The 53,444-nt window shown below is 68.4% G+C and carries 60 protein-coding genes (2 of these 60 cut by a window edge); 34 read left to right on the top strand and 26 right to left on the bottom strand.

The annotated features are described in order from the left end of the window. The 3 genes from AC2YHT_RS05310 to AC2YHT_RS05300 form a co-directional block, all read left to right on the top strand. Positions 1-229 carry the 3' portion of a YceI family protein gene (locus AC2YHT_RS05310; protein WP_487288541.1) on the top strand. Its footprint begins 509 nt before the window's first position, so only the last 229 of its 738 coding nucleotides appear in the window; the start codon falls outside the window, past its left edge; its stop codon occupies positions 227-229. Positions 230-403: 174 nt separating this feature from the next. Then, complete coding sequence (locus AC2YHT_RS05305) at positions 404-808, top strand: helix-turn-helix domain-containing protein (protein ID WP_487288540.1); 405 nt, start codon at positions 404-406, stop codon at positions 806-808. Continuing rightward, entirely contained in the window at positions 805-1,500 is a 696-nt protein-coding gene (locus tag AC2YHT_RS05300; RefSeq protein ID WP_487288538.1) for a DUF6456 domain-containing protein, read from the top strand. The genes AC2YHT_RS05305 and AC2YHT_RS05300 overlap by 4 nt, the downstream gene beginning before the upstream one ends. 45 nt (positions 1,501-1,545) lie before the next feature. Here the strand turns inward: AC2YHT_RS05300 and AC2YHT_RS05295 are convergent, their stop codons facing one another. The 3 genes from AC2YHT_RS05295 to trhO form a co-directional block, all read right to left on the bottom strand. Further along, positions 1,546-1,998 carry a PA2169 family four-helix-bundle protein gene (locus tag AC2YHT_RS05295; protein ID WP_487288537.1) on the bottom strand — a complete coding sequence of 151 codons (453 nt, stop codon included), beginning with the start codon at positions 1,996-1,998 and terminating at the stop codon, positions 1,546-1,548. Between the two features lie 75 nt (positions 1,999-2,073). Next, positions 2,074-2,430 carry a hypothetical protein gene (locus AC2YHT_RS05290; RefSeq protein WP_487288536.1) on the bottom strand — a complete coding sequence of 119 codons (357 nt, stop codon included), beginning with the start codon at positions 2,428-2,430 and terminating at the stop codon, positions 2,074-2,076. Between the two features lie 65 nt (positions 2,431-2,495). Next, the gene (gene trhO, locus AC2YHT_RS05285) at positions 2,496-3,449 is read right to left on the bottom strand and encodes an oxygen-dependent tRNA uridine(34) hydroxylase TrhO (protein WP_487288535.1); all 954 of its coding nucleotides are present in this window, start codon (positions 3,447-3,449) and stop codon (positions 2,496-2,498) included. Positions 3,450-3,526: 77 nt separating this feature from the next. On the opposite strand from trhO, the gene AC2YHT_RS05280 reads away from it, so the two are divergent. Beyond that, entirely contained in the window at positions 3,527-3,688 is a 162-nt protein-coding gene (locus AC2YHT_RS05280; protein ID WP_162839355.1) for a hypothetical protein, read from the top strand. Here AC2YHT_RS05280 and AC2YHT_RS05275 read toward each other — a convergent pair. Next, entirely contained in the window at positions 3,685-4,113 is a 429-nt protein-coding gene (locus tag AC2YHT_RS05275) for a SufE family protein (protein WP_487288534.1), read from the bottom strand. The two genes, AC2YHT_RS05280 and AC2YHT_RS05275, sit on opposite strands and share 4 nt — an antisense overlap. A 40-nt stretch (positions 4,114-4,153) precedes the next feature. Further along, entirely contained in the window at positions 4,154-5,002 is an 849-nt protein-coding gene (locus AC2YHT_RS05270; protein WP_487288533.1) for a sensor histidine kinase, read from the bottom strand. Between the two features lie 189 nt (positions 5,003-5,191). Between AC2YHT_RS05270 and divJ the strand changes: the two genes are divergently transcribed. Further along, positions 5,192-6,970, top strand: a complete 1,779-nt coding sequence (gene divJ, locus AC2YHT_RS05265) for a cell cycle sensor histidine kinase DivJ (RefSeq protein ID WP_487288532.1) — start codon at positions 5,192-5,194, stop codon at positions 6,968-6,970. Positions 6,971-7,954: 984 nt separating this feature from the next. On the opposite strand, the gene rpmE is transcribed toward divJ, so the two are convergent. Beyond that, complete coding sequence (gene rpmE, locus AC2YHT_RS05260) at positions 7,955-8,182, bottom strand: 50S ribosomal protein L31 (protein ID WP_110121023.1); 228 nt, start codon at positions 8,180-8,182, stop codon at positions 7,955-7,957. Between the two features lie 115 nt (positions 8,183-8,297). Here rpmE and AC2YHT_RS05255 point away from each other — a divergent pair, with 115 nt between their 5' ends. Next, positions 8,298-10,151: an ABC transporter transmembrane domain-containing protein gene (locus tag AC2YHT_RS05255; protein ID WP_487288531.1), complete on the top strand. Its 1,854-nt coding sequence runs from the start codon at positions 8,298-8,300 to the stop codon at positions 10,149-10,151. A gap of 72 nt (positions 10,152-10,223) precedes the next feature. Then, complete coding sequence (locus AC2YHT_RS05250; RefSeq protein WP_487288530.1) at positions 10,224-10,799, top strand: hypothetical protein; 576 nt, start codon at positions 10,224-10,226, stop codon at positions 10,797-10,799. Here AC2YHT_RS05250 and AC2YHT_RS05245 read toward each other — a convergent pair. The 3 genes from AC2YHT_RS05245 to AC2YHT_RS05235 all read right to left on the bottom strand — a co-directional run bounded on the left by AC2YHT_RS05245 (position 10,765) and on the right by AC2YHT_RS05235 (position 13,206). Beyond that, on the bottom strand, positions 10,765-11,091 hold the full coding sequence (locus AC2YHT_RS05245) for a hypothetical protein (protein WP_487288529.1): 327 nt from the start codon (positions 11,089-11,091) through the stop codon (positions 10,765-10,767). The genes AC2YHT_RS05250 and AC2YHT_RS05245 overlap by 35 nt on opposite strands. 106 nt (positions 11,092-11,197) lie before the next feature. After that, positions 11,198-12,280: a glycerophosphodiester phosphodiesterase gene (locus AC2YHT_RS05240; RefSeq protein WP_487288527.1), complete on the bottom strand. Its 1,083-nt coding sequence runs from the start codon at positions 12,278-12,280 to the stop codon at positions 11,198-11,200. Positions 12,281-12,408: 128 nt separating this feature from the next. Continuing rightward, on the bottom strand, positions 12,409-13,206 hold the full coding sequence (locus AC2YHT_RS05235) for an inositol monophosphatase family protein (protein ID WP_487288526.1): 798 nt from the start codon (positions 13,204-13,206) through the stop codon (positions 12,409-12,411). A 269-nt stretch (positions 13,207-13,475) separates the two neighbouring features. Between AC2YHT_RS05235 and AC2YHT_RS05230 the strand changes: the two genes are divergently transcribed. Together AC2YHT_RS05230 and AC2YHT_RS05225 are read left to right on the top strand one after the other, a co-directional pair. After that, positions 13,476-13,784, top strand: a complete 309-nt coding sequence (locus AC2YHT_RS05230; protein ID WP_487288525.1) for a hypothetical protein — start codon at positions 13,476-13,478, stop codon at positions 13,782-13,784. Positions 13,785-13,938: 154 nt separating this feature from the next. Beyond that, positions 13,939-14,796, top strand: a complete 858-nt coding sequence (locus AC2YHT_RS05225; protein ID WP_487288524.1) for a sigma-70 family RNA polymerase sigma factor — start codon at positions 13,939-13,941, stop codon at positions 14,794-14,796. Between the two features lie 127 nt (positions 14,797-14,923). Here the strand turns inward: AC2YHT_RS05225 and AC2YHT_RS05220 are convergent, their stop codons facing one another. Both AC2YHT_RS05220 and thiE read right to left on the bottom strand, forming a co-directional pair. Next, on the bottom strand, positions 14,924-15,337 hold the full coding sequence (locus AC2YHT_RS05220; protein ID WP_487288523.1) for a hypothetical protein: 414 nt from the start codon (positions 15,335-15,337) through the stop codon (positions 14,924-14,926). A gap of 324 nt (positions 15,338-15,661) precedes the next feature. Next, entirely contained in the window at positions 15,662-16,309 is a 648-nt protein-coding gene (gene thiE, locus AC2YHT_RS05215) for a thiamine phosphate synthase (RefSeq protein WP_487288522.1), read from the bottom strand. A 333-nt stretch (positions 16,310-16,642) separates the two neighbouring features. Here thiE and AC2YHT_RS05210 point away from each other — a divergent pair, with 333 nt between their 5' ends. Continuing rightward, the gene (locus AC2YHT_RS05210; protein ID WP_110121027.1) at positions 16,643-16,828 is read left to right on the top strand and encodes a (2Fe-2S)-binding protein; all 186 of its coding nucleotides are present in this window, start codon (positions 16,643-16,645) and stop codon (positions 16,826-16,828) included. Between the two features lie 152 nt (positions 16,829-16,980). Next, complete coding sequence (bfr, locus tag AC2YHT_RS05205; RefSeq protein ID WP_198574152.1) at positions 16,981-17,463, top strand: bacterioferritin; 483 nt, start codon at positions 16,981-16,983, stop codon at positions 17,461-17,463. Positions 17,464-17,527: 64 nt separating this feature from the next. Here the strand turns inward: bfr and fixK are convergent, their stop codons facing one another. The 7 genes from fixK to AC2YHT_RS05170 all read right to left on the bottom strand — a co-directional run bounded on the left by fixK (position 17,528) and on the right by AC2YHT_RS05170 (position 22,920). Next, positions 17,528-18,166, bottom strand: coding sequence for a transcriptional regulator FixK (fixK, locus tag AC2YHT_RS05200; protein WP_487288520.1), 639 nt, complete (start codon positions 18,164-18,166; stop codon positions 17,528-17,530). 332 nt (positions 18,167-18,498) lie between these two features. Continuing rightward, positions 18,499-18,924: a lysozyme inhibitor LprI family protein gene (locus tag AC2YHT_RS05195; RefSeq protein WP_487288519.1), complete on the bottom strand. Its 426-nt coding sequence runs from the start codon at positions 18,922-18,924 to the stop codon at positions 18,499-18,501. A 76-nt stretch (positions 18,925-19,000) separates the two neighbouring features. Beyond that, the gene (locus tag AC2YHT_RS05190) at positions 19,001-19,216 is read right to left on the bottom strand and encodes a hypothetical protein (RefSeq protein ID WP_487288518.1); all 216 of its coding nucleotides are present in this window, start codon (positions 19,214-19,216) and stop codon (positions 19,001-19,003) included. Beyond that, a complete protein-coding gene (locus AC2YHT_RS05185; RefSeq protein WP_487288517.1) occupies positions 19,164-19,832 on the bottom strand; it encodes an RNA polymerase sigma factor in 669 nt (222 codons plus the stop codon). The genes AC2YHT_RS05190 and AC2YHT_RS05185 overlap by 53 nt, the downstream gene beginning before the upstream one ends. Before the next feature lie 116 nt (positions 19,833-19,948). Next, positions 19,949-20,320, bottom strand: a complete 372-nt coding sequence (locus tag AC2YHT_RS05180; protein WP_487288516.1) for a flagellar protein FliS — start codon at positions 20,318-20,320, stop codon at positions 19,949-19,951. Beyond that, complete coding sequence (gene fliD / locus AC2YHT_RS05175) at positions 20,307-21,995, bottom strand: flagellar filament capping protein FliD (RefSeq protein ID WP_487288514.1); 1,689 nt, start codon at positions 21,993-21,995, stop codon at positions 20,307-20,309. The genes AC2YHT_RS05180 and fliD overlap by 14 nt, the downstream gene beginning before the upstream one ends. A gap of 97 nt (positions 21,996-22,092) precedes the next feature. Further along, the gene (locus tag AC2YHT_RS05170; protein ID WP_487288513.1) at positions 22,093-22,920 is read right to left on the bottom strand and encodes a flagellin; all 828 of its coding nucleotides are present in this window, start codon (positions 22,918-22,920) and stop codon (positions 22,093-22,095) included. Positions 22,921-23,503: 583 nt separating this feature from the next. On the opposite strand from AC2YHT_RS05170, the gene AC2YHT_RS05165 reads away from it, so the two are divergent. The 7 genes from AC2YHT_RS05165 to AC2YHT_RS05135 all read left to right on the top strand — a co-directional run bounded on the left by AC2YHT_RS05165 (position 23,504) and on the right by AC2YHT_RS05135 (position 30,607). After that, positions 23,504-23,830 carry a flagellar hook capping FlgD N-terminal domain-containing protein gene (locus tag AC2YHT_RS05165; protein ID WP_110121034.1) on the top strand — a complete coding sequence of 109 codons (327 nt, stop codon included), beginning with the start codon at positions 23,504-23,506 and terminating at the stop codon, positions 23,828-23,830. A 12-nt stretch (positions 23,831-23,842) separates the two neighbouring features. Next, on the top strand, positions 23,843-25,120 hold the full coding sequence (flgE, locus tag AC2YHT_RS05160) for a flagellar hook protein FlgE (RefSeq protein ID WP_487288512.1): 1,278 nt from the start codon (positions 23,843-23,845) through the stop codon (positions 25,118-25,120). A gap of 5 nt (positions 25,121-25,125) precedes the next feature. After that, complete coding sequence (locus AC2YHT_RS05155; RefSeq protein WP_110121036.1) at positions 25,126-25,452, top strand: hypothetical protein; 327 nt, start codon at positions 25,126-25,128, stop codon at positions 25,450-25,452. A 4-nt stretch (positions 25,453-25,456) separates the two neighbouring features. Further along, positions 25,457-27,184 carry a flagellar hook-associated protein FlgK gene (gene flgK, locus AC2YHT_RS05150; protein ID WP_487288511.1) on the top strand — a complete coding sequence of 576 codons (1,728 nt, stop codon included), beginning with the start codon at positions 25,457-25,459 and terminating at the stop codon, positions 27,182-27,184. A gap of 2 nt (positions 27,185-27,186) precedes the next feature. After that, entirely contained in the window at positions 27,187-28,092 is a 906-nt protein-coding gene (locus tag AC2YHT_RS05145; protein ID WP_487288510.1) for a flagellin, read from the top strand. A 196-nt stretch (positions 28,093-28,288) separates the two neighbouring features. After that, positions 28,289-29,221 carry an intradiol ring-cleavage dioxygenase gene (locus tag AC2YHT_RS05140; RefSeq protein ID WP_487288508.1) on the top strand — a complete coding sequence of 311 codons (933 nt, stop codon included), beginning with the start codon at positions 28,289-28,291 and terminating at the stop codon, positions 29,219-29,221. Positions 29,222-29,467: 246 nt separating this feature from the next. Continuing rightward, complete coding sequence (locus AC2YHT_RS05135; protein WP_487288507.1) at positions 29,468-30,607, top strand: DUF3089 domain-containing protein; 1,140 nt, start codon at positions 29,468-29,470, stop codon at positions 30,605-30,607. A gap of 176 nt (positions 30,608-30,783) precedes the next feature. Here AC2YHT_RS05135 and AC2YHT_RS05130 read toward each other — a convergent pair whose 3' ends face one another. Next, positions 30,784-30,963 carry a DUF1328 family protein gene (locus tag AC2YHT_RS05130; protein ID WP_487288506.1) on the bottom strand — a complete coding sequence of 60 codons (180 nt, stop codon included), beginning with the start codon at positions 30,961-30,963 and terminating at the stop codon, positions 30,784-30,786. 110 nt (positions 30,964-31,073) lie between these two features. Between AC2YHT_RS05130 and cobT the strand changes: the two genes are divergently transcribed. Beyond that, positions 31,074-33,002, top strand: coding sequence for a cobaltochelatase subunit CobT (gene cobT / locus AC2YHT_RS05125; protein WP_487288505.1), 1,929 nt, complete (start codon positions 31,074-31,076; stop codon positions 33,000-33,002). Beyond that, a complete protein-coding gene (locus AC2YHT_RS05120) occupies positions 32,999-34,069 on the top strand; it encodes an esterase-like activity of phytase family protein (RefSeq protein WP_487288504.1) in 1,071 nt (356 codons plus the stop codon). Before cobT ends, AC2YHT_RS05120 begins: the two co-directional genes overlap by 4 nt. A gap of 299 nt (positions 34,070-34,368) precedes the next feature. Here AC2YHT_RS05120 and AC2YHT_RS05115 read toward each other — a convergent pair whose 3' ends face one another. Further along, a complete protein-coding gene (locus AC2YHT_RS05115; RefSeq protein WP_487288502.1) occupies positions 34,369-37,314 on the bottom strand; it encodes a TonB-dependent receptor domain-containing protein in 2,946 nt (981 codons plus the stop codon). Between the two features lie 482 nt (positions 37,315-37,796). Between AC2YHT_RS05115 and AC2YHT_RS05110 the strand changes: the two genes are divergently transcribed. The 4 genes from AC2YHT_RS05110 to AC2YHT_RS05095 all read left to right on the top strand — a co-directional run bounded on the left by AC2YHT_RS05110 (position 37,797) and on the right by AC2YHT_RS05095 (position 40,022). Next, positions 37,797-38,108, top strand: coding sequence for a hypothetical protein (locus AC2YHT_RS05110; RefSeq protein ID WP_110117890.1), 312 nt, complete (start codon positions 37,797-37,799; stop codon positions 38,106-38,108). Positions 38,109-38,392: 284 nt separating this feature from the next. Further along, the gene (locus tag AC2YHT_RS05105) at positions 38,393-38,695 is read left to right on the top strand and encodes a hypothetical protein (protein ID WP_110117889.1); all 303 of its coding nucleotides are present in this window, start codon (positions 38,393-38,395) and stop codon (positions 38,693-38,695) included. Positions 38,696-38,844: 149 nt separating this feature from the next. Then, positions 38,845-39,042, top strand: coding sequence for a hypothetical protein (locus AC2YHT_RS05100; protein WP_487288501.1), 198 nt, complete (start codon positions 38,845-38,847; stop codon positions 39,040-39,042). Positions 39,043-39,137: 95 nt separating this feature from the next. After that, positions 39,138-40,022 (top strand): AraC family transcriptional regulator, encoded by an 885-nt coding sequence (locus AC2YHT_RS05095; RefSeq protein WP_487288500.1) that lies wholly within the window; start codon positions 39,138-39,140, stop codon positions 40,020-40,022. Between the two features lie 115 nt (positions 40,023-40,137). Here AC2YHT_RS05095 and rpmB read toward each other — a convergent pair whose 3' ends face one another. Next, positions 40,138-40,443 (bottom strand): 50S ribosomal protein L28, encoded by a 306-nt coding sequence (gene rpmB, locus AC2YHT_RS05090; protein WP_058346488.1) that lies wholly within the window; start codon positions 40,441-40,443, stop codon positions 40,138-40,140. A 214-nt stretch (positions 40,444-40,657) separates the two neighbouring features. Between rpmB and AC2YHT_RS05085 the strand changes: the two genes are divergently transcribed. Then, the gene (locus AC2YHT_RS05085) at positions 40,658-41,110 is read left to right on the top strand and encodes a DUF3617 domain-containing protein (protein WP_487288498.1); all 453 of its coding nucleotides are present in this window, start codon (positions 40,658-40,660) and stop codon (positions 41,108-41,110) included. A 482-nt stretch (positions 41,111-41,592) separates the two neighbouring features. After that, positions 41,593-41,805, top strand: a complete 213-nt coding sequence (locus AC2YHT_RS05080; RefSeq protein ID WP_487288497.1) for an MbtH family protein — start codon at positions 41,593-41,595, stop codon at positions 41,803-41,805. Between the two features lie 20 nt (positions 41,806-41,825). Here AC2YHT_RS05080 and AC2YHT_RS05075 read toward each other — a convergent pair whose 3' ends face one another. Beyond that, entirely contained in the window at positions 41,826-42,332 is a 507-nt protein-coding gene (locus AC2YHT_RS05075) for a winged helix-turn-helix transcriptional regulator (protein ID WP_487288496.1), read from the bottom strand. Positions 42,333-42,577: 245 nt separating this feature from the next. Between AC2YHT_RS05075 and AC2YHT_RS05070 the strand changes: the two genes are divergently transcribed. The 8 genes from AC2YHT_RS05070 to AC2YHT_RS05035 all read left to right on the top strand — a co-directional run bounded on the left by AC2YHT_RS05070 (position 42,578) and on the right by AC2YHT_RS05035 (position 49,275). Then, positions 42,578-43,768, top strand: a complete 1,191-nt coding sequence (locus AC2YHT_RS05070; RefSeq protein WP_487288494.1) for an acetyl-CoA C-acyltransferase — start codon at positions 42,578-42,580, stop codon at positions 43,766-43,768. Positions 43,769-43,876: 108 nt separating this feature from the next. Next, a complete protein-coding gene (locus tag AC2YHT_RS05065) occupies positions 43,877-44,017 on the top strand; it encodes a hypothetical protein (RefSeq protein ID WP_487288493.1) in 141 nt (46 codons plus the stop codon). Positions 44,018-44,145: 128 nt separating this feature from the next. Continuing rightward, the gene (locus AC2YHT_RS05060) at positions 44,146-44,442 is read left to right on the top strand and encodes a hypothetical protein (RefSeq protein ID WP_110117883.1); all 297 of its coding nucleotides are present in this window, start codon (positions 44,146-44,148) and stop codon (positions 44,440-44,442) included. Then, the gene (locus tag AC2YHT_RS05055; protein ID WP_487288491.1) at positions 44,427-44,708 is read left to right on the top strand and encodes a hypothetical protein; all 282 of its coding nucleotides are present in this window, start codon (positions 44,427-44,429) and stop codon (positions 44,706-44,708) included. Before AC2YHT_RS05060 ends, AC2YHT_RS05055 begins: the two co-directional genes overlap by 16 nt. Before the next feature lie 64 nt (positions 44,709-44,772). After that, positions 44,773-45,354 (top strand): peptide-methionine (S)-S-oxide reductase MsrA, encoded by a 582-nt coding sequence (gene msrA, locus AC2YHT_RS05050; protein WP_487288490.1) that lies wholly within the window; start codon positions 44,773-44,775, stop codon positions 45,352-45,354. Between the two features lie 204 nt (positions 45,355-45,558). Beyond that, positions 45,559-46,941, top strand: a complete 1,383-nt coding sequence (locus tag AC2YHT_RS05045; protein WP_487288489.1) for a DUF4139 domain-containing protein — start codon at positions 45,559-45,561, stop codon at positions 46,939-46,941. A 143-nt stretch (positions 46,942-47,084) separates the two neighbouring features. After that, complete coding sequence (locus AC2YHT_RS05040) at positions 47,085-48,671, top strand: DUF4139 domain-containing protein (protein ID WP_487288488.1); 1,587 nt, start codon at positions 47,085-47,087, stop codon at positions 48,669-48,671. 76 nt (positions 48,672-48,747) lie between these two features. Continuing rightward, the gene (locus AC2YHT_RS05035; protein WP_487288487.1) at positions 48,748-49,275 is read left to right on the top strand and encodes a TIGR00645 family protein; all 528 of its coding nucleotides are present in this window, start codon (positions 48,748-48,750) and stop codon (positions 49,273-49,275) included. A gap of 180 nt (positions 49,276-49,455) precedes the next feature. Here AC2YHT_RS05035 and AC2YHT_RS05030 read toward each other — a convergent pair whose 3' ends face one another. The 4 genes from AC2YHT_RS05030 to AC2YHT_RS05015 form a co-directional block, all read right to left on the bottom strand. Continuing rightward, positions 49,456-50,070, bottom strand: a complete 615-nt coding sequence (locus tag AC2YHT_RS05030; protein WP_110121407.1) for a DUF1134 domain-containing protein — start codon at positions 50,068-50,070, stop codon at positions 49,456-49,458. A gap of 221 nt (positions 50,071-50,291) precedes the next feature. After that, positions 50,292-51,380, bottom strand: coding sequence for an undecaprenyldiphospho-muramoylpentapeptide beta-N-acetylglucosaminyltransferase (gene murG, locus AC2YHT_RS05025; RefSeq protein ID WP_487288486.1), 1,089 nt, complete (start codon positions 51,378-51,380; stop codon positions 50,292-50,294). Positions 51,381-51,456: 76 nt separating this feature from the next. Continuing rightward, entirely contained in the window at positions 51,457-52,629 is a 1,173-nt protein-coding gene (gene ftsW, locus AC2YHT_RS05020; protein ID WP_487288484.1) for a putative lipid II flippase FtsW, read from the bottom strand. Positions 52,630-52,709: 80 nt separating this feature from the next. After that, positions 52,710-53,444, bottom strand: partial view of an alpha/beta fold hydrolase gene (locus AC2YHT_RS05015; RefSeq protein WP_487288482.1) — the 3' portion only. It continues 387 nt past the right edge of the window; 735 of the gene's 1,122 nt are visible here — the last part of the coding sequence; the start codon falls outside the window, past its right edge; the stop codon is at positions 52,710-52,712.

Genomic DNA, 53,444 nt, shown 5'->3' with positions numbered 1-53,444 from the left:
CAAGTTCAACGGCGGCTACGCCGGCTTCCCGCCGATGGATCCCAACGCCCGCATCGGCTTCTCGCTGAGCGGCAGCTTCAAGCGCTCGGACTTCGGGGTCAGCTACGGCGTGCCCAAGCCCGGCTCGACCATGGGCGTCGGCGACGAGGTCACGGTCGCCATCGAGGCCGAACTGCTGAAGCCCAACCCGCCGGCGGCGACCGCCCCGGCCGCGCCCGCCAATCCCTGAATCGAACGTCGATCCCCGTCGGCCGACGGGGATCGACCACCGCTCAGACAAATACAATCAGTGGTTTAAATTCCGACTAGACGCGCGAAATAGGAAAGTTATCCTACAGGAGGAATATCAGCCTAGGCTGATGCTCATGGGCGTCACTGGGGGCGCCGCTCTTGAGGGACCGCCATGCTCGCTCAAATCCTGGAGGAGGCCTGGGCGATCTCGCCCGACCCGCGTCGCGACCGTCTCGCCGCGGCCTTCGTCACCCACGCCGTGGCCCTGGCCACCGGCGTCGCGCCCGCCGACATCGTTTCGGACAAGCGCGCGTCCAAGACCGCCGCTCGCGCGCGGCAGATCGCCATCTACCTGGCCCACGTGATCTTCCACTGGCCGCTGGCCCGGGTGGCCTTCGCCTTCGGCCGCGACCGCACCACCTGCGCCCACGCCTGCCACCGCATCGAGGACATGCGCGAGGACCGGGTGTTCGACGCCCGCATGAGCGCGCTGGAGGCCTGCGTGCGCCAGGCGCCCGAGACCATTCCGGATCTGACCGGCATGGTGTTCGCCAACGCCGCGGGGATCGACCGATGAGCGCCGCCGCCATTGTCGAGCGCGACCTGGAAGCCGAGCACTTGGCCGACCGCGCCGCCCGCCTGCTGGCCCGCGCCGGCTCGGTGATCGAGGCCCGGGGCCTGGCCTACGCCGTGCGCTTCGCCCGTGGGCGCAAGCCGATGCTGACCATCGACGAGGCCGCCTTCCGCAAGCTGATGCACCAGTTGGTCCCGCGCCCCGAGGGCGGCTGGCGACTGGGCCGCGCGCCGCAGCCGATGCCGCCGGGCCGTCCCGGCGTCGTCGAGGGCGAGAAGCTTGTGGTCGAGAACGGCGAAGCCACGACGCACCGCGCCAATCTCGGCGCCGCTCCGCTGGACTGGCTGTTCAGCCGCGGCCTGCTCAGCGCCGTCGAGCGCGCCGCGGGCCAGCGCCTGGAGGCCGACGCCCACGCTTCGGGGCTGCTCGGTCGCCTGACCATGAACTGGGATCCGACGCCGCGCGGCGGCGGTCCGCGCCTGGAGCCCGCCGAGCGCGCGATCGGCGCCAAGGCCCGCATGGCCCGGGCGATGATGGCGCTGGCGCCCGAGCAGCGAGCGATCCTGTCGCCGATCTGCCTGCACGGCGCCTCGCTCCAGGCTACGGAAGTCGCCCTGGGCCTCAAGCCCAGAACGGGCAAGGCCGCCCTGAGGGCGGCCTTGCAGCGCCTGGCGGCGCACTACGGCATGCTGTGAGACGAGGCGGCGGCCGGATCTCGACCGCCGCCTGGCTCAGCGCCTTCAGTGGCTCTGTGCGTGCTTGATGTCGCGCATCTGGTCGTGGCCGGCCTTGACCTTGGCGTAGGCGGCCTCGATGGCGCGGCGGGTCTGCGGATCCACGTCGAGGTCCTGCAGGGCCTTCTCGTACTTGGCCTTGATGTGGTCCTCGCCGTCCTCGACGGTCTTGACCACCGACTCGTCGCCCTTGGTCAGGGAGTCGCGGACGTTCAGGAACACGCGGTGGGCGGCGGCCAGGATGCTGCCGTCGTCGTCGGGCGTGCCGCCCAGGCGGCGCACTTCGCTCTGCAGGTCGGAGACCACGCCGCGACGTTCCTGGGCGCGAGCCTCGAACAGCGACTTGAAGCTGCGGCTCTCGGCGTCGCGGGCGGCGGCTTCATAGCCGTCGGCGCTGTCGATGGTGATCTCGACCAGGCCGTTGACGAGCTTGATGTGGTCTTCGTTCGTATGGGCCATGGGTGAACTCCTGTGGCTTTCGAATGGAGGGACCGCAGCAACGCGGCCCCTCCGCGAAAGGTTCGAAGCGGCGCCTTAAGGCTTTTTCGATTGCAGGAAGGTCCAGGCGGTCCCGGCCGCCGTCAGGGCCGCGCCCCGCGTGCGCTTGTTGATCAGCAGGCCGGCCAGCACCGCCCCGCCCAGCACGGCGACGGCCAGGGGGATGGTGCGGCCGCCCAGCTGGATATCGCGGCCGGCGATGGTCAGCGGCTTCTTGGCCGGACCGCCCACGGCGTAGTCAGCGACCGGAGCCTGGGGTTCAGGCGACTTGGAATGCTGGTCAAGGAAGGTCGAGACCTTGTCCGACAGGGTGTCGATCAGGCCCTGGCGAGCGCGGGCGGGACCAGCGCCGTTCGTGTGGCCAGGATTCAGGGTGGGGTCATAGGCGACCATGGGTCATCTCCGTGTCCGAGAAAGGGGCTCGGTCGGAATAACGCCGTGAGGCCGACGACGATCCGTCAGGTTTCGCGCGAAGGCTTGACCGGCAAGGCCGCGCCGACATGGTCGATGCCCAGTTCGATCGCCCGCGCCGCCTGGCGCTGACGCTCGGCGTAGCGGGCCTTCTGGTCGTCGGTGCGGGTGTCGTGGCAGCGGGCGCAGGACACGCCCTCGACGTATAGCGGCGAGGCCCGCCCCTCTTCCGACACCGGCATGCGGCAGCCCCGGCACAGCACGTGCGAGCCTTCCGACAGGCCATGGCCCACGGCCACCCGCTCGTCGAACACGAAGCATTCGCCGCGCCACAGACTTTCGTCCTGGGGCACCGTCTCCAGGTAGTTAAGGATCCCGCCCTTGAGGTGGAACACATCCTCAACGCCGCGCGCCTTGAGCAGGGCCGTCGACTTCTCGCAGCGGATGCCGCCGGTGCAGAACATGGCCACCTTTGGGGCCGGCGCGGCGGGATCCCAGGTCTGGCGGAAGGCGTCGAACCAGGCGGGGAAGTCGGCGAAGCTGGGCGTGGCCGGGTCGATCGCGCCCTCGAAGGTGCCGCAGTCGACCTCGTAGCCGTTGCGGGTGTCGATCACGATGACGTCGGGCTGCGCGATCAGGGCGTTCCAGCCGGCCGGATCGACGTGGACGCCGTGATTGTGGGCCGGATCGAGGTCGGGCTCGCCCAGGGTGACGATCTCGGCCTTCACCTTGACCTTCAGCCGGTGGAACGGCGGGGCGTCGGCGTCGGCGAACTTCAGCTCCAGCGCCTCGCAGCCCGGCAGGGCGCGGATGTGGGCGATGGCCGCGTCGATGGCCTGGGGCGTACCGGCGATGGTGCCGTTGATCCCCTCGCGGGCCAGCAGCAGGGTGCCCTTGATCTTCAGCCCGCAGCACAGCTTGGCGAGATCGGCGCGGATCGTCTCCGGATCGTCGAAGGTCGCGAAACGATAGAGGGCGGCGATGCGCCATGGCGAGGTCATGGGCGGGCCATAGAAGATGAACGCCCCGGGCTCAAGCACGGCCGGAACCAAGCACGCCGAACGCGGGTTACCGGGCCATGAGCATCCTGATCACCGTCATCATCGCCCTCGTGCTGCTTGGCCTGGCGCTCTACGCCGTCCAACGCTCGCCGATCCCCTCGCCCGTGAACTGGCTGATCCAGCTCCTGCTGATCATCGTGGCCATCGTGTTCATCGGAAACAGGGCGGGCTTCTTCTAGGCGCCCGCCACGGCCGCCGCATCGCGCTGGATGCGGGCCACCATCGACTTGAGGCCGTTGGAGCGCTGCGAGGACAGGGCTTCCGACAGGCCCAGGCGCGCCATGGCGGCCGAGGCGTCGAAGGCGACGATGTCGCCGGCCGCCGCGCCGGAATAGAGCCGCAGCACGATCGCGATCAGCCCGCTGACGATGTGGGCGTCGCTGTCGCCGCGGAAACGGACGGTCCCGTCGGCCTGCGGCTCGCTGACCAGCCACACCTGGCTGGCGCAGCCGCGCACCTTGTTGTCTTCCGAGTGCTCCTCGGGGGTGAGCGGCGCCAGGTCCTTGCCCAGCTCGATCACGTAGCGATAGCGCTCTTCCCAGTCGCCGAGCAGTTCGAACTCGTCGGCCAGTTCGTCGAGGGCGGCGTTGGGGTCGGTGCTCATGGCGCGGCGTTTAGGCGGGCCACGGCCCCGATGCAAGCAATCAGGCGCCCGGCAAGGTCACGATCGCCGTCAGCCCCTGCCCAGGCGCCGACTTCAGCCGCAGCGCGCCGTTCATGGCCCGCGTCAGCAGGTCGACGATCGGCAGGCCCAGGCCCGCGCCCTCGCCGCTGCGGGTCAGGGAGGTGCCCGCCTGCTCGAACGGGCGCAGCAGGCGTTGCAGGTCGCCCTGCTCCACCCCCTCGCCCTGGTCGCGGATCGAGATCTCGACCATGCCGCCGCTGACCAGTTCGGCCTCGATCGTCACCACCCCGCCCGACGGCGAGTGGGCGACGGCGTTCTGCAGCAGGTTCGACAGGATGGTGCGCAGGCCCCGGCGGTCGGCCAGGACGGCGGGCATGCCCACCAGGTCCGGCGCGCTCATCACCACGCCGCGGGCTTCGCATTCGGCGCGCAGCTGGGCCATGACGTCCTCGACCGCCTCGTCCAGCGGCTCGGCGGCGACGTCGAGGTCGGTGACGTGGCCCTCCAGGCGCGCGATCTCGACGATCTGGTTGACCAGCTTGAGCAGCTTCAGGCCGCTCTCGTGCACCAGCTTGGCGTATTCCTTGTACTGCGGCGCGCCAAGCGGGCCGTAGAGCTCGCTGGCCAAAATTTCCGAAAAACCGATGACGGCGTTCAGGGGCGTGCGCAGCTCGTGGCTGACCATGCGCAGGAACGAACGCTTCTGATCATCGAGGGCGGCCTTGCGGCGAGCGCGGGCCGCCGCGCGGCGAAACGTCGCGGTGGGTCCTTCCGAAGGCCGCTGAGCCTGGCGCGAATCAGCACCGCCCGCGCTTTCGGCGAGCTCTTCGGCTGATGTCGAAGCGTCCGCGGACGCCGTCTGAGGCATGTGAAACTCCCGGACCTTCTGTCCGCAAAGGCATTCTGTGCCACCCTGAACCAACCCGCTTACGAATCCGTTTCCGTCCACAAGAAGCTGGACTCGCCCGGTCGCCCCACAATTGTGCGTGCTTTGGAGAAGGGCCGAACCGGGGTTAGGATTCACCAATAACAACAACTTCGAGGCGGACCCGCCCCCTTGGACATCGACCCGGTGCAGACGCGGCAGGATGAAGCCGCCCTCCGCCCCGTCCTTTCGGGGCGGGAGACGGCGCGCGCCTGGCGTCTGGGCTGGCTGGCGGCCGCGCTGCTGGCCGGCGGGGCGGTGGCCTTCGTTCCCGCCTCCACCGGCTGGCCGGTGTGGATCGCCCTGCTGGCCGGCGCCCTGCCCGCCATCGCCGCCCTGCTGCTGGGCGACAGCGAGGACGAGCGCGTCCAGTCGCTGCTGCTGGTCGGCTGGGCCGCCGGCGGCGCCCTGGCCGCGGCCCTGACCGGCGGCGTCTCGGGCGCGATGAGCGCCTGGTGCCTGGCCCCCGTCGCCGCCGCCTCGACCCTGGCCGCCCCGCGCCGCCTGGCCGAGGGCGCGGCCCTGGCCCTGATCGGCGGGGCCATGGCGGCCCTGGTCCAGCTGTCGGGCCTGGCTCCACCCGCTCCGACGGGCCCGACCGCCTTCATCCTCGGTTTCCTGGCCGTGGCCACCACGGGCCTAGGCCTCGCCGCCGGCCTGATGCTGACCCACCGCCGGGCCGGCGAGCGCGACGTGCGCAACCTGTCGGAGCTGACCGCTCTTTCGACCCTGCTCGACGGCCTGCCCTTCCTGGCCTTCGTCGTAACCCTGCAGGGCCGGGTGCGCACCGTGCGCGGCGTCGCCCCCGAGGGCGCGGCGCTGGACCGGATCATGATCGACGGCCTTTCGCAGGCCGCCGTGCCGGGCGAGCGCGCCCGCGTCGACTTCGCCCTGGGCCAGGCCCTGCGCGAACGCGAAGCGGTCCTGACCTTCCCGGCCGCCGAGGCCCCTGAAAAGACCCTGTCCCTGACCCTGCGCCGCGTGGGTCCTGGCGTGCTGGTGGGCGTGATGCGCGACGTCACCGCCGAGACCCGCCACCTGCTGCAGCTGGACCAGGCCCGCAACGACGCCGAGCAACTGGCCGCCGGCCGCGCCCGCTTCCTGGCCAACATGTCCCACGAGCTGCGCACGCCGCTGAACGCCATCATGGGCTTCTCCGACATCATGCGCGCCCGCATGTTCGGCCCCCTGACCGACCGCTACGGCGAATATGCCGAGCTGATCCACGAGAGCGGCCGTCACCTGCTGGACCTGATCAACGACGTGCTCGACATGTCGAAGATCGAGGCCGAGCGCTTCGAGCTGTCGCGCGGCGAGTTCGACGCCCGCGAGGCCGTCAACGCCGCCATGCGCCTGCTGCGCGTCCAGGCCGACAGCGTCGGCGTGCAGCTGCGCGGCGTGCTGCCGCCGGGCGAGCTCGATGTCGACGCCGACCGCCGGGCGCTGAAGCAGATCGTGCTGAACCTGGTTTCCAACGCCCTGAAGTTCACGCCGCGCGGCGGCCAGGTGACGGTCACGGCCGACGGCCACGACGGCATGCTGGAGATCGTCGTCGCCGACACCGGCGTCGGCATCAGCCCCGAGGACCTCGAGCGCCTGGGCCGCCCCTACGAGCAGGCCGGCGGCGTCGACCAGCGCGCCAAGGGCACCGGCCTTGGCCTGTCTCTGGTGCGGGCCTTCGCCCAGCTGCACGGCGGCGAGATGCATGTCGAGAGCCGCCTGGGGGCTGGCACCAGCGTTTCGGTGCGCATGCCCATCCTGCTGGCCGCCCCGGTCGCCCCGCCCGTCCCGGAAAGCCCCACGGCCACCGCTGACGCCATGGAGCAGCTGTTCGAGCCGCCCTCCGAGGGCCAGGCTTCCGAAGAGCCCTTCCTGGGCGAAAACGTCATCCGCTTCGCCCCGCCGCGCTGATACCCTTCTCTCCTTGCGGGAGAAGGTGGCGGCCGAAGGCCGACGGATGAGGGGTCTCTCAGACATCCGACATCGCACCTGGCCTGACCGCTGCACGCGGTGTTGAGTTCTGAGAGACCCCTCACCCGACCTCGCTCCGCGAGGCCACCCTCTCCCGCAAGGGGAGAGGGCACGGCTTTTCGGCCTCCCGTGAAAACTCACGAAAGTTGATGGGGAGGCGCGGAGCGGCCGGGCGGAGCCCGGAGACCGTGATGTGTTTTAGCGTTTCGGCTTCGTCTGACCGCTCCGCCGCACCGTAGGCTCGAAGGACCGGGGGCGCGGGTGCTTTTTCAACCCTGGACCCGGTTGTCCCTCGGACGGGCAGGATCAATAGCCCCGCGGTGATCCGGCGGCGCCTCGGCTGATCCTGTTAGGCCGGTTTGAAACGATCCCGGCCCTGTCGCCCCGCTTGTCTCGTCACGGAACGGCTGGCGGCCCAATCACGCCTTCTGAGCGATCCTGCAAACCCGCCCTTCCCATGACGCCCCAAGCGGCCCCGCTCGATGCGATCCACAGCCGCTAACTCGGGCCGGTACCAAGAGCCCTCCCCATGGCTGGGATGGGGATGATTATGGGGCGGGTTAAGCAGGGGAGGATAAGTTGGGGTTATAAAGTTGTAGGACGTTGAGTTTACTCAACTCTTTTCCGAATACGCCGTGTGAAGAGCGTGCGTAAGGCCCACCCAACTCCGTAAAATCCCCGCGAAAGCGGGGACCCAGGTGTTTTATCGTCGAGCGCCGCGCGTTTCAGAAAAAGCCTGGGTCCCCGCTTTCGCGGGGATTTTACGGAAGGAAGGCCAGCATTGCGGAAGCTGAAAACGGCCCCCCTCCGGCCCTTCGGGCCACCTCCCCCAGAGGGGGAGGATCTCGGGCCCAGATACAGAAAAAGCCGGCCCGCGAACGCGGAGCCGGCTTTTCGTCGCCCTTACGGCGAGACCTTGCGGTCTTACTTCTTCGCGGTGAAACCGGCGAACTTGGCGTTGAAGCGCGAGACGCGGCCGCCGCGGTCCATCAGCTGGGCGTTGCCGCCGGTCCACGCCGGGTGGGTGCGCGGATCGATGTCGAGCGCCAGGTTCGCGCCTTCCTTGCCGTAGGTCGAGCGGGTTTGGTAGCTCGTCCCGTCGGTCAGGGTGACGTTGATGAAGTGGTAGTCGGGGTGAATGTCTTGTTTCATCGGGCGGTCCAACCGACTAGAGGGCGGCGTGAAATGTGAGTGAGCGCCGCCGTGCGGGGTGGCCCTCGAAGACGCGCGGCTATAAAGAACCCGCGCGTTTTTGGCAAGGACCCTGTTGATGAGCGACGTTAACGGCGGCGAGATTTCGGTCGAAGGCCGCCCCGGCGCCGGCGCCGAACTGGCCCAGAGCCTGTCGGAATCGGCCGCCCGCCGCCCGCGCCGCAAGGACATCCGGCCGCTCGCTCATCTGCTGCCCTTCGTGCGCCGCCATATCGGCGACGCCCTGGCCGCCGGCTTCTTCCTGCTGTTCTCGACCGGCGCGACCCTGGGCCTGACGGGAGCGTTCAAGAACGTCATCGACAAGGGATTCGCCAAGGGCGGCGAAGGGGCGGTGAACCACACCTTCCTGACCCTGGCCGCCGTCGCCCTGGTGCTGGCCGTGGCCACGGCCTCGCGCTTCTTCTTCGTCACGCGCCTGGGCGAGCGCGTGGTCGCCGACCTGCGCCGCTCGCTCTACGACCACGTCCTGACCCTGGACCCGGCCTATTTCCTCAAGACCCGCACCGGCGAGGTGCTGTCGCGGATGACCGCCGACGTCTCGCTGATCGACCAGCTGGTCGGGGCCTCGGCCTCGATCGCCCTGCGCAACACCCTCAGCCTGATCGGGGGCCTGGGCTACATGGCCGTGGTCAGCCCCAAGCTGGCGGGCTTCATCGTGCTGATGGTGCCGGTGGTGCTGACCCCGATGTTCTTCGTCGGCCGCAAGGTGCGCAAGCTGTCGGTCACCGCCCAGGACCGCTTCGCCGACGCGGTGGGTTACGCCGGCGAGAGCCTGGACGCGCTGGACACCGTGCAGGCCTTCGTGCGCGAGCGCGAGGCTGGCCGCCGGTTCGGTTCGGCGGTCGAGACGGCCTATGACGCCTCGGTGCGCCGCATCCGCGCCCGGGCCGGCATGACGGTGCTGGTCATGACCCTGGCCTTCGGCGGCGTGACCCTCTTGCTGTGGTTCGGGGCGCGCATGGTGCTGTCGGGCGAGATGACGCCGGGAACGCTCGCCCAGTTCGCCATGCTGGCGGTGATGGCGGCCGGCTCGGTCGGCGCCCTGGGCGAGGTCTGGGGCGACGTGCAGAAGGCCTCCGGGGCCATGGACCGCATCTCCGACCTGCTGAACGCCCGCCCGGGCATCGCCCCGCCGCAAGCGCCCAGGACCCTACCGTCGCCGGTGCGCGGCGAGATCGCCTTCCAGGACGTGGCCTTCGCCTATCCCGGCCGCCCCGACCTGCCGGCGCTCAACGGCTTCAGCTTGACCGTGAGACCCGGAGAGACCGTCGCCCTGGTCGGCCCCTCGGGGGCGGGCAAGAGCACCGTCCTGCGCCTCCTGCTGCGCTTCTACGACCCTCAGGGCGGCGTGGTGCGCCTGGACGGCGTCGACCTGCGCGACGCCGAGCCGGCCGAGGTGCGCGCGGCCATGGCCCTGGTGGCCCAGGACTCGCCGCTGTTCTCCGGTTCGGCCATGGACAACATCCGCTTCGGCCGCGAGGACGCCACCGAGGAAGAAGCCCGCGCCGCCGCCGAGGCCGCCCAGGCCACGGGCTTCATCACCGCCCTGCCCCAGGGCTTCGACACGCCGGTGGGCGAGCGCGCCAAGACTCTGTCGGGCGGCCAGCGCCAGCGCCTGGCCATCGCCCGCGCCCTGGTGCGCCAGGCCCCGATCCTGCTGCTCGACGAGGCCACCAGCGCCCTGGACGCCGAGAACGAGCGGCTGGTGCAGCAGGCCCTCGACGCGGCCATGAGCGGACGGACCACGCTGGTGATCGCCCACCGCCTGGCCACCGTGCTGCAGGCCGACCGTATCGTGGTCATGGACGAAGGCCGCGTGGTCGAGGAAGGCGCCCACGCCGACCTGGTCGCCCGCGGCGGCCTCTACGCCCGCCTGGCGCGGCTGCAGTTCGGGGTGGAGGCGGCTTAGGGCCTTCGCCGTCGTTGACGCCGGACGTCCGCCCGGCGAAAGGTCGCGCTCCACGCATCGGGGGTTGCGCGCATGAACGACAAGCTGGCCGTCCTGAACCCGTTCGCCAGGCTGGCGGACGAAACGCTCGCCCTGCGCGCGGCGCGCGCCGGCGCGATCGGCGCCTGGCTCAGCGCCGCGGGCGGTGTCCTGGCCGCAATCCAGATGTCGCTTCGCTTCGACATCTATGTCGCGGAGATCCGCGATCGCACCCTGGCGCGCGCGGCGAGCCAGGATCCGGCGGCGACGGAACGGATGCTCGACATGATCGAGCCGACCGTGCTCTGGATGGGGATCGGCATGCTGCTGCTTGTCAGCGCCGTCTATGCCGGCCTGGGTTTCGTACAGTGGAGGAAGACGACGCGGCTCATTCCGCTTCTGCTGTTGCTGATCGAGGCTTACGGCCTGCTCGGTTCGGCGACCACCCTGGTCGCCGGTCAGGTCCCCGCACGGCTGACCTCTCCCCTTGAGTTCAGCCTGAACTGGATCATCTCGCTCCTGCCGCTTCCGTTCCTGGTCGCCGGCCTGCGCGGCGGCTTCAGGCTGAAGGCGCTGGGCGCGGCCAAGGCTGGCGTCAGCTCTCCGCCTTCGCCGTCTCCTGCTCCTTGATCAGAGACACGTGGAGCAGCTGCTTGCGGAGCTCCTCGAAGGCGGGCGTGCCGACCAGAGCAGGATCCTGCGTCTCGGCCCAGTCGATCAGCTTCTCCAGCGCCTCGCCGATGCGGCCGATCTGGCGGCCGTAGCTGCCGACCTCGTCGAGCACCCGGGCCTCGACCTCGGGCTTGCCCGACGTGCCGAGATTGACGGTGAACAGGGAAAAGTCGCCGAAGCTCCATGACCACGGATTGATGGTCTGGGTCAGCTGGCGCGGGGCGAGGGAAAGCTGGAACGGTTCGGACATTAGGGGCCTCCCGATCTGGAAGGGCCAGCATGCCGCCTTTGCAACGCTCGCGTGTAACGAATGACGCGGCGGGCCGGCGAAAACGCCGGTCTCGCCTAATGTCGGGTCAGCCGCGCGCGGCGGCGGCCAGGTCCGGGAAGTCGCTGAACACCCCGTCGACGCCGGCGGCGTAGAGCGCCTTCAGCACCGCCGTCGCGTCGCCGGTCTTGGCCAGGTAGTCGGCGGCGGCGGGATCGCCTTTGCGCAGGGTCGCCGGCAGGAAGTAGTTTTCGGCCCGCACCGTCCAGGGATGCACCAAGAGGCCGGCCGCGTGGGCGTCCCGGACCAGCGAGGTGGCCGGCAGCAGAACTTGCGCGTCCTGCGGGACCACCATGGTCTTTTCCGGACCCAGGCCGTCGGCATAGGCCGCCACGCCTTTCAGGCCCTCGGGCGTGACGAGGTCGGCGTACTTGACGCTGGGCAGGTCGGCCGGGCCGCCCTGGCCGGCGACCAGCAGGACGAGGCGCGCGGCGGTCTTCAGGCGCAGGGTCTTCAGCGGCCCGACCTCGAAGCACTGGACGAACACCGGGGCGGTCTTGGAGTTGAGCTCGTTGCGCTTCAGCGCCTCGACCATGCGGCCTTCGATCGGCAGGCCTACCGAGGCGAAATAGGCCGGATGCTTCATCTCCGGATAGACGCCGATCGTGCGGCCGACGCGCTTGCTCTCCGACCGGGCGAAGGCGACGACCTCGTCGAAGGTGAGGACCTGGGCCTGGCCGTCGAAGGCGGCGCTGGCCGGACGCAGCTGCGGCAGCCGCTCGCGGGCGCGCAGGGTCTTGATCTCGGCCAGGGTGAAGTCTTCGGTGAACCAGCCGGTCAGGCTTTCGCCGTCGATGGTCTTGGTCGCCTTGCGGGCGGCGAACTCGGGACGGGAGGCGACGTCGGTCGTGCCGCCGATCTCGTTCTCGTGGCGCACCACCAGGTGGCCGTCCTTGGTGACGACGAGGTCGGGCTCGATGAAGTCGCAGCCCTGCTCGATGGCCAGGCCGTAGGCCAGCAGGGTGTGCTCGGGGCGATAGCCCGAGGCGCCGCGGTGGGCGATGACGATCGGCTTGCGCACGCCGGCGCGGACCATGGCGGGGATCATGCTGGCGCCCATCGTACCGGCGAGGGCGGCGGTCGTCATGGCGCGGCGGGTCAGTAGGGTCATGGCCGCTGATTAGCGCGCGGATGTGACGGTTTGGCGAGGGGCGTGCATCGCTTCGGCGACGCCCTGCCCACGAAAAAGGCTCCGGAACCTCGTCCCGGAGCCTTGGTCGTTCAGCGGTGGGAAGAGCCTCAGCCCGCCGCGTGCAGGGCCTTCAGCACCAGGGGATGCAGGTCCTGGTTGGCGGCCAGGATCGAGGCGCCTTGCACGGGGTCGCCGTGCTCTTCGATGGTCGAGACCTTGCCGCCCGACTCCTGGACCATCAGCACGCCGGCCGCGACGTCCCAGGGCTTCAGGTTGCGCTCCCAGAAGGCGTCGAAGCGGCCGGCGGCCACCCAGGCCAGGTCGAGCGCGGCGGCGCCGAAGCGGCGCACGCCGGCGACCTTCTGGGTCACCTGGTGCAGTTCCTTCAGGAACTGACCGTGGCCAGGCTTGCCGATGAACGGCACGCCGGTGGCCAGCACGGCCTCGTCCATGTGCTTGCGGGCGGCGACGCGCAGGCGCTTCTCGGCGCCGAGGAACGCGCCCTTGCCCTTCTCGACCCAGAACAGGTCGTGGGTGATCGGGTTGTAGGTGACGCCGGCGACGACCTCGCCCTCGCGCTGCAGGGCGATGTTGACCGCGAAGTGCGGGATGGCGTGCAGGAAGTTGGTGGTGCCGTCCAGCGGGTCGACGATCCAGGTGTGGGTCTTGTCGGTGCCCTCGATCAGGCCGCGCTCCTCGCCGAGGAAACTGTAGCCCGGACGCGCCTTGCTGAGGATCTCGAACAGGGTCTGCTCGGCCTTGAGGTCGGCGTTGGTCACGAAGTCGCCCGCGCCCTTCTTGGAGACCTGCAGCTCGGAGACTTCGCCGAAGTCGCGGGCCAGACCCCGGGCGGCCTTGCGCGCGGCGTCGATCATCACGTTGAGAAGGGCGGAAGGCGTGGGCACGGGCGGATATCCTATGGAATTCCCTGTACCGACGCGCGGACGCGCGGCGGCGGGAGACGGACGATGGCAGTGGGAAAGAGCGGGCGCGGAACCTAGACGCGGGGCCGCGCGAAGGCAAGACGGGGCGAATTGTCGCGGTCAACCCTGCGTCGCTTGAAAAAGGGGACCGATCGGTCAATTTTAGGGGCGGCAATTGATCCAGCGCAAAGCGAGGGGTCAGGCCACGCGCAAACTACGCGCATAGAAGGAGTCCTCCCCCAATGACCAACATGACCAAGTTTCCCCTGATCGCCGCCGCCGCGGCCGCCCTGCTGGCCCTGGCCCAACCCGCCGCCGCCGAGGTTCCCCTGACCGCGGCCACCCACGCCGCCGCCGGCGCCTCGCAGCGCATTTCGGTGACCGGCAAGTCCTCGACCGTGGTCAGCGAAGAGCTGACCCGCGCCGCCCGCCAGGTGTGCACCGCCGCTCTCAAGAGCAGCCGTCACCCCAACTACGCTTCGTGCGTGACCGAGACCCTCGGCCAGGCCCGCGCCGACTACGCCGCCCTGCGCTCGGCCGCCACCAGCGCCGCCGAGTAAGGCCTTCCCCGCCGCGCCGCCGGGATCCCTCCCCGGCGGCGTAAGCCGCCAAAGGCAGAAAAAGGCCGGCGCGGAATTCGCGGGAAAAAAGCTCGCGGCCATGTCACGTCTGGCGCCTTCGCCTCGTCCTGTCGGGCAAACCGAGGGATCGACCATGAGCGCCGCCGACACGATCTTCGAAGATCGCCGCCCCGCCATGACGGGCCTGGCCTATCGCATGCTCGGCTCGCGGGCCGAAGCCGAGGACGTGGTTCAGGACGCCTGGCTGCGCTGGCGCGAGGTCGAGACGGCCGAGATCGGCAACCCGGCCGGCTTCCTCAACCGCGTGGTCTCGCGCCTGTGCCTAGATCGCCTGAAGTCGGCCCGCGCCCGGCGCGAGCTCTATGTCGGCGAGTGGCTGCCCGAGCCGGTGGTCGATGTCGACGAGACCTTCGGCCTGGGCGAGAACCTGACGGTGGCCTTTCTGCTGGCGCTGGAGCGCCTGACCCCGCTGGAGCGGGCCGCCTTCCTACTGCACGACGTGTTCGACACGCCTTTCGCCGAGATCGCCGCCACGCTGGACCGCTCCGAGGCCGCCGTGCGCCAGTTGGCCGCCCGGGCCCGCGAGCACGTCAAGGCCGGCAAGCCCCGCTACAAGCCCAGCGCCGATGAGGAGCGCCGCCTGACCGAGGCCTTCGTGGCCGCCGCTCTCAGCGGCGACGCGGCGACCCTGCGCGGCCTGCTGGCCAAGGACGTGGTGATGCACGCCGACGGCGGCGGCAAGGTCTCGGCGACCATGAACCCGGTGTTCGGCCTCGACAACGCCGTGCGCCTGCTGGAAGGCATCGCCCGCAAGTGGCCCCATCCGGACGGCACGACCGCGCGTCTGGCCCGCATCAACGGCCAGCCGGGGGTTGTGATGGCCCACGACGGGGTGGTGTTCCAGACCATGGGCCTGGACATCGTCGACGGCCGCATCGCCGCCGTCTACACCATGCGCAACCCCGACAAGTTGGCGCGGGTGGCTCCATAGAAGACCCCCTCCGGCCCTCTGGGCCACCTCCCCCAGAGGGGGAGGATCTGATCCGACGCCTCGCCAGCAAGATGCTCCCCCTCTGGGGGAGCTGTCGCGGAGCGACTGAGGGGGCCGGCGCGAGCCCCTAAGGCAGCGTCGCCTTGGGCAGGCTGTCCTTGGTCTCGCAGGCCATCTTGCCGGCCTTGCCGGCGGCGCCGGAGATGTCGTCGAGCTTGGCCTCCTTGCGCCAGTTCTTGGGCAGGCCCTTGTCGCCGGCGAAGTCCATGCCGAGGTCCATCCATTTGTCGGCGGCGCAGTCGAGGGCGAAGATCATGATCGGACCCTTGCCGGCCGGCCACGACTTGTAGGGCCCGCCCGCGCCCTTGCCCTCGGCGATGCGCAGGACGACGAGGCCTGAGCTTTCGTCCACTCTCAGGAAATCGGCGTCGTAATAGGTCTTGGCCTCGCCGGGGGCCGGTTTCCAGCTTTCTCCCAGGGCCGGCAAGGCCAAGCCGAGCATGGGTACGCTAAGCAAACACGCTACGAGCCGCTTCTTCATGGCGGTCCCTCCCCGTTATCGTTCGCTGGGGAGGAGGCTATGCCTGCTCAGGGACAGTCGCAAGAACGCCGTTATGCAACCTGAGAAACCCATTCCCAGGTCGTGGAAGCTAGCGGTAAGTCGGATCACCGCTCATCCGCTCGCCGCTCCCCAATCCGCCTCTCCCCGCGCAGGCGGGGATCCAAGCTGACTTTCCGGAGGAGGCGAGGCCGTGGATCACCTACGGACTCGGCTTGGATCCCCGCCTTCGCGGGGATGCTCGGTGAAAGGTGAGCTCAATCTAACGAGGATCCGTCCCCCGAGGGACAACTACGCCGAAGACCGTCAGCCCCGGGCGGCGAGCCCTTCGGCGATGGCCGCGTTGAGCGCCGCCACGGCCGCGTCCGGGCCTTCGGGATGGGACCACACCCCGCCGGAGACGGCCAGGAAGTCGGCGCCGGCGCTCGCCAGCGGCGCGGCGTTGGCGGCGGTGATGCCGCCGATGGCCACGCAGGGGACCTCCATCGTCTCCTGCCAGATCGACAGGATGTCGGGCTCGGCGACGATCGGCGCGTCCTTGGTGGTGGTCGGGAAGAAGGCCCCGAAGGCCACGTAGTCGGCCCCGGCCTCGGCGGCCTCCATGGCCAGGTGCCGGCTGTCGTGGCAGGTGACGCCGACCATGCGGTCCTTGCCCATCAGCTTGCGGGCGGTCGCATAGGGCGTATCGCCCTGCCCCACGTGCACGCCGTCGCAGTCGAGGCGGGCGGCCAGATCCGGACGGTCGTTGAGGATCACCGCCACGTCGTGGACGCGGGCGATCGGCGCCAGGGCCTCGACGGCGGCGGCCACGACGTCGTCGGGCACGTCCTTGAGGCGGATCTGCAGGGCCGCCACGTCGCCGCCCTCCAGGGCGCGGGCCAGCTGACGGCCGAAGGCGGCCAGGTCCGGCAGGGACGGCGGGGTGATGAGATAGAGGCGGCAGTCGAGCGTCATGCGCCGCCTTTACGCCGATTTGAGGCGGAGCGCGACTTTGGGGAGCTGGAAGCCGCGGAGACCCCCACCATCCAAACCGCTAGTTCCCCGCGAAGGCGGGGACCCAAGCCGACTTTCAGGATGAGGCGCGCGCCGCGAAAGGCCCGTCGCCTCAGCTTGGATCCCCGCCTTCGCGGGGATGCACGGATGAAAGGGCGAGCCTTCAGCCAACACTCCGCACCCAACCCACTCGCCTGTGACGACGCGCCGCTGCGAACTCGACTGAGAGTCAGTTGCAAACCGGTGGAAAACTGTTAGATGAGAATGACAATCATTCGGTAGGGCGTTCTTTCCTTGTACGTCTGCAATTGTAACGGCATCCGCCAGCGTGAAGTCCGCGCCGCGATCGACGCGGGCGCGACCCGGCCGGCCGACATCTTCCGCCACAAGGGCTGCCAGGCCCAGTGCGCCAAGTGCGTGTGCGAGATGCGCCAGATGATTCAGGAATCCCGCGAAGCTCTGGCTTTCGCCGCCGAATAAGGCGTCTTGCGACGCAAAGTCGCCGATTTCCAGTAACCGCGAAGCACTCTCACGCTTTTCTGTGAGGCTGCGAAACACTTGCAGACATTACTGTTGAAGCGCTTGAAAAGCAGCTTAAGGGTGCGGGCGAACTCGAACCTTAGGAGGCCGCCATGCAAGGCGATCCCGGCGTTATCCGCGTCCTCAACGCTGTGCTCACCAACGAGCTGACGGCCGTCAATCAGTACTTCCTGCATGCCCGCATGCACGACAACTGGGGCTTCAAGCGCCTCGGCCAGATCGTCTATCAAGAGTCGATCGGCGAGATGAAGCACGCCGACAAGCTGATCAACCGCATCCTCTTCCTTGAGGGCCTGCCCAACCTGCAGGACCTGCACAAGCTGAAGATCGGCGAAAACGTGCCCGAGTGCCTGGCCGCCGACCTGTCGATCGAGCTGTTCAACCGCGAACTGCTGGTCCCGGGCATCGTGCAGTGCGAGCAGGCCCGCGACTACATCAGCCGCGAACTGCTGCGCGAGATCCTCAACGACACCGAGGAGCACATCGACTACCTCGAAACCCAGCTGTCGCTGATCAAGTCGCTGGGCGAGCAGAACTACCTGCAGAGCGCCATGGGCGAACTGCCGGCGGCCTGATCCGCTTCACGAGACTTCGAAGATCGTCGAACGGCCTCCCCGCACCCGCGGGGAGGCCGTTTCGCTATTCGCAAAGCGCTTCCAGCGCAGGCCGCTCCAGCAGCTCGACGTGGCGCACGGTGGGCAGGGCGATCAGGCCTTCCTGCAGGAAGGCCGTCAGGGTGCGCGACACCGTCTCGATGGTCAGGCCCAGATAGTCGGCCATGTCCTGGCGGCTCATCGGCAGGTCGAAGGCGGCCTCGCCCTTGCGGTCGGCCAGCAGCAGCAGCAGGCCCGCCACTCGCTCGCAGGCGCTGCGGCGGCCCAGCATCAGCACGTGGTCCTGGCTGCGCTGCAGGCCGGCGATGGTCACCTGGTAGAGCTTGCGGGCCACGTCGCCGTCGCGGGCGGCCAGGTCGCTGAGCGCCCGGCGGCGGACGATGCGGACGGCGACGTCGCCGACGGCCTCGGCCGTGGTGCGGTGGATGTCGCCGGCCTCGAAGCCGAAGGCCTCGCCAGCGAAGTGGAAGGCGTCGATCTGGCGGCGGCCGTCGCGCAGCAGCCGGCCCGTGCGCACCGTGCCCTCGACCAGCTCATAGACCTGATCGGCCGCGTCGCCCTCGGCGAAGATCTCCTCGCCGGCGGCGTAGCGGATGACGCCGGCGGAGACGCCCGGCAGGGCCGGCTGGGCGGAGGCGGGCTCGAAACGGAGGGGCGACAGCATCGGAGGCTCCCGGGGAGGAAGGAGGCGGTGGGGAGACCGCCCCGTGACGCCGGCACATTCCCCCTTCTCCGCGTAGGGGTAAATTCGGGGGCCGCGCATAAGGGTTTTTGCGTAGGCGCAAATTCGGAGGGGCGACGGCAGGGTGTGGGGGAGGCAAAAAAGCCCGCCTTCCTGGGCCTTGTGCCCAGGATCCATCGTTCAGCATCCGCTGAGTGAGGCGTGCGCCCTCGGACTTTCGGCTCCCCGAAAAATCCAAATCACAGCCTGCCGCCAGCATGGATCCTGGGCACAAGGCCCAGGAAGGCATCTTCAATATATCGGGAGCCCGGCCCCTACCGCCGCGCCTTGACCATTCGCTCCAGCTCCACGGCGCGTACGGTGGTCATGCTCAGGTGGCAGCCGCCGATGTTCAGCATGTCGATGGTGCCGCCGGTCAGGTCTTCCTGGCACTCAGCGTCGCGACGCTTGATCCAGGCGCGCTGGGCGGTGCGCAGGCTGGCCTGCTGGGGCTTGGAGCGCTTGGCCATGGCCGCCTTGTAGGCGCGGTTGAGGCGGGCGTCCTGCTTCTGGAGCTCGGCGTTGGTGCAGCCGGCCATGGCCACGGTCACGCCCTTCAGGGCGTCGCCGCTGTTCAGGCAGCGGTCGTAGGCGGGCGAGTATTCCTTCTCGGGATCGATCCGTGACGGCTGTGCCAAGGCTGGCGTCGCGACCGCCAGGGCCAGCAGCAGCACGGCGGGGATCGAGCGTCGAAAGAGCATGTGGCGCGTCCTTGCGTTGCAGGACGCCCAGCATGCGCCGCGGATCACGACGGCTTCAAGGCGCGGCCGCCCTCGCCTACAGCGCCTTGCCGATGCGGTCGGCCAGGGCCGACAGGTCGCCGCCGGGCTCGTCGAACACGCCGAGATCCTCGGCGGTCAGGGTCGCGAACAGGTCCTGGGCCTCTTCCGAGGTCGACATCAGCGCGATCGCCGCCTCGGCTTCGTCGGGCGGCCAGCGGTCAAGCGCGGGTCCCAGCGCCTTCAGCCGGGCTTCGAATAGTTTCAGGTCCATAGCCACAGATCTTCTTCTGTTTCTGGAGTCGAGTCTTGAGGGTTTGCCGGCCCCGTTTCAGGAGCGAGCGCACCGCCTGTTCCGAACAGTCCATGGCGTCGGCGATTCTACCGACGTCGAGCTCTTCGAAATAGAACATGGTCAGCGCCTGGCGCTGGGTGTCGGGAAGCTTGTCGAGGGCTTTCTGAAGCGTCTTGGCGGTCTCCGTGCGTTCGAGATTGGCGAGGGCGTCGGCCTGGGCCGGCGCCTGGACTTCAGCGTCGGCCAGGCGGGTGATGACCTCCTGGGATTCCGGAACCGCCTTGCGGACCCGGCGGCGATCGATGGCCTTGTTGACGGCGATGCGGTGCAGCCAGGTCGAGAACCGGGCGTCCGGCGTCCAGCGCTCGCGAGCGCGCCAGGCGGCAATAAATGCCTCCTGGGCCGCATCCTCGGCCTCCTGAACGTCGCCCAGGACGTTGAGCGCCAGTCTCCGCACCATGCGCAGGTGCCGATCGACCAGAACCCGAAAAGCCGTCTGGTCGCCGTCGCGGCAGGCCAGGAACAGCTCCTCGTCAGAGCGCACGTCAGACAGACCAAACTCGCCCGTCGTCGCAATCGTCGCTGAATTCGCCATGGCGATTACTCGCCTCCATCGCTGTATCGCAATGTAACAGGCAAACAGCGTGCCATATATCGAATAACTACATTACTGTATTTGATCGATACATTTCCGATACTATCGGTACATTGCTATTTTTCAGAACGCAGCTCTTTGCAAAACGGGCGCAACAAGTCCAGTACGATTTGATACACATTGGACACATCTTTGCTGCGACTGGCGCGAAGCAGGCCGTCGAGCACGTATTGGTAGAATTTCCGCAACGTTGCGCCGTCCTTGCCGGCCGCCGAAAAATCCAGCGTCGTCGACAGAGCGGTCAGGATCTGGGTGGCCCGCATGGCGTGTCGGCACATTTGATCCAGCTTGCCCTGCTCATGGGCGAATTTTGCCGAGGCGATCGCGCGGTAGAGCTCCTCGTGCACGGAAGCCAGCACGTCGCGCGGGTTGGCGGTGAGGCGGCTGGAAGCCGCGTAGGCGCTGAGCGCCTGGTTAGTCGTCGTCACTGCTGTCGGCTCCCAAGATGGCTGCGATCTGCTGCTGGAGGATCTGGGCGGCGTAGAGTTCGGTCTCCATCGCCGAGTATTTCGAGATCAGCTTGGTCCGGTACGTCTCCGCGTCGTCGCGGATCTGGTCGGACTGTTCGGTGAGGTCGTCGTTGACCGTCTCCAGGCTTTCGATCCGCTGCTGGATCACGCCGTTGGAGGTGTTGGCGTAGTCGTCGATCAGGCTCGTGATCATGTTCGCGAAGCCCTGGTTGATCTCGATCGAGATCGTGCCGGAGGTCGGCGAGGCCAGGGCGAAGGACAGGCCGTCGTAGATCGAGCCCGTCGCGCCGATGATCCGGTTGCCGGAGATCGTGAACAGGCTGGAGTCGCCGTTCACCGAGACGCCGGAGATCGCCCCGTCGGTGACCGTGACCTGCATGTCGAAGTCGAACGAGACGGTGGTGTCGTTCTTCAGCAGCTTCAGATTGCTGTTGCTGCTGGTGAAGCTGGTCTCGAAGAACTTGGCCACGCTCGACAGGTCGGTGAGCAGCAGGTTGTCGAGCGTCGTCTCGTCGGTCAGTTCCAGCTGGTTGTCGGCGTTGATGGTGACGCCCAGAGCCGACAGGTCGGTCAGCTCGTCGTCCGAGCCCGCGGTCCCGCCCAGCATGTCGTTCAAGCGGCGGTTGACGTCGCGCAGGATGCTGTCGGCGAACAGCACCGCGTCGTCCGAGACCGTGCCGTCAGAGCCGACCGTCTGGTTGGTGACGACGAACGACCGCAGCGCGTTGTAGGCGGTGATGAAGTCGGTGATCGCCGTCTTGATGTCGTCGTAGTTGGCCTCGATGTCGAGGGTGATGGTCTGGCCCGAGGTGGCCTGCAGCAGCGAGATCGACAGGCCCGGAATGGTGTCGGTCAGTTCGTTGCTGTCGCTCTCGATCTCGACGCCGTCGATGGTGACGATGGCCGGCTGGGCCGCCTGCAGCACGTTGGAGAAGTCGCCGGCGCTGTCGGTCAGGCCGATGCTCTGACCGATGTCGTCGCCCGAGACGGTGGAAAGGGTGATCTCCTGGTTGGTGTCGCTGGTCGACATCACCAGGCGCGTGCCGGTCGAGCTGGCGATCAGGGTGGCGACGACGCCGGTGTCGCCGCTGACGTTGTTGATGGCGTCGGCCAGGTCCTCGACCGTCATGTCCGAGGTGACGGTGATCTGGGCGGCCGTGCCGTCGGTGGTGTTCAGCGAGAACACCCCGGCCTTGCCCAGGGCCGTGTCGGCCGTCTGGGCGGTCGAGGCGATCTTCATGGCCTTGGCCAGCTGGGTGACGGTGATCGAGTAGGAGGCTGCGACCGCGTCGGCGTCGGCGCTGACCGCGAGCACGTCCGTCGCGTCGCTGCCGTCCGAGGCGGTGAGATAGGCGCTCTTCTCGTCGAAGGCGTTGGTGGTGGTCGAGACCGAGCTGTAGGTCGTCGAGGCCAGCGACTCCATCGAGTCCGAGACCGCCTGCAGCAGCGTCTGCAGCTCCTGGTAGGAGGCGATCTTGGTCTCGTTGGTCGTGACCTTGGCGTCGATGGTGTCGGCTCGCGCGGTCTTCTGCGCGACGGCGGCCTCGATCAGCGAGTCGGTGTCGAGCCCCGAGATCGTGCCGGTCAGGTAGGTCGTCGACCCGGAGGTCGAGACGGTGCTGGTCGTCGTCATGGCGATGTCCGGAAAGTCGGCGGGAGGATCCAGAGAATCCTCCCGCCCAGTCTGCAGGACGACGCGGGCTGGCCCGCGCCGTCACGGCATGAGCCGACTACTGCAGCAACTTCAGAAGCGACTGGCTCATCGAGTTGGCCTGGCTGAGGGCCGAAATCGCTGCGCTGGTCAGGGTCTGAGCGTTGGTGAAGTTGGTCTGCTCGCTGGCGATGTCCACGTCGGTGATGGCCGACGCGGCCGATTCCAGGTTCTCGAGCGAGGTCGAGATCACGTCGCCCCGGAATTCGAAACGCGACAGGGTGGCGCCCACGTCGGCCCGCATTTTCGAGACATCCGTGATCGCCTGGTCGAGGGTGTCCATCAGCGCCGAAGCCGAGGACGAGGTGATCGAGGTGCCGTCGAGCGAAAGCGCGGCAGTGTCCGCGTCGCCCAGCTTCACCGAGATCACGTCGCTCGACGAGGTGCCGACCAGGAAGTCGACGCCGGCCGAGGAGCCGTAGTCGCTCGCGCCATCCAGAAGCGTGATGCCGTTGAAGGTGGTCGACGTCGTGATGTCGTCCACTTCCTCGAGCAGCTGCTGATACTCAGCGTCGATGTAGCTGATGTCGTCAGAGCTCGAGCTCCCCGATTGGGCCTGGGCCGTCAGGGACTTCATACGCTGCAGGATGTCGGCGATGTTGGACAGCGCGCCGTCCGCCGTGTTCAGCACCGAGGTGCCGCTGGTCACGTTGGTGGCGGCTTGGTTCAGTACGGTCACGTCGGCGTTCATGGACGTCGCGATGGCGAGGCCGGAGGCGTCGTCCTTCGCGCTGACGATCCGCGAGCCGCTCGACAGCTTCGCCAGGGATTCGCTCTGCGCGGCCGAATTGTTGTTCAGGTAGCGCAGGGCGGTGTTGGCGGCCGTGTTGGTGGAGATAACTGGCATGTTCTAGTCCGGTTCTCTGTCTGGAGTCCGCCCGGGGGAGAGTCCGGCCGGGAAGCTGTCCGCCGTTCTGACGGCCTGGCTTCGACGAGTTGAACGGGACGTCCCCCGACGATGGGGCGGATTATTTTCGAGGCGCGGTCGGAAAGCGCCGGCGGGGCCCGTGGCCCTTGCGCCGCGGCCCCTCAGACCGCCGCTGCATGCCGCCTCCTCCCGCCTCCTCCGCCGCCCCCGCCCTCTGCCCCCTCCTCCCGTCATTCCCGCCCTTGTGGCGGGAAACCCTGCTTCCGCGCGCACGTGAAGAGGAAGCGGACCGCCGGCGGTCCGCCCCATCCGCCCTTGCGGCTGACAGAGGGGTTCCCGCCACAAGGGCGGGAATGACGGGAGCAAGGGGGGCGGGAGACAGAGGGCGGGAGAGGAGCGCCCGAGGAGAAGAAGCCCGAGAAGGAAAGAGAGAGTCCGCCCCCTCCCCCGCGAGGCCGAAAACGGTCCGCGAAAAATAAACCGCCCCATCCGCGGCGGAGCCTCCGTTGAACCCATCGATCGGCGCCCAGGGCGTCGGACCGATTTCACCGGAGATCTCTCCATGACCACCGTCTCTTCGACGACGAGCACGACCAGCACCGCGAGCACGTCCAGCGCGTCGAGCACGCTGCAGCTCGGCACGACCGACTTCCTGTCGCTGCTGATGACCCAGCTGACCAACCAGAACCCGCTGGATCCGACCGATCCGACCGAGTTCACCAGCCAGCTGGCGAGCTACGCCTCGCTGGAGCAGCAGATCAGCACCAACGACACCCTGACCTCGCTGTCGGACACCATGTCGACCCTGTCCGACACGACCACCAGCATGTCGGACAACCTCTCGTCGCTGCTGACCCAGGTTCAGCTGCTGGCTTCGCAAAGCGAATAAGAGCGAGCCGAGATGAGCCTTTCCTCCGCCCTCTCCACGGCCGTCTCCGGCCTGACCGCCCAGAGCACGGCTCTGTCCGCGATCTCGGAGAACATCGCCAACGCCTCGACCACCGCCTACAAGACCTCCGAGGTCTCGTTCCAGTCGCTGGTCAGCGGCGCGATGAACTCCAACACCTCGACCAGCTCGGTGGTGGCCAAGACCAGCCAGGCGCTGAACGTCACCGGCACGATCTCGTCGACCAGCGTCTCGACCAACGTCGCCATCGACGGCTCGGGCTATTTCGTGGTCGCGGCCGATCCGGGCGACACCGGCAGCGCGCTCGTCTACAGCCGCAACGGCAGCTTCTCGACGGATTCCGACGGCTATCTGGTCAATAGCGAAGGCTATTACCTGATGGGCTACGCGACGGACTCGGATGGCAACATCCTGACGTCCAACACCAGCGACCTGACCAGCCTGTCGGCGATCAACCTCGACTCGATCAGCGGCACGGCCAAGGCCACCTCGACGGTGACCATGGCCGCCAACCTGCCGGCCGATACGGTCACCGGCGACAGCTACGACACCAGCATGGAGGTCATCGACTCCCTGGGCGTCAGCCACACCGTCGGCCAGACCTGGACCAAGACCGGCGACAACACCTGGACGCTGAGCCTGTCGGATCCGACCCTGACGTCGGACAGCTCGACCACCTCGGGCACGATCAGCCCCAGCTCGGTGACCGTCACCTTCAATTCCGACGGCAGCCTGGCCTCGACCGACCCGTCGCCCGTCGACCTGTCGATCAGCGGCTTTTCCACCGGCGCCGCCGACAGCGCCATCACGCTGGACCTGGGCGACACCGGCGGCACCGACGGCCTGACCCAGTTCGCCTCGACCTCCTCGACCCTGTCGCTGAGCCCGACCTTCGAACAGGACGGCGCCAACTACGGCGAGCTGTCGGGCATCACCATCGACGAGAGCGGCCTGGTCACGGCCAATTTCGACAACGGGGTCAGCCTGGCGATCTATCAGATCCCGGTCGCCACCTTCAGCAACCCCAACGGCCTGACCCACGTCTCGGGCACGGTCTATGACGAGAACTCGGCCGCCGGCCAGGTGCACCTGAACCTTCCGGGTCAAGGCAGCGCCGGCAGCCTGGTGGCCAGCGCCCTCGAAGGCTCGACCACCGACACGGCCACCGAGTTCAACAAGATGATCATCGCCCAGCAGGCCTATTCGGCCGCTTCGCAGGTCGTCAGCGCCACCAGCGACATGTTCGACACCCTGATCCAGGCGGTGCGGTGAGCGCCATGGGCACCATCGAACGCCTGCATACCCGCGCCCAGAAGGCGCGCCGGGACCGCGACACGCCGGTGGTCTCCTCGGTCGAGGAGGCGCGGGCCCTGGCGCGCAGCATCGCCGAGGGCCTGTCCGCCCTGTCGGACGACCAGCGCCTGCTGATGCTGTCGAACCTGCACGACGTGCAGACCGTGCTGGAAACCCGCGTCGCCGCGCTCGAGACCGACATGGCCGAGAGCCGCGAACGCATCCAGGCCGTCACGCGCGGCCTGAGCGCCACCGCCGGCTATCGCGGCAGCGTCCGGGCCCTGCGCGACCACCGCCGCCGCAAGGACTAGCGCCATGTCGCTGTCGTCGATCATCAGCTCCGCCTCGTCCGCGCTGTCCAACACGCAGATGCAGATCGCGGTGGCCAACGCCAACGTGGCCAACGCGGACGACCTGACCTACACGCGCAAGAGCGTCAGCTCGACCGCGACGACGGCGCTGAACTCGGCCTCGACGACCACGATCCAGCGGGCCGCCGACACCTATCTGGCCAAGACCGTGGTCAAGACGGCGGCCGGCGCGGGCTACGCCTCGACGATCGACAGCTACATGCAGTCCTACGACGCCGCCCTCGGCTCGGTGGACGCCGGCAGCGACCTCTCCAGCCTGCTCGACACCTTCACCAGCGCCCTGACCTCGCTGTCGGCCAGCGCCGACAGCGACACGGCCAAGGCCTCGGTGGTCTCGGCCGCCTCGTCGCTGGCGGCCGGCATCGGCGGCCTGTCGGCCTCGATCCAGGACCTGCGCACCCAGGCCAACACCGACATCTCCACGAGCGTCGACACCATCAACTCGACCCTGTCGACCCTGGCCTCGCTAAACGACCAGATCTCGTCGGTCACCGCCCAGGGCGGCGACGTCACCAACCTGCAGGACCAGCGCGACTCGGCCCTGACCACCCTGTCGGGCCTGATCGGCATCAGCAGCTACACGACGTCGGACAACAAGCTGGTGGTCTACACCACCGGCGGCGACCAGCTCCTGGGCACCACCGCGGCCAAGCTCAGCTACACAGCCTCCAGCGCGCTCGGCGCGACCAGCGTCTATCCCGACACGATCTCGGGGATCATGCTGAACGGCAAGGACATCACCGAGAGCGTCGATTCCGGCCAGCTGGGCGCGCTGATCACCCTGCGCGACGAGACCCTGGTCGACGAGCAGGCCGAGCTGGACGCCATGGCGTCGACCCTGATCTCGCAGGTCAACGCCATCACCAACGCCGGCTCGGCCGTGCCCGCTCCCACCACCCTGACCAGCGCCGGAACGGTGTCGGGCAGCGACGGCTTCTCGGCCAGCGGCACGCTGCGGGTGGCCGTGGTCAATTCCAGCGGGACCACGATCTCGACCGAGGACCTGGACCTGTCGTCCTATTCCAGCGTCGATGATCTGGTGAACGCCCTCGACGCCATCGACGGCCTGTCGGCCAGCATCGGCACGGACGGCAAGCTGACCATCACCGCCGACGACAGCGCCAACGGCGTGGCCCTGGGCGACATCGGCGCCTCGGTCGGCGACGACGCCCAGGGCGTCTCCGACTATTTCGGCTTCAACGACCTGTTCTCGGGCTCGACCGCCGCCGACATCTCGATCTCGTCGAAGCTGGCGAACGACTACAGCCTGCTGGCCACCGGCGCGCTCGACACCTCAACCACGCTGTCGGCCGGCGACCGCGCCCTGTCGACCTCCGACAGCACCACCGTCGACGCCCTGACCTCCATGCTGTCGGGGACCCTGACCTTCGCGGCGGCCGGCGACCAGCCGGCCAAGACCGTCACCCTGTCGTCCTACACCGCCAGCTTCGTCGCCGGCGCGGCGACCCTGGTTTCCGACGCCTCCTCCAGCTCCGAGACCGCCCAGGCCACCTACGAGGCGGCTGCCAGCCGGCTGCAGAACACCACCGCCGTCAATGTCGACGAGGAACTGGCCCTGCTGACGACCTACCAGTCGCAGTACGAGGCCACCGCCCAGCTCGTCTCGATGGCCAAGGAACTGTTCGAAGCCCTGATCAGCATGGTGAGCTAACCATGATCAGCCGCATCGCCACCTTCAACCACTCCAACACCATGCTGACGGCCAGCTTGAAGGTGCAGGCCAAGCTGGCCGACCAGCAGGCCCAGACCGCCTCGGGCCTGAAGTCGACCACCTATGGGGGCCTGGGCAAGGACACCGGCAGCCTGCTGCGCCTGTCCAGCCAGAGCGCGGCCCTGACGGCCGAGAACAGCGCGGCCAGCACCGCGACGGCCTATGTCAACGCCTCCTACTCGGCCCTGGGCGACATCGCCGACCTGGCCACCACCATCAAGAGCCAGCTGGCCTCGATGATGTCGAGCACGACCACCGACGCCGACACCACCGTCCAGTACGCCACCAGTTGGCTGAACGACCTGCAGGCCCTGCTCAACAGCAACTCGGCCGGGGTCTACCTGTTCTCGGGCACGGCCGGCGACGCCGCCGCCGTCGATTACAGCGACACCGACTACGACCCGACGGCCGACACCAGCGTCGCCGACACCAATTACTACCAGGGCTCCAGCGCCGGCCGCACCTTCACCACCACCGACGGCCAGACCATCAACCTGTCGGTCACCGCCGACTCCTCGGCCTTCGAGGAGCTGGCCCGCGCCCTGAAGATGGTCATCGCCTCGCCCAGCGACACCACGGTGATCTCCAGCGCCTACGACATGGTCAGCGAGGCGGTGACCGGCGTCGGCTCGCTGCAGGAGCAGGTCTCGCTGCAGGCCTCGACCCTGTCGGACCTGACCTCGCGCAACGAGGCCAAGATCGACAGCATCGACACCCTGTCGTCCAACCTCAAGGACGCCGACCTCGCCGAGACCGCCGTCCTGGCCACCCAGTACGAGACACAGCTGGAAGCCATGTACTCGATGATCAGCACCCTCTCGTCGCTGAGCCTGAGCAAGTATCTTTAGCGGGCGACAAGATGCTCCCCTTCTGGGGGAGCTGTCGCGAAGCGACTGAGGGGGCCTGCGCCGATCCCCCTCCGGCCCTCCGGGCCACCTCCCCCAGAGGGGGAGGATCGCCGCCAGAGTTGCAATCTCGCAAGAACCGGACATACGGCGGCACAATCGCACCGTCAGAAGAGCGGCCTCTCGTTTCGGAGCGCCGATGCCCCCCACTGTTTCTCCCAGCCGTCGCGGCCTGCTGGCGCTCGCCGGCGCCGTTCCCTTCGCCGCCGTCGCCGTGGGCTCGCGCCCGGCGGTCGCCGCCGAGGGCGTCTGCGCCATCACCCCGCAGGTCACGCAGGGTCCCTACTGGTTCGACCCGAAGCTGGACCGCGCCGACATCACCGAAGGCAGGAAGGGCGCGCCCGTCACCGTGGCCCTGACTGTCGTCGACGGCGCCTGCCGGCCGCTGAAGGGCGCACGGGTCGACATCTGGCACTGCGACGCGCGGGGGATCTATTCCGGCTATGAAGGCCAGGGCGACGACCACAAGACCGCAGCCAAGGGCGCGACCTTCCTGCGCGGGGCGCAGATCAGCGACAGCGCCGGCAAGGTCGCCTTCAAGACCATCTGGCCGGGCTGGTACGAAGGCCGCACCCCGCACATCCACATCAAGGCGCACCTGGACGCCCGCACCGTACTGACGGCGCAGCTGTTCGTTCCGGACGCCCTGTCGGAATATCTCTACGAGAACGTCCCGGCCTATAAGCGCCCACGCCAGCGCGACACCTTCAACCGCCACGACGGCATCGCCCTGCAAGGCGGCGAGGCCATGGTCGCCAGCGTCAAGGAAGGCAAAGACGGCTACGTCCTGGCCCTGGTGCTCGGCGTCGATCCCGCCGCCGACTGGAAGGACGACGCGGGGATGGGTGGTCCGGGCGGTGGACCGGGTGGTCCGCCTCCCGGCGGCATGGGTCCTCCTCCCGGTGGAATGGGTCCCCCTCCTGGCGGCGCGAACGGCCGCCCGCCCGGCCCGCCGCCCGGCGGCTTCCCCAATGGCCAGCAAGGCGGTTCGCCGCCCGACGGCATGGGTCCGCCGCACCACGAGGCGCTGACCGGCGAGGCGCGGCTGAAAGCGATCGTGCCGGGGCTCTGATCCTTCTCCCCTTGCGGGAGAAGGTGGCCTGCGAAGCAGGTCGGATGAGGGGTCTCTCAAACATCGAACGCCGCGACAGCCGAACAGCCGTCGCGGCGTTTTCTCGCGTGCGACCCCTCATCCGTCGCCTGCCGGCGACACCTTCTCCCGCAAGGGGAGAAGGAAAGACTTTCCGTTGTCATTTCCACACGCCATCCTCCGCCTCAAACGGCCGTTCGCGGCCCAAGGGGATGGAACGGGGTGGATATGAGCAAGACGATCTGGGCCGCGCTGGCGGTGTCCATGAGCCTGGCGGGCGCGGCCTGCGCCCAGCCGGCGCCCGCCAGTCCTCAGCCCAAGAACGACTATGGCCAGGACGCCGCCTGGCTGTGCCGGCCCGGCCGCGCCGACGCCTGCGCCCAGGACCAGACGGCCACCGTCGTCTCGGCCGACGGCGCCACCAAGGTCGAGCCGTTCAAGGCCGATCCCAAGGCCCCGATCGACTGCTTCTATGTCTATCCGACCGTGTCGACCGATCCCGGCGGCAACAGCGACATAACCATCGACCCGGCCGAGACCACGGTCGCCGAGCAGCAGGCCGCGCGCTTTGGCCAGGCCTGTCGGGTGTTCGCCCCGATGTACCGGCAGGTGACCCTAGCCGCCCTGCGCCAGGTGATGCGCGGCCAGCCCTCGCCGGGCGACGAGCAGCTTGCCTATGCCGACGTGCTCGACGCCTGGAAGGACTATCTGGCGCGCGACAACAAGGGCCGCGGCGTCGTGCTGATCGGCCACTCGCAGGGCTCGCGCCTGCTGCTGCGCCTGCTGGCCGAAGAGATCGACGGCAAGCCGGTGCAGAAGCAGTTGGTCTCGGCCCTGATCATCGGCATGAACACGCAGATCGATCCGGCGACCGATAGCTACGGCTCGATCAAGATGTGCCGCCAGCCCGGCCAGACCGGCTGCATCGTCTCCTACGTGTCGTTCCGCGCCTCCAGTCCGCCGGAGGGCGCGGCGTTCTTCGGCAAGGCCGAGGGCGGCAAGCGCGCCGCCTGCGTGAATCCGGCCGCCCTGGCCGGCGGCGAGGCGCCGCTGCACAGCTATTTCAGCGACAAGACGATCGCCGGCGCGCCGCGCAAGACGCCGTGGGTGAAGGGCAAGGACCTGACCACGACCTTCGTCAGCGTCCCCGGCCTGGTCACCGCGCAATGCGCGACCAGCGGCGCCTACGACTACCTGGCCATCAAGGTCCACGGCGACCCGGCCGACCCGCGCATCGACGACATCCCCGGCGACCTGCTGGTCATGGGCATGCCGCTGAAGGCCTGGGGCCTGCACCTGGCCGACGTGAACCTGGCGATGGGGGATCTGGTGGCGCTGGTCGAGGCGCAGGGGAAGGGCTGGAAGTAGGGTCACATCCCTCTCCCCTTGCGGGAGAGGGTGGCCTCCGAAGGAGGTCGGGTGAGGGGTCGCACGAGCAGAAACGCCGCGACGGCTTCACAGCTGTCGCGGCGTTTGACGTCTGAGAAACCCCTCATCCGTCAGCTTCGCTGACACCTTCTCCCGCAAGGGGAGAAGGATCTGTGTCATTTCCCCGTCACGCCCTTGAAGACGCCCAGGCCGAGCACCAGCACGACCAGGAAGACCACCAGGAACAGGAAGAACAGGATCTTGGCGACGCCGGCCGCGGCGCCGGCGATGCCGGTGAAGCCGAGGGCGCCGGCGACGATGGCGACCACGGCGAAGATCAGGGCCCATTTCAGCATGTGAAAGCTCCTTGCACTGGACCTGCGCTGCGCAGGCTTCAGCGCAACAACGTCGCCTTGGCGCGCGTCGTTCCTTGTCTTCGCGGGTCCGCGCCGCTAACTCCAAAGCCATGGCCTCCAAGCCCGAAAACCCGACCGAACCCTTCAAGCGCGCCCTGGCGCACGCGGCCCGCTCGCTCGCCGAGACACCGGACCTCGAGATCGTGTTTTCCGGCGAGTCGCCGGGGCTGGTCGGCAAGCGCGCCGTGCTGCCACATCCGCCGCGCGATCTCTCGGGTCCGGAAGCCGCCCGCCTGCGCGGCATGGCCGACCAGATCGCCCTGCGCCTGGCCCACCACGACCCGTCGACCCACGCCCGCTCGCGTCCTGCCGCGCCTGACGCCCAGGCGATCTACGAGTCGCTGGAGCAGGCCCGCATCGAGGCCATCGGCGCCAATGCCCTGGGCGGCGTGCGCGCCAACCTGGCCACGGTGCTGGAGACCCGGCTGGAAAAGCAGGGCCTGACCCGCGCCGTCGCCTTCGACCAGCAGTCGGCCCCGATGGCCGAGATCCTGGGCCTGATGGCCCGCGAGCGCCTGACCGGCGACGCCCCGCCCGATGGCGCGAAAGCCCTGGTCAACATCCTGCGCGCCGACATCGAGGCCAAGGCCGGCAAGGACCTGGACCGCCTGGTCGCGGCCATGGACAACCAGGCCGCCTTCGCCAAGGTCACCCGCCAGATCCTGCGCGACCTGGACCTGGGCGACGACGTCAACGACGCCACCGAGTCGTCGGACGAAGACGAGGGCGAGGACGACAAGCCGACCGACAATTCCGACGAGGACCAGGGCGAGGGCGAAGGCGAGCAGCCCGACGGCTCCTCGCAGCAGGAGAGCGAGGCCTCCGACCGCGAAAGCCAGGCCGGCGACGAGGAGATCGTCCAGTCCGAGCAGGAAGGCGAACCCGAAGACAGCGACGAAGCCCCCGACATGGGCGACGGCGCCAAGCCGGCCCGTCCCGATCCGTCGGCCGACAAGGGCGGCGAGCCGGCCTACAAGGTGTTCACCACGGCCTATGACGAGGTGGTCTCGGCCGAGGAGCTGTGCGACCCGGACGAGCTGACCCGCCTGCGGGCCTATCTCGACCAGCAGCTTTCGGCCCTTTCCAGCGTCGTCTCGCGCCTGGCCAACAAGCTGCAGCGGCGCCTGCTGGCCCAGCAGAACCGCGCCTGGACCTTCGATCTCGAGGAAGGGATGCTCGACGTCGCCCGCCTGACGCGGGTGATCATCGATCCGACCGCCCCCCTGTCGTTCAAGCAGGAGGAGGACCAGGAGTTCCGCGACACGGTCGTGACCCTGCTGATCGACAATTCCGGCTCGATGCGCGGCCGGCCGATCATGGTCGCCGCCGTCTGCGCCGACATCCTGGCGCGCACGCTCGAGCGCTGCGGCGTCAAGACCGAGGTGCTGGGCTTCACCACCCGCGCCTGGAAGGGCGGCACCAGCCGCGACGAGTGGATCAAGGCCGGCAAGCCGCCCTCGCCCGGCCGCCTGAACGACCTGCGCCACATCGTCTACAAGGCCGCCGATGCGCCCTGGAGACGAGCCCGCAAGAACCTGGGCCTGATGATGCGCGAGGGTCTCCTGAAGGAGAACATCGACGGCGAGGCGCTGATGTGGGCGCACCAGCGGATCATCGGCCGGCCCGAAGCCCGCCGCATTCTGATGGTGATTTCCGACGGCGCGCCGGTGGACGACTCCACCCTGAGCGTGAACTCGGGCCACTATCTGGAGCGGCACTTGCGGCAGGTCATCGCCGAGATCGAGGGCAAGAGCCCGGTCGAGCTGATCGCCATCGGCATCGGCCACGACGTCACCCGCTACTACCGTCGCGCCGTCACCATCGTCGACGTCGAGCAGTTGGGCGGGGTGCTGGTGGAACAGCTGGCCGCCCTGTTCGACGAGGAGCCGCGCACCGCCGCGCGCGCCCGCGGCCTGCTGCCGCCGCCGCCCACCGTCGTGCCCCAGGCTCCCAAGACCGCGCGCAAGGCTTCGGCGTGATCGGACTGCGCGGACTGCTCGCCCTTGGCCTGGCCGGTGGCATGCTGGCCCAGTGCGGACCCAAACCCGCACCGCCGCCGCCCGTCGTCACGCCCGCCGCTCCGGTGAAGGTCGGCCCCGAGATCGGCCTGACGGTCACGCCCGTGCCGCTGAACGCCTCGAACCCGAACCAGACGGCCGTCGGAAACTTCGTCTATGCGGGCGGGATCGCCATCACCAGCGCCGACACCAGCCGGCTGCACGGCCTGTCGGACCTGATCCTGACCGACGCAAACGGCGTCGAGGCCGTCAGCGATGACGGCGACCGCTTCTCGGCGCGCTTGCAGTTGGACGCTGCAGGCAGGCTGATCGGCCTGACCGACGGCAAGCTCTCGCCCCTGCTGGGCGTCGACGGCCAAGGGCTGCGCGGCAAGACCGAAGGCGACGCCGAGGGCCTGACCCGCCTGGCCAATGGCGAGCGCCTGGTAAGCTTCGAGCGCGACCACCGCATCTGGCGCTACGCCGTGGGGCCTACCGGCCTGTGGAGCCGTCCGGCCGTCGCCCCCAAGCCCGCCACCGTCTTCCCCGACAACGAGGGCATGGAGGCCCTGACCGCCTATCCGGCCGCCGGCCCCGACTCCTATCTCGTCGGCGGCGAGGAGGGCGAGGTGTGGCTGTGCCGGCTGTCGAGCAGCTGCCAGCCGATCCCGCCGCAGTCGCCGATCGACTTCACCTGGGGCCTGTCGGGCTTCACGGCCTTCGGCGGCAAGGCCCTGGCCACGCTGCACCGGGCCTATGACCCGGTGCGCGGCTGGCGCGCCCAGGTGCGCTTCATCGCCGACCCGATGACCCCGGCCAACAAGCAGTACCCGCTGGCCAGCCTGACGCTGGAAGGCGCCCTGACCCGCGACAACTTCGAGGGCATCGCCCTGGCCGCCGGCCCGAACGGCGCGACCCGGGTCTATCTGCTGTCGGACGACAACGGCGGCGAGATGAACCAGCGCACCCTGCTGCTGGCCTTCGACTGGACGCCGCCCCCGCCCGCGCCGCCGGCCCCGACGCCGCCGCCGAGGAAGAAGCGCCGCTGAGGTCGGCTTGGCCGGGGCGGACATCGCCAACGCCCGTACTTTCTCCGAGCATCCCCGCGAAGGCGGGGATCCAAGCCGAGCCCGCAGATGATCCGCGGCCGCGCTTCATCCTGGAAGTCAGCTTGGGTCCCCGCCTTCGCGGGGAAGATCGGAGTTTTGGGGCAAGGCGGCGTCCTGACGCCGACAGCAGCGCCTAACTCAAAAAAGAAAGCCGCCACGCTGGGAGCGTCGGCGGCTTTTGAGTTGGGGAGAAGCTCGGGGGAGACGGCGCCAGCGCCCCCTCCCCCGCCAAAGCGTCGTCAGAAGTCCATGGTCAGGCCCACGAACATCGTGCGGCCCATGGGGTCGTAGACGCCGGGATAGGTGTTGCCGTTGCCGAACGAGGACAGCAGGCCCGCGGCGATCACCGGCGGATCCTTGTCGAAGGCGTTGTTGATCCCGCCGCGCAGGGTCAACTGCTCGCGGACCTTCCAGGTGCCCGCGAAGTCCAGGTAGTTGTACGCCTTGATCTTGCGGTTGATCTCGACGTAGTCGCCCTGCAGGAACGGGTTGCTGTCGTTGCTGGAGAGGTCGGCCGAGCCGAAATAGCGCCAGTTGGCCGACAGCGAGGCGGCGATCCAGGGCAGGTTCCAGGTGGCCCGCATCTGGTGGCGCCAGGCCGGGTTGGGCTGGCCGCAGGTCGGACCGAACAGCCCCTTGCAGTTATAGGCGCCCAGGCCCGGCAGCTGCTCGATCTTGCGGCTGTTGAGGTAGGTGCCGACGAAGCTGAAGTCGACGTCGCCGTAATTGCCCAGCGACGACAGGTCGAGGCGGTAGTTGCCCGTCACGTCCAGGCCCGAGGTCTGCAGGAAGCCGGTGTTCTGGTTGGTGGCGATGATGTAGCCGCGCTCGCCGAACAGCACGCCCGAGGTCGGGTCGCGGTGGAACAGGCTGCAGAAGTACGGATTGCTGGTCTGGACGCACTGGTTGATGACGGTCGGGGCGTCGACCGCGCCGATGTATTGGTCGACATAGATGTCGAAGTAGTCGAGCGACATCGAGAAGCCCGGCAGGAAGCTGGGGGTCAGCACGACGCCGGCGGTGCGGGTGTCGGCCACTTCCGGCTTCAGGTTCGGGTTGCCGCCGCCCTGGGTGACGCAGGTCTCGGCCGGACAGTCGGGGATCTTGCCGTACTGGGCGGCGGTGACGCCGGTCAAGGCGCAGGCCGCGGCGCTGGCCTTGGGCGTCGGACCCGAACACGGATCCACCGCCGCGACATTGCCCAGGCCCTGCGGCGCGTAGAGCTCGCTGATGTTGGCGGCCCGGACGGCGCGGTTGTAGCTGGCGCGGAACCGCACGTCGGAGGTCGGGGCGTATTGCAGCTCGACCTTGTAGGTCGAGACCCGGTCGTCGAGGTAGTCGTACTTCGAGGTGCGGTAGCCGGCGTTCAGCGATAGCGCCTTGATGAACGGCGCGTCCTGCACCAGCGGCAGGTCGACCTCGCCATAGAGCTCGCTGACGCTGAAGGCGCCGCTGCTTTCCTTGGTGCCGGCGGCCTGGGCCAGGGCGTCGGCCTCGAACTTCAGCTCCTCGCGGCGGTGCTCGACGCCGAGCGCCAGGGCCGCGCCGTCTTCGGCCCACGGGGTCTTGAGACCGTACTGGCCAAGGTCGCCGTTCAGCGAGGCGCTGAGCACCTTCTCGCGCTGGACGCCGTGGGTGAAGGTCGGGGCGTAGAGGTACTTGTAGGCCGCCGCGCTGAGGCCCTGGTACTTGAAGACGTCGATCGGCACGCAGTTGGGATCGGTGCCGTCGACCACCGACTTGCAGGTCGGGGTCCCGCCGACATTGACCACCTGCAGGGCCTTCATCGCCTTGGCGTTGTCGACGTTGTTCTTGTAGCTCTCGTCGAGGATGACGGTCGAGAACAGGAAGCTGGCGTCGTAGCTCCAGCCCTGGGCGAGCTTGCCGCGCAGCCCGGCGTTGATGCGATAGTCGGTGTGGCGCAGGTCGTCGCGGCGGGGCGAGCTGCCCGGGCCGGTCAGGCGATAGCCGATGAACGTGTCCTGGCTGACGCTGGTCCCGGCCGCCGAACCGCACAGGGTGGCGGCCTGCGAGGCCGACATCAGCGGGTTGTCGCAGTTGATCTTGAACGTCGTGCCCTGGAACAGCGCCGACGGCGCGGCCTGCGAGAAGGTGTGGTCGTCCATGAACATCAGGCTGCCGTAGGCCTCGACCGCCGGGCTGATCTCATAGTGCGCGAAGGCGCCCGCCGTGTAGCGGGAGTCCGAGCGCTGGATGTAGTTGGTGGGCGCGTAGTTGTAGAGGAACGAGCTGTTGTACGGGACCCAGGTCTTGTTCCCGTCTTTGGTGTTGTTCAGCGTCTGACCGGCGTTGGGGCCGCTGAGCAGGGTGAACAGGCCGTACTCGTTGTTGCTGGAGCCGCCGCAGACCAAGGCGTTGCTGTTGGTTCCCGTCAGGTTCAGACCGCAGGCCGAATAGTCGCGGCTGTCCTGGGTGACCGGCTTCATCTCGCGATAGCCGACATAGAAGGTGACGTTGCCCTTGCCGCTGGGCGCGTTCATGCCGATGGCCAGGTTGACGTCGATCTTCTCGCCGTCGGTGACGTGCTTGGAGGGCAGCTTGTAGTTGGCCTGGCTGATCAGCGAGCGCGGATAGTCGGCGTCGTTGGTGTGCTGGGCCAGGCTGTACTGGGCGTCCAGGCGCAGGCCGTCGAGGTTCTTGCGCAGAATGAAGTTGACCACGCCCGACACCGCGTCCGAGCCGTAGACCGCCGAGGCGCCGCCGGTGACCACGTCGACCCGGTCGACCAGGGCGCTGGGAATGAAGTTCACGTCCGCGGCCTCGGTCGGCAGCATCCGCTGGCCATCGACCAGCACCAGCACGCGGCTGGAGCCCATGTTGCGCAGGTTCACCCGCGCCGTGCCGTCCGAACCGTTGGAGCCGTTCTCGTTGGAGTCGGCGGTGAACTGCGGCAGGCGGTTCAGCACGCTGTCGATCGAGGTCGCGCCTTGCAGCTTGACCTCGTCGCCGCCGACCACGGTCATCGGGCTGGCCGAGACCAGATTGGGCCGCTTGATCCGCGAGCCCGTCACCACCACGGCGTCGACCGTCGAGGCTTCCTCGGCGCTCGCGGGCGCTTGAGCTGTGGTCTGAGCCGAGGCGAGCGGAGCCGCCGCCAGCCCGGAGAGCAAGGCGATCGCCGCCGCTCCCCCATACGCCCTGAGGCGCTCTTTCTTGGTCCGCATCGCAGTCCCTCCTCGCTGCGCGCGATCTGAGTCCGTCGCGCCTTGGCGCAGAGAGGCACATTGTTACGATTTATGTCAAATATCTTATACGATATAAATATTACAATGTTCGCGTTGCTGAGCGGACACCCATCGGGGCGCCCTGGAGGCTTCGACCTCGATGCGCGGCGTCGCGAAGGACGGCCGCCCCAAGCTGCGGCGCAGGGGTAGGCCAAACCCTCACCGCAGCGCAGCATAAAGGGATAATTTCACCTGAAACTAACGCGTTTTGGGTGCTCATTTGCCGTACATCATGCCTTTCCGGCACGCAGCGTTCGTCGGCGTCGTAAAAATTTGACGCCCGAAGTCAAAAATCCGCTTGGAATGACAGCGTTGTCACTGTATTTAGAAGGGGACGGCGACGAACTGGCGAGATCCGGTCGGCCGTCAGAGGAACGCATCGGGAGGAGGTTGACCCCAACCCCCTTTCCGGAATCAAGATCATGCAACGTGTGTTTGTTCTGGCCGCTTCGGCCATCGCTCTCCTGAGCGCCCCCGCCGCTTTCGCCGGCGAAGTCACCGTGAAGGTCGCCGGCCGCACCACCGCCGCCGTGCACGCCGACATCGTCAAGGCCGCCACCTCGGTGTGCAAGGAAGACACGGACTCGACCACCTACGGCGCCGACGTCCTGCCCTACTGCATCCGCGATGTGACCCGCGCCGCCGTGGAAAAGGTCGGCAGCACGACCCTGACCGCCTACGACAAGACCCAATGGCGCCCGAACGGTCTGATCAAGACCGCCTCGGCCCGCTAAGCGGACCACCGCTTAAGCCCCATCGGGACCAGAGCCCGCGGAGCCCCCGCTCCGCGGGCTTTTGCTTGCCTGGCGGTCAGCCCATGACACCGGTAACAAGCGCGTGAAATCAAACACTTCGCCTGTCGGTTGCGAGAATATAATCGTTGATAACTGATCGGCAGTGAGCTACAGCTTTCATCCGGTGACAGAGCGGGCGAGATCCTGGACCAGTCACCAGAGGAACGCGTCGGGAAGCGATCGCTTCAACCGCCTTTGACAGGCACCCGACTGGAATCCGTCAGATGATCCGCTCCGCCGCTCTCGCTCTCTCCGCCCTGGCCCTGCTGGCCGCCGCTCCGGCCGGCGCCGCCGAAGTCCGCGTCAAGGTCGCCGGCCGCGCCGCCGCCGACGTCCGCGCCGACATCGTCAAGGCCGCCTCGACCGTCTGCTGGCAGGACGTCCGCGGCGAGTCGCTGGCCATGTACCTGTACCCGGCCTGCGTGCGCTCGTCGGTGAACGACGCCGTGTCCAAGCTCGCCAACCCCGAGCTGACCGCCTACAATGCCGCCAACCCGGCCAAGGCCCTGGAACTGGCCGCCCGCTAAGGCGACCAGCCTCCCAAGGCTTCAGAAGCCGCCGTCGCCCCGCGACGGCGGCTTTTTGCTGCACGCTCGACGGCCGCCTTAACCATGCTCGGTCAGGCCTGCTTAAGGCTTGCGGACCAGATTACGCTGCAGCCTGGAAGGGAGTCGCCGTGCAGGTTTCCACCGCCAACGCCGCCCGCTACACCCCGCCGCGCCCCGTCGCGTCTGGCGAGGCCGCGACGCCGATCGTCGACCTGACCCAGCTGGCGGTCGCGCAGACCAACGCCAAGGCCACGGCCGCCGCCGGCGCCGCCCTCGGCCAGGCCACCGGCGAACTGACCGGCACGCTGGTCAACATCTCGGCCTGATCCCAACTCCTCCACGCGCCCTACAAACCGCAAGATCGGTCGAGCACGATCCGACGGCCGGCGGCTAACTGGCCGCGCCACGGAGACGGGGGACGATGAAGGCGGCGCTCGAAAACTACACAGCCCGGATGCAGCGGGTGCTGGACCATATCGACCAGCATCTGGACGGCGAGCTGGACCTGGAGACGGTGAGCCGCGTGGCCGCCTTCTCCAAATTCCACTTCCATCGGCAGTTCATGGCGACCTTCGGGTTGTCGGTGCACAGCTATGTCCAGCTCGCCCGCCTGAAGCGCGCGTCGCGCCAGCTGGTCGCCAAGGACGCCCAGAGCGTCACGGAGATCGCGCTGGACGCCGGCTATGACGCGCCGGACGCCTTCGCCCGCGCCTTTCGGCGCAGGTTCAAGCAGTCGCCCTCCTCGTTCCGCAAGGCGCCCGACTGGGCGCCGTGGCTTGCGGCCTTCGGGCCGATGGACAACGCCAGGAGCAAGCTGATGCCGACCATCTACGACCAAGACCAGGTGACGATCCGCGACCTGCCGCCCACCCCGGTGGCGATCATGGAGCATCGCGGCGACCGGGCGCTGCTCGGCGCCTCGATCGAGCGGTTCATCGCCTGGCGCAAGGCCGCCGGCCTGTCGCCGGAGACCAACCCGACCTTCAACATCTTCCGGTCGGAACGGATTCCCGAGAACCCGGACGACTACAGCATGGACCTGTGCATCGGGACCGACCGGCCGATCGATCCCGACGACGAACTGATGAAGGCCGGCGTGATTCCCGGCGGGCGCTGCGCGGTGCTGCGGGTGCTGCACGACACCCACAATCTGGAGCCCGCCGCGCTCTATCTCTATCGCGAGTGGCTGCCGGCCAGCGGCGAGGAGGCGCGGGACTTTCCGATCTACTGCCAGCGGCACTTCTCGTTCCCGCCCAACGCGCCGGTGCATGAGGTGGTCGTCGAGCTGTTCCTGCCATTGGAATAGCGTCTGCGGACGGCGGCCCTGTCAGGGTCGCCGTCTCCCACCGATCGCCAAACGCGAAAAAGCCCGCCAGGCGAACCTGGCGGGCTTTTCGTACGGCCCCGGAGGACCGAAAGACTTAGGCGGCGGCGGCTTGCGCGGCGGCCTTGGCCTTGGCCTTGACCTGAGCCTTGATCTTCAGGGCGCGCGGCGACAGCTGCTCGTCCTTGGCGCCCAGCAGGAACACGTCCAGGCCGCCCTTGAAGTCGAGGGTGCGCAGGGCGGCGTTGCTGATACGCAGCTTGAAAGTCTGACCCAGCGAGTCCGACTGCAGCGAAGCAGGCGACAGAGCCGGCAGGAAGCGGCGCTTGGTCTTGATGTTCGAGTGGCTCACGTTGTGGCCGATCATCGGACCGACGCCCGTGAGTTCGCAACGGCGCGACATGACGAGTACCTTGGGCTAGGCGAAGCCGAAGGCCCCGCGAACATAATGTCAGGCGCGCTTCCGAACCGAGGTCCGCCGCGCGAGAGGGGGCGATATAGGCGATGGAGCCTTGCGGAGTCAAGGCGGCAAAGCCTCGGGCCTCGCCATCACCCCGCCTTCAAGCGCGGTTCATCTGATACTTCCTATATGCACGGCCATGAAGGAGTTCCACAGCATGCGTCCGACCGCCCTCGCCGTCTCCGCTCTCGCCGCTTCCCTGGCCGCCCTGGCCGTGGGATTCGCCGCGACCGCACCGGCGAGCGCCGCCGCGCCGAAGACGACGATTCTGCCCGGCCACTGGGAATACAGCTACCGCATCGGCATCATCCCGGTCGGCAGCGAGGACAAGTGCATAAAGCCGGCCGACGCCGCCCAGTTCTCCAAGGGCATCTGCACCCGTCGCTACAAGTGCGACTACACGACCAACCAGGTCGATGACGGCAGGATCCAGCTGAAGGGAACCTGGACCGACAAGAAGGGCCGCGCGGCCCCGGTCAACGCCAAGGGGACCTACACCCCCGAGAGCTTCAAGCTCGACATCAAGCTGAAGACGGTCGACGGCCTGCCCCTGGCCGGCGTCATGAACGCCAAGCGCCTGTCGGCCACCTGCCCTGCCGACGCAAAGTAGGGCCTACGCGGACACGCCCCGGACCGACATCCACGACACTATATACCGAGCATCCCCGCGAAGGCGGGGATCCAAGCCGAATCCGTGGATCGCCCACGGCCGCGCCACGCCCCGAGAGCCCGCTTGGGGGTCCCCGCCTTCGCGGGGAACAACGGACGTTAGGGACAGGCAAGCAAAGCCCCCTCGCCGAACGCCGTTGTGGTTAATCGCCGTTAAGCTACAATAGCTTGTAGGGAACAAATCCCGAATCGGACCGAGTCAGCGATTCGGTCCTGATTCGTTTCGCGCGCGTTCCCGCCCTTCAAGCCTTGCCGTTAACTTGGCTGTGGACGCGCGGCACTTACCCCCAAGCATCCATCGCAATCCGCCCGATCGGCGCAACCTTTCGGCGCGCGTCGGCGCGGCTCACCCTACGCGATTGACAGCGCCCCGAACCCAGCCAAGGCTCCGGCCACGCCAAGCACCAGAGCGGCGGGGGACAGATGCGCGAAGAACGGGAAGACACCACCGAGTACCTCGTGGTGGTGAACCACGAGGAGCAGTACTCGATCTGGCCGGTCGGCCGCGAACTGCCCTTGGGCTGGAACGAGGCGGGCTTTCGCGGGACCAAGGCCGCCTGCCTGCAGCATATCCAGGAAGTCTGGACCGACATGCGCCCGCTGAGCCTGCGGCGGGCCATGGAAGGCCAGGGCTGAAATCGCGAAGGCGGCGCGGCCTACTCGGCCGCCGTCTTCACCGCGACGGCTTCCAGCGCCTCGCCCACGGTCGGGGACTGGCCCTCGTGGATCACGCGCGACAGGTCGCGGCCATCGACCACCTGGCCGCAGGCCTCGCAGGCCAGCTTGGGGTGGAAGTCGCAGCCGCAGGCCTTGTGCACGAAGCGGACGGGGCCATTGCCCACGCCGTAGACGTGGCGGTCGCCCCACTCGGCCATGGTCAGCAGCACGGCCGACAGGTCGCGCCCCTTGGCGGTCAGCACATATTCATGGCGCGGCGGCCGCTCGGAATAGCGGCGGGTCTCCATCACCCCGTGACCGACCAGGCTCTTGAGCCGGGCGGCCAGCACGTTGCGGGCCACGCCCAGGCGATCCTGCCACTGCTCGAACCGCCGCACGCCCTGGAAGGCGTCGCGCAGGATCAGCAGGGTCCAGGGATCGCCGACGACCTCGAGGGTGGCGGCGATGGCGCAGCGTTGGTGACTGTAATCGGCGGTGCGACCCATACGGAGGAAAGTGCGGCGTTCCGCGAGGGAATGCAAGGGCCGTTGCTTTTGAGTACGAACCAGAGTAGGTTTCTAATCGCAATTGACTCTCTCGGTTCATTGCTCGACTGACCGGCCGACGACGGGAGCCGCCCTTCCGCCGCCGGCCGCTTCTTGCTCCGGGAAAGATTCCGGCAAGACGCTTGCGCAAGCGCGCCGATCCGGGGCCTATTCCGCCGCAAAACAAACCTATCGGGAGCTCAACCATGTCCAAGCACGCCGATCCGGTGGTGATCGCCGGCTTCGCCCGTACGCCGATGGGCGGCTTCCAGGGCGCGCTGGGCGGGGTGAAGGCCACGGAGCTGGGCGCGACCGCCGTCAAGGCGGCGCTCGAGCGCGCGGGGCTCTCGGGCGACAAGGTCGACCAGATCATCATGGGCTGCGTGCTGCCGGCCGGCCTGGGCCAGGCTCCCGCCCGCCAAGCGGCCCTGGGCGCTGGCCTGCCCAAGTCGGTCGAGGCCACGACCGTCAACAAGATGTGCGGCAGCGGCATGCAGGCCGCGATCATGGCCCACGACGCCCTGCTGGCCGGCAGCGCCGACGTCGTCGTGGCCGGCGGCATGGAGAGTATGACGCTCGCGCCCTACCTGATGGCCAAGCACCGCGGCGGGGCCCGCATCGGCCACGACCAGATCTGGGACTCCATGTACCTGGACGGCCTGGAGGACGCCTATTCCCCCGGCAAGCTGATGGGCGCCTTCGCCGAGGACACCGCCGCCGACTACCAGTTCACCCGCGAGGCGATGGACGACTACGCCACGCGCGGACTTCTCAAGGCCAAGGCCGCCGTCGAGGGCGGAGCCTTCGCCGCCGAGATCGCGCCGGTAACGGTGACCACCCGCAAGGGCGTCGAGACCATCGACAAGGACGAACAGCCGCTGAAGGCCGATCCGGCCAAGATCCCCACCCTGCGTCCGGCCTTCTCCCGCGACGGATCGATCACGGCGGCCAACTCGTCGTCGATCAGCGACGGCGCCGCAGCCCTGGTCATGACCCGCAAGAGCATCGCCGAGGCGCTGGGCCTGACGGTGGTCGCCACCGTCGTCAGCCACGCCGCCCACGCCCATGAGCCCGGCCTCTTCACCACCGCCCCGGTGCCGGCCATGAGGAAGGCCCTGGCCCGCGCCGGCTGGAGCGTCGACGACGTCGACCTGTTCGAGGTCAACGAGGCCTTCGCCGTCGTGGCCATGATCGCCCAGAAGGAACTGGGCATCCCGGACGACAAGCTGAACGTCAACGGCGGCGCCTGCGCCCTGGGGCACCCCATCGGCGCATCCGGCGCCCGCATCCTGTGCACCCTGATTTCGGCCCTGCAGGCCCGCAAGGCCAAGCGCGGCCTGGCCTCGCTGTGCATCGGCGGCGGAGAGGCCACGGCCATGGCCATCGAGCTCGCCTAAAATCTGCCCAATCCGCGGCATTAAGGCCCGTCGCGCGGCAAGACCTTGCGCGGCGGGCCCGCAAGCGTTACCTGTTTAGTGCAAGCCTACTGGAACCCTTCCGACCTCATGCTGTCGAACCTCACCACCATCGTGCTGTTTACGACTGGCCTCACCGCCGGCGTCGCGATGTGGTGCGCCATGATGTCGAAGATTACCCAGATTAAAACCGTGCCGGTACGGACGGGGCAAAGACGGCGCGCAGACTAGGGAACAAGGGTTCCCCAGAAACCAAGCCGAAGGATCGCAAGATCTGAAAAAGCCCCGCCTCCGAAAGGAGCGGGGCTTTTTCGTTGCGCGATCCGACGGTCCTTCAAAAACTCAAAGGATCTTCGACCATGAGCTACCTGCCTTCCCCACCAGCCTTCCACAGCGACCATGACGGCGTCACGGTCCACCAGCTGTTCCTCTGCGCCCAGGACGCCCCCAGCGCGCTGGACGCCGTGCGCCAGAGCCTGGCCGACAGCGGCGCCGAGCTGTGCAACCTGTCCCTGAAGCCCGTCGGCCAGCTGGTCGAGGCCTCCCTGCGCGTGCGCCACCTGGGCGACCAGGCCGCCCGCCTCCTCGCCCGCGACCTGGCCGCCTGGCCCGGCGTCAACTCGGCCAGCGTGGAACATCAGTGGGTGCGGCCTTGAGCGAACTTGGGAGTCTCGAAGCGGACGTAGACAAACGCCGCCTCTTCCTCGTGACCGCTGAAGACACGCCCGACGCCCTGATGCGGGTGCTGGGCGTGGCCAGCGTGCAGCAGGTTCGCCTGCGCGTCCTGACCGCCCAGCCCGAGGGCGCCGACATCGCCATCCGCCTGGAAATCGACGACCAGGGCGACGACCGGGCCCACACGCTCGCGGCGCGCCTGGCGGCGGTTCCGGCGGTGCGCGGCGTCGGCCACGGTTGGCGGTAGGCTCGTTCAAAACCTTTCGGCCCGCTCGGCCGTATCTATGGACGACGCCTCGAAAGGACCGCCCATGCTTCGCCGCCTCCTGCTGCTGATCGCCCTCGCGACCGCCCTCCCCGCCGCCGCCCTGGCGGCGCCGACCAAGACCGCTGTCTTCGCCGGCGGCTGCTTCTGGTGCATGGAGAACGACATGCGGGGCATTCCCGGCGTCGTGAAGGTCGAGAGCGGCTACACCGGCGGCCACGTAAAGAACCCGACCTATCGCGACGTGACCAGCGAGCGCAGCGGCCACTACGAGGCCGTCCGCGTCACCTACGATCCGGCGAAACTGCCCTACGCCTTTCTGCTGCAGCGCTATTGGAAGCTGGTCGATCCGACCGACGACGAAGGCCAGTTCTGCGACCGCGGCCCCTCCTATCGCCCCGCCGTCTTCGCCGACGCCGAGCAACGCCCCGCCGCCGAGCGCTCGCGCGCCGAGGCCGCCAAGCGCCTGAAGACCGGCGTGATGAAGGCCCAGATCCTGCCGCTGCAAACCTTCTGGCCGGCCGAGGCCTATCACCGCGACTACGCCAGGAACAATTCGGTCGAGTATCACCTCTACCGCACGGGGTGTGGGCGGGATCGGCGGTTGGCGCAGGTGTGGGGGAAATAGCCGCTGCGCGGCCCCCTCAGTCGCTCCGCGACAGCTCCCCCAGAGGGGGAGCATCTGCTTAGCTAGATCCTCCCCCTCTGGGGGAGGTGGCCCAGAGGGCCGGAGGGGGTTTGCGCCGCCCCTGATATTACACCCATAATCTCTCGACTTTCCCGCGCAGCCGTGAAACCGTGGCCGCAAAGAGAGTAGGGAGACGTCGCGCCGATGCTTCGGGCCGCCTTGTTCGCCACCGTCTGCGTGGCCGCCGCTTCCACCGCAGTCGCCCAGACCGCTCCTGTCCAGACCGCATCCCCACCGAAGGTCTCGGTCACCATCTACAACAACAATCTCGCCCTGGTTCAGGACCAGCGGACGATCGACGTCTCCGCCGGCCGCCAGCGGCTGGAGTTCAAGGACGTCTCGGCCGCCATCCGGCCCGAGACCGTCAGCCTGTCCTCGCCCAACCTGGGCGTAGTCGAGCAGAACTTCGACTACGACCTGCTGACCCCCGACAAGCTGATGGAGAAGGCGGTCGGGCGGCAGATCAAGATCGTCCGGACCAATCCCGGCGACGGCAAGGAGACCACCGAGACCGCCACGGTGCTGGCCGCCAACGAGGGCGTGGTGCTGAAGATCGGCGACCGCATCGAGGTGCTGCGTGACGACGGCGTGCCCACCCGGGTGATCTTCGACAAGGTGCCCGAGACCCTGCGCGCCCGCCCGACCCTGTCGGTGACGGTCAACGCCGACAAGGCCGGCCCCACGCCCGTGACGCTCAGCTACCTGACCTCGGGCCTGTCGTGGGCGGCCGACTACGTCGCCCTGTTCGACGAGAAGAAGAACGCGCTGGACCTGCAGGGCTGGATCACCCTGCGCAACAATTCCGGCACGGCCTTCGACAACGCCCAGACCCAGCTGGTGGCGGGCAACGTCAACCAGTTCAACGGCGGCGGATCGTCGGTGCGCGGCTCGGTCTCGGCCGGGACCGAGAGCAGCGGCCGCGAGCGCATCGCCGACTACTACATCTACCCCCTGCCCGAGCGCACCACGATCGCGGCCAACCAGAACAAGCAGGTCGGCTTCCTTAGCGCCCAGGCCGTGCCGGCGCAGAAGGTCTACGAGGTGCGTGAATACGGCTTCTCCAGCGACGAGAACCCGCAGAAGGCCATCACCGCCATCCAGTTCAGCAATTCCAAGCTCAAGGGCCTGGGCGACCAGCTGCCGGCCGGGACGATGCGCGTCTACATGCGCGACCAGGCGGGCGATCCGAAGTTCATCGGCGAGAACCAGATCGGCCACACCTCGGCGGGCTCGGAACTGTCGATCAAGACCGGCGAGGCCTTCGACGTCTCCAGCCAGGCCACCCTGGTCTCGCAGGAAAAGCTCTCCAAGACCCGCTCGCGCTACGTCATGAAGTACGTGGTCCGCAACGCCCGGCCAGACGCCGTGACGGTGGAGCTGCGCCAGGCCGGCCTGCTGCGCGACGGCAAGGTCAGCGACGAGAGCCTGCCCAGCCGCCGCATCGACGCCCGCACCCTGGGCTGGAGCGTGCCCGTCCCCGCCAACGGCGAGACCGTCCTGACCTTCACGGTGGACAACGGCTGGTGACGGCGAGCCCGATCCGCAGGGAACCTCCCCCTGTGGGGGAGGTGTCGCCGAAGGCGACGGTGGGGGGAGCACCCGCAGGCCTTGCCACGCCCCCCACCGGTCGCTTCGCGACCGCCTCCCCCATGGGGGGAGGTTCCTTGGTCGTGCGAACCGCCCTCGCCGCCCTCGCCTTGCTCTGCACGCCCCTCGCCGCCCGCGCCGACACCATCCCCTCCGCCGCCCCGGAAGCGGTCGCCGTCACCCTCTATCGCGACGGCCAAGGGCCGGTGCAGACCCTGTCGCCCTGGGAAAAGCAGCGGGCCGCCGAACAGGGGCTGGTGATGGTCAGCGAGACCCGCACGGTCGAGTTGCCGGCCGGCCGCCACGTGCTGCGCTTCGACGGCGTCGCCGAGGGCCTGATCCCACAGAGCGCGGCCATCGAGGGCCTGCCGCAGGGCGCGGTCGAGCGCAATTACGACTACGCCCTGCTCAGCCCCGGCACCCTGGTCGAGCGCTCTCTCGACCAGCCGGTCAAGGTGGTGCGCACCAATCGCGAGACCGGCCGCCAGGTCACGGTCGACGCCACCCTGATCCAGGGCCCTGATGGGCTGATGGTCCGCACCGCCGACGGGGTCGAGGCCCTGGGCTGCTCCGGCGGCCCCGAGCGCCTGGTGTTCGAGCGCGCGCCCGACGGCCTCTCCAGCAAGCCGACCCTGTCGGCCCTGGTCGACGTGCCCACCGGCGGCAGTTACCGCCTGACCCTGACCTACCTGGCCATCGGCGTGAACTGGCAGGCCGACTACGTCGCCACCCTCAATCCCGACGGCAAGACGCTGGACCTGCTGGGCTGGCTGACCGTGATGAACAGCTCCGGCTCGACCTTCGCCGACGCCCCGACCCAGTTGGTGGCCGGCAAGCTGTCACGCGTGCCGGTCAACACGCCCAGGCCGCGCGTGGTCCGCGCCAGCCGCGCCTGCTGGCCGATGGACACCACGACCCACGGCGCGCCGCCGCCACCGCCGCCTCCCCCACCGCCGCCGCCTCCCCCGCCGATGGCCGCGCCGGTCATGATGTCCGCCAACCGCGCCGTCGAGGAGTCGGTCGTGGTCAGCGGCGCCCGCAAGCGCGCCTTGGCCGAACAGTCCGACCTCGGCGACTACAAGCTCTACACCCTGCCCGAGCCGGTCACCGTGGCCGCCCGCCAGACCAAGCAGATGGCCTTCCTCGACCTGAAGGACGTTCGCTACCAGCGGCTCTATGTCGTGCCGGTCAGCCCCTGGAACGACTACGCGGACGACGACGAGACCGACGCCCCGCAGGTGGTGCTGCGCCTCGACAACAAGGCCGCTGAGGGCCTGGGCAAGCCCCTGCCCTCCGGCGCCCTGTCGGTGATGGAGACGGTCGGCGGCCTGCCGACCTTCGCCGGCGAGCAGGCCGTGCGCGACGTCGCCGTGGGCGAGCCCGCCGACCTCGTCATCGGCCAGGGCATGGACGTCCGCGCCCGCCCGCGCCTGGTGGAGGACAAGCGCTCGGGCAAGACCATGGTCCGCCGCACCTACGAGGTCGACCTGGCCAACGACAAGTCGATCCCGGTCACCTTCGAGATCCGCCACGACCCGGACGTCGAGTTCTTCAAGGTGGTGTCCGAGCCTGCCAAGCACGACATCCGCCAGGGCCGGGTCGCCTGGCGCGTGACCCTGGCCCCTGGCGAGACCCGCCTCTTCCGCTACGTCGTGCGGCACGCGGGCTGACGCCAAGGCGGGCGACGCGACTTCGTCAAGAAGCCCGGCTAGGCTTGCTCGCAGGACCAGAACCGCGGAGGCGCGCATGAAGAAGCCCGTGATCGAGACCCTGCTGGAGCGCGGCCTGTTCGCCTCGCGCTGGCTGATGGCCCCGTTCTATGTCGGCCTGGTGGTCGCCCTGGCGGCGCTGATCGTGGTGTTCTTCCAGGAGCTGTTCCACGAACTGCCCAACGTGCTGTCGATGAAGCCGGAGGACGCGATCCTGCTGGCGCTGTCGCTGATCGACCTGTCGCTGGCGGCCAACCTGCTGGTGATCGTCATCCTGTCTGGCTACGAGAACTTCGTCTCCAAGATCGACACCGCCAGCCACGAGGACCGCCCCGACTGGATGGGCACGGTCGATTTCTCGGGCCTGAAGATGAAGCTGATCGCCTCGATCGTGGCGATCTCGGCCATCGCCCTGCTCAAGTCGTTCCTCAAGCTGACCGAACCCGAGGTCCCGCTCGACCAGCCGCGCCTGCTGTGGCTGGTGGTGGTGCACCTGTCGTTCGTGGTCTCGGGCGTGCTGCTGGCGGTGATGGACTGGCTGAACAGCAAGGTGACCAAGCACTAGCCGCGTTCCCTCTCCCCTTGCGGGAGAGGGTGGCCTCCGAAGGAGGTCGGGTGAGGGGTCGCACCAACGCAAAACGCCGCGACGGCCGATCAGCTGTCGCGGCGTTTCATGTCTGAGAGACCCCTCATCCGACGCCTACGGCGCCACCTTCTCCCGCAAGGGGAGAAGGGTTCCGGGATCCTAGAACGGCAGGATGTTGCGTTGGCGGCTGTAGGCCAGGTAGCCGACATTGGCGCCCAGGCGCAGGCCGACGCCGGCGCGGATCGGGGCCAGGACGATGGTGTCGGCCTTCTGGTAGTTCACGCCCAGGCCGCCCACGAGATAGGCGCTGCCCTCGACGCCGGGGAAGCGGCGGAAGATGGCGTCCGGGTACTGCAGGTTATAGCACAGGGTGAAGACCCGGCTGGCGTTGCCGCCCCAGTCCCAACCGATCGACGGGCCCTGCCAGAAGGTTTCCTGGGTCGGACGGTTCTTCATGTAGAGCAGGCCGCGGCCGTAGCGCAGGCCAACGCCGATGGCGCCAGAGCCCTCTTCGCCGGCGATGTAGCCGGTGGGTTGGCCGCGCTCGCGGAAGATCCGCTCGATGGCCGCGCCGGCGCTCTCGGCCGTGACGCCGAGGAAGTCCGACGTGGCGCGGATCATCTCGTCGGCCGAATAGGTGGCGGCCGCGCCGGTGTCGTAGGTCGGCGCGTCGGGGCCGGGATTATGCGGCTGCGAGGTGCTGGCGCAGGCGCCCAGGCCCACGGAGGTCAGGCCGGAGGCCATGCCAGAGAGGATCAGAGAGCGACGGTCCATGTGTCTTTCTCGCAAGGCTAGAGCGTGACAGCCGAAAGTGTAGGCGGTTTCAGCGACCGCCACGCTCTCGTATTTGACTTTAGAGCCTGCTGATCTGGTCCTGGCTGTAGCCAGGATCAGGCAAGCTCTAACGTGTCGGCACTGTCACAGGCTTTCATGTCCGGTTTGGGGCGCGTTGCTTAACGCGCGGTTAAGCATGTTCCCGACTGGACCTGCGATATCTAACGCGCGGTGCGCTCCACAAGGTCCGCCAGCTTTTCCGCCGCGTCGGGCGCGGCCACCGAGCGGGCGCCCTTGGCCATGCGGGCCAGGCGCTCGGGGTTCTTGAGCAGGGCGTTCAAGGCGCCGGCCAGGGCGTCCACCGTCAGCTCGTCCTCCAGGCACACCGCCGCCCCGCCGGCTTCTTCCAGAAGCTTGGCGTTGAAGCGCTGGTGGTCGTCGGCGGCGATCTTCAGCGGCACCAGGATCGACGGGCGGCCGGCCACGGCCAGCTCGCAGCAGGTCGACGAGCCGGCCCGGCCGACGACCAGGTGGCTCTGGCGCAGGCGGCCGGCCATGTCGCGGAAGAACGGCGCGACCTCGCAGTCGACCATGGCGTTGCGATAGATCTTGCGGGCGTGCTCCATGCTCTCGGCGCGAGCCTGCTGGAACACCTTCATGCGGCCGCGCATCTCCTCGGGCAGCTTGGCGACGGCCTCGGGCACCAGTTCCGACAGCAGGCGAGCGCCCTGGCTGCCGCCGGTGACGAGAATGCGCAGCTGCACCTCGGGCGGCAGGTAGGGGGTCTGCGCCAGGTCGCGGATCTCGGGACGCACCGGGCTGCCGACCACATGGGCGCGGGCCTTCACGGCCGGCTTGGCCAGCTCCAGCGTCGGGAAGGCGCAGGCCACCTCGCCGACATAGGGCGCCAGGAAGCGGTTCACGCGGCCCAGCACGGCGTTCTGTTCGTGGATGACGGTCGGGCGCTTTTCCAGCAGCGCCGCCAGCAGCGCCGGCAGGGCCGGATAGCCGCCGAAGCCGACCACGATCGACGGGTTCAGCCGGGCGAAGGCGGCCTTGGCCTGCATCACGCCCTGGAACACCGCGACCCCGGCCTTGACCATGCCGATCGGATCGCTGGCCTTGGCCGTGGCGGCCGACAGGGCCAGCCGCTCTTCCGCGGGGAACTTGTCGGCGTAGAAGGCGCCGCGCTCGTCGGTGGCCAGCACCACGCGCCAGCCGCGCGCGATCAGGGCCTCGGACAGCGCCTGGGCGGGGAACATGTGGCCGCCGGTGCCCCCGGCGGCGACGATCGCCAGCTTGCCGCTCATCAGGCCTGGTCCGCGAAACGGATGGAGGGACGCGTGAAGAGGTTACGCAACTGCAGTCTCCCTAACCCGGGAGCCTTCAGTCGAAGGACCCCGCCTGGCCGAACGGCCCGCCGCCGCCATAGGACCCGGGCCGCTTGCGGGTCAACGCCAGCGCCATCCCCAGGGTCAGTCCCATGGCCAGCATCGACGAGCCGCCGTAGCTGATGAACGGTAGGGTCATGCCCTTGGTCGGGATCATGTTCAAGTTCACAGCGACATTGATGAACGTCTGCTGGCCCAGGAGCACGAAAAGACCGGCCGAAGCGACCTGTTCGAAGGGGTCGGCCAGCTTCATCGACTTGTAGAGCCCACGCACCACGACGAAGGCGAACAGGCTGATCAGGGCCAGCGAGAAGACCAGGCCGTACTCCTCGGCCGCCACCGAATAGATGAAATCGGTATGCAGGTCGGGCACGTGGCGCTTCATGACGCCCTCGCCCGGGCCGCGCCCGAACAGGCCGCCGGCGTGGATGGCCTCGGCGGCGCGGGTCACCTGGTGGGTGTCGGCCTGGTCGGGGCTGAGGAACTTCTGCACGCGGGCGTGCACGTGGTCGAACAGGAAGTAGGTCGAGCCGAGGCCCCCCAGCGCCACCGCGCCCAGGCCCATGATCCACGAGATCGGCACCCCGGCCATCCAGAAGGCGGCGCCGAAGGCGATGGTGATCAGCACGGTCTGGCCGACGTCGGGCTGCATCAGCAGCAGGCCCACGGCGATGAAATAGAGGCCGAAGGCGATCGACACGCCCGGCACGCCCTCGCCCTTCTGGCCCTCGGCGAACATCCACGAGACCAGGATGATCAGGGCCGGCTTCATGAATTCCGACGGCTGGAAGGTGAAGCCGCCGATCATCAGCCAGCGGGCCGCGCCCTTGGCGCTGTGGCCGATGAACGGCAGGGCCGCCATGACGCCGATGGCGACGATGTAGATGAAGAACGCCGCCCGCCGGATGCCCTTGGGACTGAGCATCGACACAGCCAGCACGATCGTCGCCGCGCCGACGCCGAACACCAGCTGGCGGATGGCGAAGTGGAACTGGTCGTCGATGCCGATCCGCTGGGCCGCGGCGGGGCTGGAGGCGAACGACAGCAGGACGCCCACCGTGACCAGGATCGCGGTCGCGCCCAGCAGCCAGCGATCGGTCGTCCACCACCACACCCCGAGGGGCGAGCGGTCGGTCCGGGCGAAGGCGTGGGCGGTCTGCTGGCGCATGGGGGCAAGAGTCGGTCGTTACGGTTAATCGAGTCTTGCCGACGGCCGCGACGAAATCGCGACCGCCGGAAATTTTTCCATCATTCCACAGGCTTGGCCGTGACCTCGGGATACTCCAGCGCCTTGGCCAGGGGCAGGACGTGATCGTGCAGGGCCTGGCCGAAGCGGACCGACTGCATCTGGATGGCGGTGTGCCCAGTGCCCGACAGCACCACCAGCTCCTTGCTCGGCGCGTTGAGGCCGTCGAACCAGGGCCGCACGAAGTCGGGATGGTCGTACTCGCCCTGGATCAGCACCATCGGCGTGGCGAAGTCCTTGCCCAGGGGCGCGGCCTTCCAGTTGTTGTTGGCGACATAGACGGCCAGGGCGCGCTGGCGGCGGATGATCTTGCCGCCGTCCTTGTAGGTCAGCAGGTCCTTTAGGCTCCACTCGGGCATGGCCAGGGCCTGGGCGTAGAGCTGGCCGTCGCTCTTCTTGGGGCCTTCGGTCTTCAGGTAGATCGGCTCGAGGTCGTCGACCTCTTTCCAGCGGTTGGGCGGATCATAGGGCGGCGGACCCAGCCCGCTCAGCTTGGCCAGCAATTCGGGATGCCTGCCGCTCTTCGCCACCGCCAGCATGTGATCGTAGACGTGGCGGTCGCGGGCGCTGTTATCGACCGCCTGGCCCGTGCCGACATAGACCGAGAACAGGTCGGGCCGCTGGTGCGCCATGGTCAGCGACACGCGCGAGCCCCACGACCAGCCCAGGAGCGCGATGCGCGGCTTGTGCAGCCGGGTCCGCAGGTGCTCGGTCAGGGTCAGGCCGTCGGCGACGAA

The organism is Caulobacter sp. SRI_008, from assembly GCF_057586355.1.
Note: the sequence above shows the minus strand (reverse complement) of the source record. Positions and strands in the feature narration are given on the sequence as shown.

Excerpts from the sequence above, each read along its gene's own strand:
- AC2YHT_RS05305 (WP_487288540.1), top strand. The coding sequence starts at position 404 with ATGCTCGCTCAAATCCTGGAGGAGGCCTGGGCGATCTCGCCCGACCCG.
- AC2YHT_RS05300 (WP_487288538.1), top strand. The coding sequence starts at position 805 with ATGAGCGCCGCCGCCATTGTCGAGCGCGACCTGGAAGCCGAGCACTTG.
- AC2YHT_RS05295 (WP_487288537.1), bottom strand. The coding sequence starts at position 1,998 with ATGGCCCATACGAACGAAGACCACATCAAGCTCGTCAACGGCCTGGTC.
- AC2YHT_RS05290 (WP_487288536.1), bottom strand. The coding sequence starts at position 2,430 with ATGGTCGCCTATGACCCCACCCTGAATCCTGGCCACACGAACGGCGCT.
- trhO (WP_487288535.1), bottom strand. The coding sequence starts at position 3,449 with ATGACCTCGCCATGGCGCATCGCCGCCCTCTATCGTTTCGCGACCTTC.
- AC2YHT_RS05280 (WP_162839355.1), top strand. The coding sequence starts at position 3,527 with ATGAGCATCCTGATCACCGTCATCATCGCCCTCGTGCTGCTTGGCCTG.
- AC2YHT_RS05275 (WP_487288534.1), bottom strand. The coding sequence starts at position 4,113 with ATGAGCACCGACCCCAACGCCGCCCTCGACGAACTGGCCGACGAGTTC.
- AC2YHT_RS05270 (WP_487288533.1), bottom strand. The coding sequence starts at position 5,002 with ATGCCTCAGACGGCGTCCGCGGACGCTTCGACATCAGCCGAAGAGCTC.
- rpmE (WP_110121023.1), bottom strand. The coding sequence starts at position 8,182 with ATGAAACAAGACATTCACCCCGACTACCACTTCATCAACGTCACCCTG.
- AC2YHT_RS05250 (WP_487288530.1), top strand. The coding sequence starts at position 10,224 with ATGAACGACAAGCTGGCCGTCCTGAACCCGTTCGCCAGGCTGGCGGAC.
- AC2YHT_RS05245 (WP_487288529.1), bottom strand. The coding sequence starts at position 11,091 with ATGTCCGAACCGTTCCAGCTTTCCCTCGCCCCGCGCCAGCTGACCCAG.
- AC2YHT_RS05240 (WP_487288527.1), bottom strand. The coding sequence starts at position 12,280 with ATGACCCTACTGACCCGCCGCGCCATGACGACCGCCGCCCTCGCCGGT.
- AC2YHT_RS05230 (WP_487288525.1), top strand. The coding sequence starts at position 13,476 with ATGACCAAGTTTCCCCTGATCGCCGCCGCCGCGGCCGCCCTGCTGGCC.
- AC2YHT_RS05225 (WP_487288524.1), top strand. The coding sequence starts at position 13,939 with ATGAGCGCCGCCGACACGATCTTCGAAGATCGCCGCCCCGCCATGACG.
- AC2YHT_RS05220 (WP_487288523.1), bottom strand. The coding sequence starts at position 15,337 with ATGAAGAAGCGGCTCGTAGCGTGTTTGCTTAGCGTACCCATGCTCGGC.
- thiE (WP_487288522.1), bottom strand. The coding sequence starts at position 16,309 with ATGACGCTCGACTGCCGCCTCTATCTCATCACCCCGCCGTCCCTGCCG.
- bfr (WP_198574152.1), top strand. The coding sequence starts at position 16,981 with ATGCAAGGCGATCCCGGCGTTATCCGCGTCCTCAACGCTGTGCTCACC.
- fixK (WP_487288520.1), bottom strand. The coding sequence starts at position 18,166 with ATGCTGTCGCCCCTCCGTTTCGAGCCCGCCTCCGCCCAGCCGGCCCTG.
- AC2YHT_RS05195 (WP_487288519.1), bottom strand. The coding sequence starts at position 18,924 with ATGCTCTTTCGACGCTCGATCCCCGCCGTGCTGCTGCTGGCCCTGGCG.
- AC2YHT_RS05190 (WP_487288518.1), bottom strand. The coding sequence starts at position 19,216 with ATGGACCTGAAACTATTCGAAGCCCGGCTGAAGGCGCTGGGACCCGCG.
- AC2YHT_RS05185 (WP_487288517.1), bottom strand. The coding sequence starts at position 19,832 with ATGGCGAATTCAGCGACGATTGCGACGACGGGCGAGTTTGGTCTGTCT.
- fliD (WP_487288514.1), bottom strand. The coding sequence starts at position 21,995 with ATGACGACGACCAGCACCGTCTCGACCTCCGGGTCGACGACCTACCTG.
- AC2YHT_RS05170 (WP_487288513.1), bottom strand. The coding sequence starts at position 22,920 with ATGCCAGTTATCTCCACCAACACGGCCGCCAACACCGCCCTGCGCTAC.
- AC2YHT_RS05165 (WP_110121034.1), top strand. The coding sequence starts at position 23,504 with ATGACCACCGTCTCTTCGACGACGAGCACGACCAGCACCGCGAGCACG.
- flgE (WP_487288512.1), top strand. The coding sequence starts at position 23,843 with ATGAGCCTTTCCTCCGCCCTCTCCACGGCCGTCTCCGGCCTGACCGCC.
- AC2YHT_RS05155 (WP_110121036.1), top strand. The coding sequence starts at position 25,126 with ATGGGCACCATCGAACGCCTGCATACCCGCGCCCAGAAGGCGCGCCGG.
- flgK (WP_487288511.1), top strand. The coding sequence starts at position 25,457 with ATGTCGCTGTCGTCGATCATCAGCTCCGCCTCGTCCGCGCTGTCCAAC.
- AC2YHT_RS05145 (WP_487288510.1), top strand. The coding sequence starts at position 27,187 with ATGATCAGCCGCATCGCCACCTTCAACCACTCCAACACCATGCTGACG.
- AC2YHT_RS05140 (WP_487288508.1), top strand. The coding sequence starts at position 28,289 with ATGCCCCCCACTGTTTCTCCCAGCCGTCGCGGCCTGCTGGCGCTCGCC.
- AC2YHT_RS05135 (WP_487288507.1), top strand. The coding sequence starts at position 29,468 with ATGAGCAAGACGATCTGGGCCGCGCTGGCGGTGTCCATGAGCCTGGCG.
- AC2YHT_RS05130 (WP_487288506.1), bottom strand. The coding sequence starts at position 30,963 with ATGCTGAAATGGGCCCTGATCTTCGCCGTGGTCGCCATCGTCGCCGGC.
- cobT (WP_487288505.1), top strand. The coding sequence starts at position 31,074 with ATGGCCTCCAAGCCCGAAAACCCGACCGAACCCTTCAAGCGCGCCCTG.
- AC2YHT_RS05115 (WP_487288502.1), bottom strand. The coding sequence starts at position 37,314 with ATGCGGACCAAGAAAGAGCGCCTCAGGGCGTATGGGGGAGCGGCGGCG.
- AC2YHT_RS05110 (WP_110117890.1), top strand. The coding sequence starts at position 37,797 with ATGCAACGTGTGTTTGTTCTGGCCGCTTCGGCCATCGCTCTCCTGAGC.
- AC2YHT_RS05105 (WP_110117889.1), top strand. The coding sequence starts at position 38,393 with ATGATCCGCTCCGCCGCTCTCGCTCTCTCCGCCCTGGCCCTGCTGGCC.
- AC2YHT_RS05095 (WP_487288500.1), top strand. The coding sequence starts at position 39,138 with ATGAAGGCGGCGCTCGAAAACTACACAGCCCGGATGCAGCGGGTGCTG.
- rpmB (WP_058346488.1), bottom strand. The coding sequence starts at position 40,443 with ATGTCGCGCCGTTGCGAACTCACGGGCGTCGGTCCGATGATCGGCCAC.
- AC2YHT_RS05085 (WP_487288498.1), top strand. The coding sequence starts at position 40,658 with ATGCGTCCGACCGCCCTCGCCGTCTCCGCTCTCGCCGCTTCCCTGGCC.
- AC2YHT_RS05080 (WP_487288497.1), top strand. The coding sequence starts at position 41,593 with ATGCGCGAAGAACGGGAAGACACCACCGAGTACCTCGTGGTGGTGAAC.
- AC2YHT_RS05075 (WP_487288496.1), bottom strand. The coding sequence starts at position 42,332 with ATGGGTCGCACCGCCGATTACAGTCACCAACGCTGCGCCATCGCCGCC.
- AC2YHT_RS05070 (WP_487288494.1), top strand. The coding sequence starts at position 42,578 with ATGTCCAAGCACGCCGATCCGGTGGTGATCGCCGGCTTCGCCCGTACG.
- AC2YHT_RS05065 (WP_487288493.1), top strand. The coding sequence starts at position 43,877 with ATGCTGTCGAACCTCACCACCATCGTGCTGTTTACGACTGGCCTCACC.
- AC2YHT_RS05060 (WP_110117883.1), top strand. The coding sequence starts at position 44,146 with ATGAGCTACCTGCCTTCCCCACCAGCCTTCCACAGCGACCATGACGGC.
- msrA (WP_487288490.1), top strand. The coding sequence starts at position 44,773 with ATGCTTCGCCGCCTCCTGCTGCTGATCGCCCTCGCGACCGCCCTCCCC.
- AC2YHT_RS05045 (WP_487288489.1), top strand. The coding sequence starts at position 45,559 with ATGCTTCGGGCCGCCTTGTTCGCCACCGTCTGCGTGGCCGCCGCTTCC.
- AC2YHT_RS05035 (WP_487288487.1), top strand. The coding sequence starts at position 48,748 with ATGAAGAAGCCCGTGATCGAGACCCTGCTGGAGCGCGGCCTGTTCGCC.
- AC2YHT_RS05030 (WP_110121407.1), bottom strand. The coding sequence starts at position 50,070 with ATGGACCGTCGCTCTCTGATCCTCTCTGGCATGGCCTCCGGCCTGACC.
- murG (WP_487288486.1), bottom strand. The coding sequence starts at position 51,380 with ATGAGCGGCAAGCTGGCGATCGTCGCCGCCGGGGGCACCGGCGGCCAC.
- ftsW (WP_487288484.1), bottom strand. The coding sequence starts at position 52,629 with ATGCGCCAGCAGACCGCCCACGCCTTCGCCCGGACCGACCGCTCGCCC.